Source organism: Serratia surfactantfaciens, from assembly GCF_001642805.2.
GTDB classification, from domain to species: domain Bacteria; phylum Pseudomonadota; class Gammaproteobacteria; order Enterobacterales; family Enterobacteriaceae; genus Serratia; species Serratia surfactantfaciens.
Map to the genome: position 1 here is coordinate 3,354,910 of NZ_CP016948.1, position 55,761 is coordinate 3,410,670.

A 55,761-nucleotide genomic window follows, 5' to 3' on the forward strand; every position below is an offset into this window, starting at 1 on the left:
AACCCGTATTTTACCGAAGTGATCGACGCCCACATCGCCATTGAGCGCTGGCTGGGCAAAGGGGCTGGAGAGGAACAGGCGCTGCTGGCGCGCTTTACGCCGGATTTCAGCATGATCGCGCTGAACGGCGCCCCGCTGGATTTCACCGCGCTGTGCGCTTTTTTCCGCGCGCATCGCGCCGCCAAACCGGGATTGGAAATCGAGATAGAAGAGATGAAGCTGGTGGCCGAATGGCCGACGGGCGCGGTAGTCAGTTATCGAGAAAAACAGCGGTTGCCAGGGCAAAGCGCCACCCTGCGGCACTCCACGGTGGTGTTCGAGCGTCTGCCCGCCGCAATCGGCTGGCGACATTTGCACGAAACCGCTATGGCGCAGTAATCACAAAAAGCTGCCGGCCAAAAACAGTTCCCAGCCGACGATCACCCCGCACAGGGTCACCGCGCTGAAAATGACTTCAAACAGATAGCGATTGATCATCGTGCGTAGCCTCAAAAGAAGACACCCGGAAGAACCGGGTGTCTGAAATACGGGCTGGATCATGCGGAACCTTTCGGTTCCGCAAACATCACTTAATTAAGCTTTTTTACCGGCTTTTTTGTGGTGTTTTTTAGCGGCCTGAGCTTTCTGCACTGGCGCTTTTTTGTGGTGCTTTTTAGCAGCCTGGGCTTTCTGAGCTGGCGCTTTTTTGTGGTGCTTTTTAGCGGCCTGAGCTTTCTGGGCTGGCGCTTTTTTGTGGTGCTTAGCTTTCTTGTGGTGCGTTGCTTTAGCTGGCGCTTTTTCAGCAGCAGCCGCTGGCGCAGCGGTAGTGGTGGTCGCAGCTGGAGCAGTGGTGGTAGCCGGAGCAGTAGCTGCAGTATCAGCAGCGAAAGCAACAGAAGACAGACCCATAGTGGCAGCAACGATCAGCGCTAATACTTTTTTCATCTTTAAATCCTCAGAGTGTTGTTTCGGTAAGCTCCGGTGGAGCCGTTGAAACAGATACTAGTGGAATCAAACCGCCGTTTCCGTGAGTGATTGGTTTCGCCGAGTAACCAAATGTACAACGTTTGTGAATGGCGCTTGTGAACCCTATCGGCGGATATATGCTGTAGAAAGACGCCCTCGGCACAGGTCTGTTCACGCTATGAAAACCGCCTCGTTGAAACACGCGCCCGGCCGCTACGCCGGCCTGGCCCTCGCCGGCCTGCTGCTGCTGACGCTGCTCTATCTGTTCGTGCGGCACTGGGCGGAGTTCGTGCAGTACTGCATTAACTTCCAGATTTACATGCACCGCTATCTGGTGCTCTATCTGCTGCAGCAGCGCAACCAGCAATACAGCGGCGGGCTGATGCTGACGCTGGCCAGCTTCGCTTACGGCTTCCTGCACTCCATCGGCCCCGGCCACGGCAAGTTCGTCATCACGACCTACTTGGCCACCCATCGCCAGCAGTTGAACGCCAGCCGGCTGATCACCCTATTGGGTAGCCTGATGCAAGGTGTCGTTGCCATTGTGTTCGTGGTGGTGCTGGCGGTGGCGCTTAACCTGTCGATGGGCGATCTCAGCCTCAGCCGTTACTGGGTAGAAAAAGGCAGCGCGTTATTTATCGCCGCCTTCGGCCTGATGGTCATCCTGCGCGCCGGCGGCTGGCGGTGGCGCCGTTCACCGGTCATCAAAGCGCTGCATCCGGCGGACCATCCGCATACGGCGGCATGCGAATGCGGCCACCGACATCAACCCAGCGCGGCCGAACTGACCGGTGGCTGGCGCAACGCCCTGTGGTTGATCGTCTCGATCGGCATTCGTCCGTGCAGCGGCGCGATCCTGATCCTGGTCTTCGCCAACGCCATCGGCATGTTCACCTGGGGCGTGATCTCCGCCATGAGCATGGCGCTGGGCACCGGGCTGTCGATCATGATCCTCGCCACGCTGGTGCACCACGCGCGCGAGCGCTTTCTGACCAGCCAACCCGGCCTGACGGGCTATTATCTGGCACAGGTTTCCCGCATCGCGGTAATGCTCGGCGGCGTAATTCTTATCCTGTTCGCGCTGGTGCTGTTCAATTCCGTGATCCCGGTCAGCGCTAACGGCGATTTCATCGCCGCCGGTTGTTAACGCCGGCGAATCGTCGTTTTTTTCCGTGATCGGCCACACAAATCTCAGCATGGTCTACACTTAAAAGACATGTGTCGAAACGGAGAGCCGAATGTTTAAGAAAGCAGAAAGAACAGAACGCGACATCGATCAGGACGTCACTCTGTTGGCCGATACGCTGGATGAAGTGTTGCGTGAGTCCGGTGACAAGACCAAAGAGGAACTGAAAGAGCTGCACAGCAAGGCGAAAGGCGTGCTGCGCGACGCAAGGGCGCGGTTCAATGGCTCCACCAGTCTGACACAGCATGCGCGCGACGCGGTCGATCAAGCCGACAGCTATGTGCGTGACAAACCCTGGCAGGGCGTAGGGATCGGTGCCGCTGTCGGCATCGTGCTCGGCGTGCTGCTGGCCCGGCGTTAACACCCCTGCAGTCATAAAGATAAAACAGATGTGCGTCTGGCCCGCGGAAATCGCGGGCCGTTTAATTTGCGCGTTTGAACAGCTGCGCCAACCCCTGCACCGCCCGCTCTGTCTCTTCTCGCCGGCTGAAATTGGCGAATCCCAACAGTAATCCTTGCCCCGCCGGATGATCGATTTGCCAATCCGACAACGCCTGCGCCGCCAACCCGTGCTGCCACGCTTGCGCCGCCAACGGCGCATCCGCCAGCCCGTGATGCAACCGAGCCAATAGCTGAATGCCGCCCTGCTGCGGCACCACCGTCAGCCATGCCCCCAGCTGCCGTTCCAGCGCCTGCGTCAACCACTCGCGCCGCTGGCGGTACACCGGCCGCATGCGTTTCAGGTGGCGGTAGAAATGACCTTGGCGGATGAAATCCGCCACGCCGGCCTGCAGCAGCGGCGGGCAGCCGCAGCCGCGCAGCCGGCTGCTGCGCGCGAATACCTCCGTCAGATCGGCGGGCACCACCAGATAAGCCATGCGCAGCGCCGGGAACAGCGTTTTGCTGAAAGTGCCGGCGTACAGCACCCGTCCCTGAACATCGAGACTTTTCAGCGGCGGCAGCGGCCGCCCGTGATAGCGAAATTCGCTGTCGTAGTCATCCTCGAGGATCCAGGCCGCACGCTGCTGCGCCCAGTCGAGCAGCGCCATGCGCCGCGCCAGGCTGAGCGAGACGCCAAGCGGGCTTTGATGAGTCGGCGTCACCACCGCCAGCCGCGCCTCGGGCTCAGTCAGGATACCGGCGGCGACGTCCATGCCCTGTTCATCCACCGGCACGGCGACCGGCCTCACGCCAGCGGCCCGCAGCAGCGGGCGCGTGACCGGATAACCGGGATCTTCAATCCATACCGAGTCACCGGCGTGCAACAGCGTCTCCACCACCCAGTCCAACAGCGCCGGGTAGCCGGCGCAGAGGAAAATCTGTTCCGGCCGGCAGCTGATGCCGCGCGACAAATGCAGATAATGGGCGATCGCCTCACGCAGTTCAGGCAGGCCGCCGGCCGGCGGCAGCGCCAGGGAAGCCACCGTAGAACCTCGCAGCTGGCGGGCGACAATGCGCTGCCACAGCGCCCGAGGAAACGCATCCAGTGCCGGCACGCCCAGTTGGAAAGGCTGCAGCATGCCCTGCGGCTGCAGCGGATCGGGCGCCACCGCCGGCAGCGACGGCGCAGCAGACGCCGCCCCCTGCATGGGTGGCAACTGCGGCGAGACATAGGTGCCCGCCTGCCCCCGGCTCAGCAAGAAACCTTCGGCGATCAGTTGAGCATAGGCGCTTTCCACCGTGGCACGCGCCACGCCAAGATCGCTCGCCAACCCGCGCACCGAAGGCAGCCGGCTGCCCGCCGCCAGGTTGCCCTGGGCGATGGCGTCTTTGATTCGCAGATAAATCTGCCGGTACAGCGGCTCGGCGAGCCGGCTGTCCAAACGCAGCGAGGTCAGGAAAGTTGGCATCATGGCCCGGTTAAATAATCATTTTATGGCCCTATAGCATAGACCATAAGGCCGCTAAAGTAGCGTCATGATTTCGTTACTCCCCATTGAGGTTGACCATGATTAAGCAACGTTTGAACTACGCCGAGCTGGCGCCCGCCCCGTACAAAAATATGGTGGGCGCGCTGATGGCGCTGGAGAAAGGCGCTCTGGACAAAGCGACCATCGAGTTGATGTTTATGCGCGTTTCGCAGATCAACGGCTGCGCCTACTGCCTGGACATGCACGGTAAAGCGCTACGCGAAAACGGCTTCAGCCATGCCAAACTCGATACGCTGGCGGGCTGGCGCGTCAGCCATGAATTCAGCGCACGTGAGCGCGCGGCTCTGGAATGGGCCGAGTCGGTGACGCTGATCGCCGCCACCGGCGCGCCGGACAGCGCTTTTGAGGCGCTGAAAGCACACTTCAGCGACGCCGAGATCGCCGATCTGACCTTTGCCATCAGCATCATGAACGCCTTCAACCGACTGGCCGTCAGCATGCGTCAATAATGCGTTCGCCTCCCCCTCTTCTCTGAGAGGGGGAATTTCCCACCCGCAAAAAAAATTTTCCCCTCGCCTTCCCAGCCCCGACGCGGTCTGCGTATCACCTTACACAAAACACCATATATAGCGCGGTTGATAAAACAAATATCAACATATAGTATTTTATAGGTCAGCCGCAGGGAATGTCGTTCGGTTGATAACGCCGTCAGAAACGCCAGGAACGATGCTCCGTTATCTGACTTGTCCGCCTTTCCTTCAGTCTAAAAGGTAAATGCGAATCATGAGCATTATTATTTACAGTAAGCCGGACTGTGTCCAGTGCAACGCCACCTATCGCGCATTTGATAAGCAGGGGATTGATTATCAGGTGATCGATCTCACCCAGGATCAGCAGGCGCTGAACCACGTTAAATCATTAGGTTATCAGCAGGTTCCGGTGATTATCGCCGGTGACGATCACTGGTCCGGTTTCCGTCCGGACAAAATCGGCGCGCTGGCGCTCACCTGCTGAGGCCCGCCGATGAATCCGCTGGTCTATTTCTCCAGCAGCTCGGAGAACACCCATCGATTCGTTGAGAAACTGGGCCTGCCGGCGATCCGCATTCCGATCGCCGGCGCCCGCAGCAAATTGCTGATGGAACAACCCTATATCTTGATCGTGCCCAGCTATGGCGGCGGCAGCGCCGTCGGCGCGGTGCCGATCCAGGTGATCCGCTTTCTCAACGTTCCGCAAAACCGTTCCTACCTGCGCGGCGTCATCGCCGCCGGGAACACTAACTTCGGCGCGGCATACGGCATCGCCGGCGACATCATCGCCAAAAAATGCCAGGTGCCTTTTTTGTACCGCTTCGAGCTGCTCGGCACCTCGCAAGACGTTGAAAACGTTCGACAGGGAGTAACCGCATTTTGGCAACGACAGAACTGACCAGGCCCGAGACGGGCGCGCTGGATTACCATTCGCTCAACGCGATGCTCAATCTTTACGATGCGGAAGGCCGGATCCAGTTCGACAAGGATCGGCTGGCGGCGCGGCAATACTTCCTGCAGCACGTCAACCAAAACACCGTGTTCTTCCATAACCTGGAGGAAAAGCTGCGCTATCTGGTGGAAGAAGGCTACTACGAGCCGCAGGTGCTGGCGCAGTACGAGTTCCCGTTTATCAAGCAGCTGTTCCAGCAGGCCTACGCCAAAAAATTCCGCTTCGAGACCTTCCTCGGCGCCTTCAAGTACTACACCAGCTATACGCTCAAAACCTTCGACGGCAAGCGCTATCTGGAACGCTACGAAGATCGGGTGTGCATGGTGGCGATGACGCTGGCGGCGGGCGATACCGCCCTGGCGCAGGATCTGGTGGAGGAGATGATTTCCGGCCGCTTCCAGCCGGCCACGCCGACCTTCCTCAACTGCGGCAAACGCCAGCGCGGCGAACTGGTCTCCTGCTTCCTGCTGCGCATCGAAGACAATATGGAATCGATCGGCCGGGCGGTGAACTCCGCGCTGCAGCTGTCGAAACGCGGCGGCGGCGTGGCCTTCCTGCTGAGCAATATTCGCGAAGTGGGCGCGCCGATCAAGCGCATCGAAAACCAGTCTTCCGGCGTCATTCCGATCATGAAAATGCTCGAAGACGCCTTCTCCTACGCCAACCAGCTCGGCGCGCGCCAGGGAGCCGGCGCGGTGTATCTCAACGCCCACCACCCGGACATTCTGCGTTTTCTCGACACCAAGCGGGAAAACGCCGACGAGAAGATCCGCATCAAAACGCTGTCACTGGGGGTGGTGATCCCGGATATCACCTTCGAGCTGGCGAAGAACAACGAAGAGATGTACCTGTTCTCGCCCTACGACGTCGAGCGGGTGTATGGCTTGCCGCTGTCTGAAATCAGCGTCAGTGAAAAATACCGCGAGATGGTGGACGACAAGCGCATCCGCAAGTCGCGCATCAACGCGCGCGAGTTCTTCCAGGTGCTGGCGGAGATCCAGTTCGAATCCGGCTACCCGTATGTCATGTTCGAGGACACGGTTAACCGAGAGAACCCGATCGCCGGTCGCATCAACATGAGCAACCTGTGTTCGGAGATCCTGCAGGTCAACCGCGCCAGCACGTATCATGAGGATCTGAGCTACGATCGCATCGGCAAGGACATCTCCTGCAACCTCGGCTCGCTGAACATCGCCAAAACCATGGACGCGCCGGACTTCGGCAAGGCGATCGAGACCGCGATCCGCGCGCTGACCGCGGTGGCCGACATGAGCGACATCCGCTCGGTGCCCTCGATCGCTGAAGGCAACCGCAGCGCCCGCGCCATCGGTCTGGGCCAGATGAACCTGCACGGTTACCTGGCGCGCGAGCGCATCTTCTACGGCTCGGAAGAAGGCATCGACTTCACCAATCTCTATTTCTATACCGTGGCCTATCACGCCATCCGCGCCTCGAATCGGCTGGCGATCGAACGCGGCGGCACGTTCGACGGCTTTGAGCACTCTCGCTATGCCAGCGGCGAGTACTTCGACAAGTACACCGAACGCGACTGGCTGCCGCAGACCGAGCGGGTGCGCGAGCTGTTCGCCGCCGCCGGCATCGCTATTCCGGGCCGCGACGAGTGGCGCGCGCTGCGCCAGTCGGTGATGATGCACGGGCTGTACAACCAGAACCTGCAGGCGGTGCCGCCGACCGGTTCCATCTCGTACATCAACAACGCCACTTCCAGCATCCATCCGATCGTTTCGCGCATCGAGATCCGCAAGGAGGGTAAGATCGGCCGCGTTTACTATCCCGCGCCTTACATGACCAACGACAACCTGGCGTATTACCAGGATGCCTACGAGATTGGCCCGGAGAAAATCATCGATACCTATGCCGCCGCCACGCAACACGTCGATCAGGGGCTGTCGCTGACGTTGTTCTTCCGCGATACCGCCACCACCCGTGACATCAACCGCGCGCAGATCTACGCCTGGCGCAAAGGCATCAAGACCATTTACTACATCCGCCTGCGCCAGATGGCGCTGGAAGGCACCGAGGTGCAGGGCTGCGTGTCCTGCTCGCTGTGAGGCAACTTATGACGACCGTAACATCGGCGCCGCTGGTGCGCGCCATCAACTGGAATATTATCGAAGACGACAAGGATCTGGAGGTGTGGAACCGCCTGACCTCCAACTTCTGGCTGCCGGAGAAGGTGCCGCTGTCCAACGATATCCCCTCCTGGGCCACGCTGACGCCGAAGGAGCAGCAGCTGACCATTCGGGTGTTCACCGGGCTGACGCTGCTGGACACCATCCAGAACACTGTCGGCGCGCCGGCCCTGATCGCCGATGCGCTGACGCCGCACGAAGAGGCGGTGTACTCCAACATCAGTTTTATGGAGGCGGTGCACGCCCGCTCTTACAGCTCAATCTTCTCCACCCTGTGCCAAACGCCGGACGTGGATGACGCCTATCGCTGGAGCGAGGAAAACCGCGCGCTGCAGAAGAAAGCCGGCATCATTCTGGCGCACTACCGCAGCGACGATCCGCTGCTGAAAAAAGTCGCCAGCGTCTTCCTCGAGTCGTTCCTGTTCTATTCGGGCTTTTACCTGCCGATGTACTGGTCCAGCCGCGCCAAGCTGACCAACACCGCCGATCTGATCCGCCTGATCATTCGCGACGAAGCGGTGCACGGCTACTATATCGGCTATAAGTTCCAGAAAGGGCTGGAGAAGGTGGACGCCGCGCGGCGCCAGCAGGTGAAAAACTTCGCCTTCGATCTGCTGCAGGATCTGTACGACAACGAGGTGCGTTACACCGAGGAGCTGTACGACGGCGTCGGCTGGACGGAAGACGTGAAGACCTTCCTGCACTACAACGCCAACAAGGCGCTGATGAACCTCGGGTATGAAGCGCTGTTCCCACCGGCGATGGCGGAGGTCAACCCGGCGATCCTGTCGGCGCTGTCGCCGAACGCCGACGAAAACCACGACTTCTTCTCCGGTTCAGGTTCGTCCTACGTTATCGGCAAAGCGGTCAACACCGAGGATGAGGACTGGGATTTCTAAGGCTGGCTGACTCTATCAGGAAACGCCGCTAGCGGGGGTGCGGTGTGTTATCCCCGCTCAACTATTTGTTTTTATTTAAATCATCACGCAGCTCAAGCCGCCGCCAGATGGCGCGTTTCTCCGCGTCGCTGGCGGTCGGCCAGGCGGCGATCTCCGCCCGCGTGCGCCGGCATCCCCGGCACTGCTGCGTCTCATCATCAAGCCGACACAGGCTGACGCAGGGCGACCTGACGCCGAGATGAGAGTGCTGATTGTTGCCCGCCATAAACCGCCCTTGATGTGATGTGTGCCGCCACAGGATACCCGATCCGGCGGCGGCGCGCCGTCAATCAGATGATGCCGCCGTTGGCGCGCAGGGTTTGGCCATTGATCCAGCCGCCGTCGGCCCCCGCGAGAAAGGCCACCGCCGCCGCGATGTCTTCCGGCGAGCCCAGGCGTTCCAGCGGCGCCATCTTCGCCAGCCGCTCGATAAGCTCCGGGGTTTTGCCGTCGAGGAACAAGCCGGTGGCGGTCGGCCCCGGCGCGACGGCGTTCACCGTGATATTGCGGCCGCGCAGCTCTTTCGCCAGCACGCTGGTCAACGCCTCGATTGCCGCCTTACTGGCGGCATACATGCCGTAACCCGGCTGCAGCAACCCCACCACGCTGGAGGAAAAGTTGATGATGCGACCGTTGTCGCGCAGGCGCTTCGCCGCCTCGCGCATCGTGTTGAAACTGCCTTTCAGGTTGATGTCGAGCAGGCGATTCACCTCTTCATCCCCCATGTCCGCTATCGGCGCCAGCGCGATCACCCCGGCGTTATTGACCAGGACATCGACGCCGCCAAACGCCTGTTCGGCGCTGTCGAACAGCCGGGCGACCGCAGCCGCATCGCTGACGTCGGCCTTGACGCTCAAGGCGCGGCCGCCGCGCTGTTCTATCTTGCGCGCCAGCTCGTCGGCCGGTGCCGGGTTGCCCGAATAGTTGATGACGACGGTAAAGCCGTCGGCGGCCAAGCGCTCGGCGATAGCGGCGCCGATGCCGCGCGATGCGCCGGTAACGATGGCGACAGGAGGCGTTTTCTGGTTCATCGGGAGATCCTTAAAGAAAGCAACGGGCAGAGCGTTCATCATGCACTGTTTATCACGGCGAATCAGCCCTGATTCTCTGGCATCATAATCCCAAATTATCGAACAATGCCGCTGGGCTCTGTTCGATGGCCGCCCGTTGGGCGGCCATGTCCATTACAGCGCGCCGTAGTTCAGCGGCACCCAGGTATAGCCTTCACCCTGGCGGTTCAGGTAACCCAATCCCGGGAACGACAGGTGTGCGCCACCGACCAGCTCGCTCTGCCGTGCACTGTCGCTGAACACCCGCAGCCGCTGGGCGACCGCCGCCTTGGCGTCGCTATCAAAGCCGATCGCCACCTTCGGATGCGGCATCTGCACCGCCGCTACGTGGATCAGATCCCCCAACAGCAGCAGCTTTTTACCCTGACTCGTCACCTGATAGACGCTGTGGCCCGGCGTATGTCCATGGGCGGCAAAGGCGGCAATGCCCGGCGAAAGTTCACCGTCGCCGTTGAACGGCTTAAAATGGCCGGCCGTCTGGTAAGGTTTGATCGCCGCCTGGGCTCTTTCGAAGTTGCTTTTGCTCTCCGCATTAGCCTGTTTCAGCCGCTCGGCGCTTAGCCAGAAGTCCGCATCCTGGCTGGCGGCGCGCACCACCGCATTGGGGAATACCGCCTTGCCATCGCGCGTCAGACCGCCAAGATGGTCCGGGTGCATATGGGTCAGGTAGATCTCATCCACCTGTTCCGGCTGGTAGCCCGCCGCGCGCAGGTTATCCACCAGCTTGCCCAGCCCGCCGCCCAGCAGTTGGCCGGCACCGCTGTCGATCATCACCAGCTTGTCGCCGGTATTGATCAGATAGGCATTGACCGAGGTGACCACCGGCAGGCTTTGATGCTGCTCGGCTAACCCGGCGGCGATCTGCTGCGGCGTGCTGTTCAGCAACAGTTTGTCCGCCGGCAGGCGAATGATGCCGTCAGACAATGCGGTCACTTCAAAACCGCCCAACATGATGCGGTAGAATCCCGGCGTCGGGGTTTTGGCCTGCGGCGCGGCGGCCCCGGCCTGTAATGACATAACGGCCAGCGCCGCCCCCAGCAGACAACGTTTCCAGAACATGATGACTCCTTGCGAGAATTGAACAGCGCTAAGTATTGACGCAAAAAGCCCGATGCGCCTGTTTAATAAATGCCTTTGATAAATATATAAATAATATATTTACTGTGAATAATTTTGTTTGTTAATTCACACAACCCCAATCAATATTTTCTCGCTCGCCACTTGGTTATTTTCCTTACTCCCTAAACCACGAGTAAGGAAATAACATGAGCTATCAATTCGAAAACCTGGTCTTTGAAGGCGGCGGCGTAAAAGGCATCGCCTATGGCGGCGCGCTGGAGCTGCTGGAAGCCAAAGGCATCATGCCGCAGATCAAGCAAACCTCCGGTGCCTCGGCGGGCGCCATCGCCGCGCTGCTGGTCGGCCTGGGCTGCAGCTCGGCAGACGTAACCAAAATTCTGTCGGCGATGGATTTTAAAAAATTCCTCGATTATAACGGCGGCTTTTTCGGCACGATCCAGGACGCCTATCGGCTGTTCAATCAATACGGCATCGCACCCGGCGATTATTTCTATCAATGGTCGCGCGATATTATCAAGCAATATACCGGCAACCCGGATATTACTTTCGAGCAGTTCGAAGCGATGAAGGCGGCGAAAGGGTTCAAGTCAATTTACTTTATCGGCGCCAACCTCAACAGCGGTCAGCGCGAGGTCTATTCTCACCGCACCACGCCGCGCATGAAAGTGGCGGACGGCCTGCGCATTTCGATGTCGTTCCCGTTCGCCTTCGTGGCAAAGAACAATACCCTGGGCGATCTGTGCATGGACGGCGGCATGATCGACAACTATCCGGTGCGGCTATTCGATTATGACTTCTCCGCCACGCCACCTTACATCGACAGCTCCAGCCAGCGCATCAACACCCGCACGCTGGGCCTTCGCCTGGATTCCGCCAGCGAAATCGCCCAGGCCGCCGGCCAGGCAGGCCCGCGCACGCCGGTCAACAACCTGTTTGATTTCACCCTGGCGGTGGCCAACGTGATGCTGGACATCCAAACCAAGGTGCATCTGGACAGCGATGACTGGAAACGCACCGTGTATGTCGACACGCTCGACGTCGGCACGCTGGAGTTCGGCATCAGCGAGGAGAAAAAACGCGCGCTGATCGAATCCGGCCGTCGCGGCGTAGAGCGCTACTTCGCCTGGTATGACGCCGCCATGAAGCAAGCGGCATAACCGGTGCTTTCCCGCCTGCGCGGCCGGCCGGCGCGCGGGCAAAAAAATCCCCGCGGGGGCGGGGAAAGGCAAAGTAATGCTAAGGATTTATAGGAGTTATACGAAGAACTTGGCCAACACCAGCAGCGACAGCGAGACGTTGATAGCGCCGCCGATACGGGTTGCGATCTGGGCGAACGGCATCAGCGACATGCGGTTGCCGGCGGTGAGGATCGCGACGTCGCCGGTGCCGCCCTGCCCACTCTGGCAGCAGGAGACGATCGCCACGTCGATAGGGTGCATACCGATTTTCTTACCGACGAAGAAACCGGTCGCCACCAGCGCGCTGACGGTCGTGACGATCACGATCAGGTTCTGTACGGTAAACGCGTCCACCAGCTCTTGCCATGGCGTGATGGCCACCCCGACGGCGAACAGGATCGGATAAGTCACGGCGGTGCGGAAGAATTTGTACACCACCTGCGAACCTTCCTGAATGCGCGGCGATACCCCGTGCGCCAGTTTCACCGCCACGGCGGCGAACAGCATGCCCACCGGCGCCGGCAGGCCGATCAGACGGTGCAGCAGCATGCCCACCATATACAGCAGAATGGCCAGCAGCGCGCCGCAGGCGATAGTGCTGACATCAACCTTGCCGCTGATTTTTTCCACCGCGTTCATGTCGCCGTCGCCCTGCTTGCTCGGCATCAGGCTGCCTTCGCCGGTCAGATGCGGATAACGCTTGCCCAGTTGATTGAGCAGGCCGGCGATGACGATGGCGGTCAGGCTGCCGAGCATCACGATCGGCAGAATGCGCCCCAACGCCACGCCTTGCTCCATGTGCAGGATCGCCGCGTAGCCCATCGACAACGGAATCGCCCCTTCACCGACGCCACCGGCCATGATCGGCAGGATCAGGAAGAAGAAGATCTGGAACGGCTCCAGGCCCAGCGCCATGCCGACGCCCATCCCCACCAGCATGCCGACGATCTCGCCGCACAGCATCGGAATGAAGATGCGCAGGAAGCCCTGGATCAACACCTGGCGGTTCATGCTCATGATGCTGCCGACGATGATGCAGCAGATGTAGAGATAAAGAATGTTGGTCGATTTGTAGAACTTGGTGGTCGATTCCACCACCACGTCCGGCAACAGGCCATAGTGCACCAGCGCGGAAGGAATGAAGGTGGCGCAGATCGCCGCCGCGCCCATTTTGCCGATCAGCGGCAGGCGCTTGCCGAATTCGCCGCAGGCGAAACCGAAGAACGCCAGCGTGGCCACCATCACCACGATGTCGCTCGGCAGCTTGCCTTCCAGGCAGTCGAGCAGAATCAATACGCCGGCCAGAATAAAGAACGGTAACGGAATGATCCCTACTTTATAATTGTCCAGTATCCGCCACCATTTTTCACGCAGAGGAATATCGGCGGTCTTGTCTTTGGCTACGAGGTAAGAATCATCTGTTGTGCTCATAATCTGGCCTCTTATTAGTTTGTTCAGCCATCATAGAGAAGCGCACGGATTATCTGCTGTGATTATGTTCAAAATTAAAAAGGGTTTTTAATGGTGGTTATGGTTTCTATGGGGTTAATTAAGATTATGTAAAACCCGGCGTGGTTTTAATGGTGTTAATACCGTTTTTATTTTAAAGCTTATCAACTTTATCGCAGACGAACAATTCTCGTCCGTTTCACTCTAATCCCGTGTGAGGGATCACAAGTTGATCGGGCGCAATATTACAGACCCCGCTTCTCGTGATAGGGTAAGGCTTCAGGATCTCTTTACGGTAAAGCTCCGCCATGCGCCTTAAACTCTCATTTCAAATCAAACTGTTTCTGTGCCTGGTGGCCTTCTCCTGCCTGCTGCTGACCTGCATCGGCGCCTACACCTATTATCAGCTGGATGCGCAGCTGCACCGCGATCTCGGCGCCCGCGCCCAGGTGCAGGCGCGGGAAATCGCCCTTATCCCTTCGTTGGTGGACGCGGTGGAAAAGAGTGACGCCGCCAGGATCGCCGCGCTGATGAAAAAAATCCGCGCCAGCAGCGATGCCAGCTATATCGTTATCGGCGATAATCACGCCCGCCATCTTTATCATTCCGAATATGAAGGCCGCCTGGGTACGCCGATGATCGGCGGCGATAATAAAGAGGTGTTGGAAGGCAAAAGCATTATTTCCATTCGCAAGGGCGGCATCGGCGTATCATTACGCAGCAAGGCGCCGATCCTGGATGAAAATAACCGCGTTATCGGCATCGTTTCCGTCGGCTATTTGAAATCGCATATTGATAGTTTAAATGCCAGGACGTTGACGCAAATTATCGGCTCCATCGTCCTGCTGCTGATCGCCCTTTTCGTTTTTTCCTGGCTGCTGTCGAAAAACCTCAAGCGCCAGATGTTCTGGCTGGAGCCGAAAGAGATCGCGCTGCTGGTGCGCCAACAAAAAGCGCTGCTGGAGGCCATCTATGAAGGGGTGATCGCCGTCGATCCGCAGCTGCGGATCATCACCATCAACCATGCGGCGCGCGAGCTGCTCGATCTGCACCAACCCGCCGCCAGCTTGCTGGGCCGGCCGATCGGCGAAGTGATCCAGGCGCAGCCGAACTTCTTCGGCGCCGCGCAGCTGGGCCAGGATACGCACGATGAGGTGTGCCGTTTCAACCACGTGCGGGTGATCGCCAGCCGGGTGCGCATCATGCAGGAGCAGGAGCTGCAAGGCTGGGTGATCAGCTTCCGCGACAAGAACGATATCAATACCCTGAGCAGCCAGCTCAGCCAGGTGAAACGCTATGCCGACAACCTGCGCATCATGCGCCACGAGCAGCTGAACTGGACCGCCACGCTGGCCGGACTGCTGCACATGCAGCGCTATGACGAGGCCATCCGCTATGTGGAAGCCCAGTCGGAGGGCGCGCAGGAGATCCTCGATTTCATTTCACAGCGCTTCAGTTCGGCGGCGCTGTGCGGCCTGCTGCTGGGCAAATACTCCAGCGCCAGAGAAAAAGGCATCGAATTGCGCTTCGATCCGGCCTGCCAGCTGCGGCAGATCCCGGCGGCGCTGAATGAGACCGAACTGATGTCGATCGTCGGCAACCTGCTGGATAATGCGGTGGAAGCGACGCTGCACTGCCCGGCCCCGCACGACGCGATCGAACTCTATATCAGCGACAGCAGCAACGAGCTGGTGATCGAGGTGGCGGATCGCGGCACCGGCATCGCCGAGGAAATTCGTGATACGCTGTTTGAACAGGGCGTGACCACCAAAGCGGATAAAAGCGACCACGGCATCGGCCTGCATCTGGTCGCCAGCCATGTGGCGCAGGCGCACGGCAGCATAGAAGTGTCGGACAACGAGCCGCACGGCGCGATATTCTCTATATTTATCCCTAAATAAAACCCATAACCCGATTTTTTTGAGCACCCGATTATGTCACACCAAGCACTGGACGTTCTGATCGTGGAAGACGAGCCGCAACTGGCGACACTGCACGCGGAGTTCATCGAGAAAAATTTCAACCTGCGGGTGGTGGCCTATGCCGCCACGCTGGCCGAAGCGCGGGCCAAAGCCAACGAGCATCAGCCGCGTCTGATCCTGCTGGATAACTTCCTGCCGGACGGCCAGGGCATCGAGCTGATGGAAGAACCGGCGGTAAAAAACCCCGCCTGTTCGGTGATCTTCATCACCGCCGCCAGCGACATGCATACCTGCAGCCAGGCGATCCGCAACGGCGCCTTCGATTACATCATCAAACCGGTGTCCTACAAGCGGCTGCGCAATTCGCTCGAGCGTTTCATGCAGTTCGTACAGACCCAGCGCACCTTCAAGATCATCGACCAGGACAACGTCGATGCGCTGTATAACCTGCAGTCGAAACAGTTCTCCAGCGAGCCGAGCGCCAAAGGCATCGAAACCAACACCCTTGAGCTGGTGCAGGCGCTGTTTATCGCCCAGCCGGCGGTGGCGCATGCGGTGGAAGACGTGGTTGAACAGGTCGGCATCAGCAAAACCACCGCCCGCCGTTATCTGGAATACTGCGTCGCCACCCAGTTCGTGCGAGTGGAGATGCTGTACGGCAATATCGGCCATCCGCGACGGCTGTATCGCAAGGCCTGAGGCTGCCATCTGGCTGTCATATTCAGGCGATAACATAGCGCCCGACGATATCCCCCTCGATATCGGCACCTGTCGTTAACACTGATGAAATACTGATGACTTTTACCCGGCCTCTGGTCGGGTTTTTTATTATGCGAACGGCAGGTGCAGAACCGAAATATCCCATTGCTTCACGCCGTGTTATTCCCTCCTAAAACCAATCATGATGGCGAATAACGGCCGGCAATTTTGAGTCACGGGCCAAATTACCATAACTAATTAAAACCTTGATGTAAACCACTAATATCCCATTTAAATGACATTGAGGGTTGTCTCAGATATTCACTGTGTTAGGGTAAAAAGCTCTTTTATTTTGCTAAGGACAGCCCATAACGCTTTAATTAAACCAGAGGAAACAGCAAATTGCATGGCAATTAAACTCGAAGTAAAGAACCTGTATAAGATATTTGGCGAACACCCGGAACGCGCATTCAAACTGCTGGATAAAGGTCTGACAAAAGATCGGCTGTTGGAAAAAACCGGCTTATCGCTCGGCGTAAAAGACGCCACTCTGGCCATTGAAGAAGGCGAGATATTTGTCATCATGGGGCTCTCCGGTTCCGGCAAGTCCACCCTGGTACGCCTTCTCAATCGTCTGATAGAACCCACCCGCGGTCAGGTGCTGATCGACGGTGAGGACATCGCCAAAATATCCGACGCCGCGCTGCGCACCGTGCGGCGAAATAAGATCAGCATGGTATTTCAGTCATTCGCGCTTATGCCGCATATGAATGTCCTGAATAACACCGCCTTTGGCATGGAATTAGCCGGCATACCGCTGCAAGAACGCCAGGAAAAAGCGCTGGACGCCCTGCGCCAGGTCGGGCTGGAGAATTATGCATTGTCTTATCCGGATGAATTATCCGGCGGCATGCGTCAACGCGTGGGATTAGCCCGTGCGATGGCCAATGACCCGGATATATTATTGATGGACGAGGCCTTCTCGGCGCTCGATCCGTTAATTCGCACCGAGATGCAGGATGAGCTGGTGAAATTACAGGCCCAGCATCAGCGCACCATCGTATTTATTTCCCACGATCTGGACGAAGCGATGCGCATTGGCGATCGCATCGCCATCATGCAGGGCGGCGAAGTGATCCAGGTCGGCACGCCGGACGAGATCCTGAATAACCCGGCCAACGACTATGTGCGCACTTTCTTCCGCGGTGTGGACATCAGTCATGTGTTCAGCGCCAAGGATATCGCCCAACGGCGCCCGGTAACGCTGATCCGCAAAACTCCCGGCTTTGGCCCACGCTCGGCGCTGCAGCTGCTGCGCGATGAGGACCGTGATTATGGTTATGTTGTTGAACGCGGGAAGAAATTTATCGGCGTGGTGTCGATAGAGTCGCTGAAAAAGGCGCTGTCCGCCAATCAGACGCTGGACGATGCCCTGCTCGAAGCGCCCGCCGCCGTGCCGGCCGACACGCCGCTCAGCGATCTGATCTCTCTGGTCGCCCAGGCGCCGTGCGCGGTACCGGTGGTATGCGAAGAACATAACTATCTCGGCATCATCTCCAAGGCCATGCTGCTGCAGGCGTTGGACAAGGAGGGCTCCGCCAATGAGTGATACCACGCAAACCCAAGATCCCTGGGCTACCGCACCGGCCGATACCGGCGCCGCACCCGCTCACGATGCCGCCGCCAACGCCGGCGACGCCTGGTCCAGCGCGCCACAGCCGGCCGCTCATGACGCCGCCGCGTCAGGCGCCGATTGGCTGAGCAGCGCCCCGGCCCAGCCGGAGCACTTCAGCCTGCTCGATCCGTTCCACAAAGCCTGGGTGCCGTTCGACGCCTGGGTCACGCAAGGCATCGACTGGCTGGTGCTGCACTTCCGCCCGCTGTTCCAGGGCATCCGCGTGCCGGTGGACATGATCCTGAGCGGCTTCCAGCAACTGCTGCTGGGCATGCCGGCACCGATCGCCATTCTGGTGTTCTCGCTGCTCGCCTGGCAGGTCGCCGGTTTCGGCATGGGCGCCGCAACGCTGCTCTCCCTGGTCGCCATTGGCGCCATCGGCGCCTGGTCGCAGGCGATGGTCACGCTGGCACTGGTGCTGACCGCGCTGTTCTTCTGCATCCTTATCGGCCTGCCGCTCGGCATCTGGCTGGCGCGCAGCAAGCACGCCGCCAAGGTGATAAGGCCGCTGCTCGACGCGATGCAAACCACCCCGGCCTTCGTCTATCTGGTGCCGATCGTCATGCTGTTCGGCATCGGCAACGTGCCGGGCGTGGTGGTGACCATTATCTTCGCGCTGCCGCCGATCGTGCGTCTGACCATTCTCGGCATCAAGCAGGTGCCGGAGGATCTGATCGAGGCCGCCGAATCCTTCGGCGCCAGCCCACGCCAGCTGCTGTTCAAGGTGCAGCTGCCGCTGGCGATGCCGACCATCATGGCCGGCGTGAACCAGACGCTGATGTTGGCGCTGTCGATGGTCGTCATCGCCTCGATGATCGCCGTCGGCGGTCTGGGGCAGATGGTGCTGCGCGGCATCGGCCGGCTGGATATGGGCCTGGCCGCCGTCGGCGGCGTCGGCATCGTGATCCTGGCGATCATTCTCGATCGCCTCACCCAATCGCTGGGGCGCGATCGCCGCAGCAAGGGCATCGGCCGCTGGTACCGTCGCGGCCCTATCGGGTTGCTTACCCGCCCGTTCATCAAACAAGCCTGACGCTTTTCCCGCCGGCGGCTGTGGCCCCGGCGGGCTATGACACCACCACATTGAAAGAGGGGAAACACTATGCGCACCACGGGCATCTGGGCTCTCGCCCTGACGACGCTGATTGGTACACAGAGCGCCATTGCGGCGGATTTGCCCGGTAAGGGGATCGCGGTACAGCCGGTGCAAAGCACCATTTCCGAAGAGACTTTCCAGACGCTGCTGGTTAGCAAGGCGCTGGAAAAACTGGGTTACGACGTGAAGGAACCGCGCGAGGTGGATTACAACGTCGCCTACACCTCCATCGCCTCCGGCGACGCGACCTTTATCGCGGTCAACTGGGATCCGCTGCACGCCGATCAGTACAAGGCCGCCGGCGGCGACGCCAAGTTCTACCGAGAAGGCGTCTACGTCAACGGCGCCGCGCAGGGTTACCTGATCGACAAGAAAACCGCCGAGCAGTACCACATCACCAACGTCGAGCAGCTCAAGGATCCCAAGATCGCCAAGCTGTTCGACACCAACGGCGACGGCAAGGCCGATCTGACCGGCTGCACCCCGGGGTGGGGCTGCGAGGCGGTGATCAACCACCACATCAAGGCCTACGGCCTGAGCAACACCGTCGAACACAATCAGGGCAACTACGCGGCGATGATCGCCGACACCATCACCCGCTACAAAGAGGGCAAGCCGGTGCTGTATTACACCTGGACGCCGTACTGGGTCAGCGATGTGATGGTACCGGGCCGCGACGTGGTCTGGCTGCAGGTGCCGTTCTCCTCCCTGCCGGGCGAGCAGAAAAGCGTCGATACCAAGCTGCCTAACGGCGCCAACTACGGCTTCCCGGTCAACACCATGCGTATCGCCGCCAACAAACAGTGGGCCGAAGCCAACCCGGCGGCCGCCAAGCTGTTCGCCATCATGAAGCTGCCGATCGCTGACATCAACGCGCAAAACCTGCGCATGCACGAAGGCCAGGCTTCGGAAGCCGACATCCAAAACCACGTTAACGGCTGGATCAAGGCGCACCAGGCGACCTTCGACGGCTGGGTGAAAACCGCCGCCGCCGCGGCGAAGCCGTAACCGCTCGGGGGCGCCGCAACCGCGCGCCCCTTACCCCGCCAGATCGATGCCGCTGAACTGTAAAAAGCGTGCGGCGGCATTCGACAAGGGCTGCGGCCAAATGCAGTACACCTGGCGCCGCGGCCCGTCTTCAATCGGGATCGACACCAGCGCGCTTAAGCGTTGCGCGGTCGAGATCGGTACGATCCCCGCCGCCAACCCGCGCCGCACCAGATTCTCCAGCCACTCGATATGATCGATCTCAAAACTGACATGCCGGCGGATACCCGCCGCCAGGAAGGCGCGATCGGTTTGACGCCGCGCGCCGGTGCCGCTGTAGAAATCCACCAGCGGCACTTCCGCGAGCGCCTGCAGATTCACCCGCTCGCGGTTGGCCAACGGATGCTGCGGCGCCACCAACGCCACCAGCGGCTCATCGGTCAACTGCCGGTGCGACATCGGCAACAGGTCGACATCGCCGGGCCAGATGCCGACGAACGCCATATCGCACTTCTGCTGACGCACGTCCTCCAGCAGGGCTTCGCTCATGCCGACGTACAGGCGAATGTTCACCGCCGGATAGTGGCGATGAAACTTGTCGAGCTTTTCGGTCAGATCAATCGCGTTTATGGTTGAAATGGTGCCGATGGTGAGCGTGCCGGACACCGCATCGCCGGCGGCGGTCACTTCTTCCACCAGCGCCTGCTGCGCCGCCAACAGCCGCTGCGCCGACGGAATGAAAGCCTGGCCGGCGGGCGTCAGCCGCACCCGGCGCGAGGTGCGTTCAAACAGCGTACAGCCCAGCTCTTCTTCCAGTTTGGCGATCTGGTGGCTGAGCGCCGACTGCACCGTATGGCAGCGCTGCGCCGCCCGGGTAAAGCTCTGCTCTTCCGCCACCGCCAGCGCATAGCGGATCTGTTTCAGGTTCATGGCATCTATCTTGAAATGAGATAAATAAAATGAAAATTATACATTGGTTTCCCGATGCGCGTTGCCGGATACTGCGCGCTATCTTTTTCCCGTGATGAAAAAATCATGAACCAACAAAACGCCCATCCGGGCCTCAGCCCGGCGCTGACCGTGCTGATCGCCATCGCAACCGGCCTGGCGGTCGCCAGCAACTACTATGCGCAACCGCTGCTGGAAACCATCGCCACCGGTTTCAACCTGTCGGTCAACCAGGCCGGCTTTATCGTTACCGCCGCGCAGCTGGGTTACGCCACCGGCCTGCTGCTGCTGGTGCCGCTCGGCGACATGTTCGAACGCCGCGGCCTGATCGTGTTCATGACGCTGCTGGCCGCCGGGGGCATGTTGATCACCGCCACCTCCGCCACGCTGCCGATGATGATCCTCGGCACCGCGCTCACCGGGCTGTTCTCGGTGGTGGCGCAGATCCTGGTGCCGCTGGCCGCCACGTTGGCCCACCCGGAAAAGCGCGGCAAGACCGTCGGCATCATCATGAGCGGCCTGCTGCTCGGCATCCTGCTGGCGCGTACCGTCGCGGGCGCATTGGCGTCGTTCGGCGGCTGGCGCACCATCTACTGGGTCGCCAGCGTGCTGATGATCCTGATGGCGCTGGTCTTGTGGCGCGCACTGCCGCGCTATAAGCAACACTCCGGGCTGAACTACCCGCAGCTGCTGGCCTCGATCTTCAGCCTGTTCTGCCGCACGCCGCTGCTGCGCACCCGCGCCATTCTCGGCGCCCTGTCGTTCGCCAACTTTAGCGTGCTCTGGACCTCCATGGCCTTTCTGCTCGCCGCACCGCCGTTCAACTATTCCGAGGGCGTGATCGGGCTGTTCGGCCTGGTGGGTGCCGCCGGCGCGCTGGCCGCCTCGCGCGCCGGTCATCTGGCGGACAAAGGCAAGGCCGGGTTGACCACCACCGTCGGCCTGGTGTTGCTGCTACTGTCGTGGATACCTATCGCGCTGGCTAAACAATCGCTGTGGGCGCTGATCGCCGGCATCCTGATCCTCGATCTGGCGGTGCAGGCGGTGCACGTCACCAACCAGAGCGTGATGTATCGCATCATGCCGGACGCGCGCAACCGCCTGACCGCCGGCTATATGACCAGCTACTTTATCGGCGGCGCTCTCGGTTCGCTGCTCTCCGCCTCGGCCTATCAGCATGCCGGCTGGTACGGTGTCGCCGCCGCCGGGGGGATTCTATGCCTGCTCAACCTGCTGACCTGGTGGCTCGGCAAACGCCACGATCCGCAGGGGCCGGCGACAATCTGATTACCTTGCAAATAGTAACCAAAGAAATTTATTAGCGGTGCAGGGTATAAACATTACTTACTCTCTGGTAATGTTCTGGGCATAAACTATTGAAACCCTATCTACCCTGCGACCCACAACCATGCAAAGCCAAGCTGCAGACAGCCTTACTCCGCCCGCCGTCAGCGCCACCTTCGCCAACGGCGTCGTCGACAGTTTGCCGATCGTCATCGGGTACGTCCCGGTGGCGTTCGCCTTCGGCCTCAGCGCCGTCAAGCTGGGCTTCTCCCCGCTGGAAAGCATTTTCTTCTCCTGCATCATCTACGCCGGCGCCAGCCAGTTCGTGATCACCGCCCTGCTGAGCGCCGGCATGTCGCTGTGGGTCTCCGCGCTGACGGTGATGGCGATGGATGTGCGCCATCTGTTGTACGGCCCGGCGCTGCGCCACCGCATCGTCTCGCGCATGTCGCCCGGTAAAACGGCGATATGGGCCTTTGGGCTGACCGATGAGGTCTTCGCCGCCGCTACCGCCAAGCTGATGCGCAATAACCGCAGCTGGAGCGAAAACTGGATGCTGGGCATCGCGCTCTGTTCCTGGCTCTCCTGGGTGGCCGGCACCGCGCTCGGCGCGCTGTTCGGCAATGGCCCGCTGGAGCAGTTCCCGGTGATCGAAGCCTCGCTTTCATTCATGCTGCCGGCGCTGTTTCTCAGCTTCCTGCTGGCCGCTTTCCGGCGCCCGCAGAGCCTGACCATCGCCGCCGCACTGGCCGGCGCGCTGCTCGGCGTGGTGCTGTTCTCCATCCCGGTCGCCATTTTGGCCGGCATCGGCGCCGGCTGTATCGCCGCCCTGTTCCAACCCGCACATGCGGAGGCCGCTCATGAACACTGATGTGCTGGTGATTGGTCTGGTGGTGGGCTGCGCCAATTACCTGTTCCGTTATCTGCCGCTGCGGCTGGCGCCGGCGCGCGCCCAACCCGGCATCAAACGCGGTAAAGCCGCCCTGCTGCTCGACAGCATCGGCATCGCCTCGATCTGCGCCCTGCTGGTGGTCTCCAGCACGCCGGTGGTGATGCGCGAACCGGACAAGCTGCTGCCGACGCTGGCGGGCTTCGCCGCGCTGGCGCTGTGCTTCTACCGCAGCAAAAGCATCATTCTGTCGACGCTGCTCGGCGCGACGGCCTTTGGCGTCACATTAAAACTGTTAATGCTTTTCGGTCCGGGCTGACACCGCTTCCGGCCATTTGGCGTTTTCATGCGCCGCATCTTTACAAACACTGACAAATGACACGAATTGCTAAATTATCCGCACGGCTGAACATTTACATTATTTGTCACCGTCGTTACTATCTCGAACGAAATTAATGAGGCCCTAAATTATGGAAAGCTCGTTTGCCCCCATAGAACAAATGCTGAATTTCCGCGCCACCCGGCAGAAAGATTTCCCTTATCAGGAAATCCTGCTGACCCGCCTGTGCATGCACATGCAAGGTAAATTGCTGGAAAATCGCAATAAAATGCTGAAGGCGCAGGGGATTAACGAAACACTGTTTATGGCGCTGATTACCCTGGATGCGCAGGAAAGCCACAGCATCCAACCTTCTGAGCTAAGCTCTGCCTTAGGCTCCTCGCGCACCAATGCAACCCGCATCGCCGACGAGCTGGAGAAACGCGGTTGGATCGAGCGCCGGGAAAGCGACAACGATCGCCGCTGCCTGCATCTGCATCTGACGCCGCAGGGGGAAGAATTTCTCAGTCAACTGCTGCCGCCGCAGCACCAATGTCTGCATTTCCTGTGGTCCACGCTGACCGACGATGAGCAAAAACAGCTGGAACAGCTGACGCGCAAATTGCTGGCACGTCTGGATCAAATGGAAATCACAGAACAGTTATCCTAATTCACAATTTCTGTTCAGGTACCTACTTATGCGATCCCCATTTAACTGGAGATTCACCCCGCTGTTCGCCGTGTTGCTGCTGGCCGGGTGCGCTTCGACCGATAATATTGCTCCGCAATCCACGCTGATGGATCCGCAGAGCCTGCAGTTGGCTCAGCCGAAAGTCAGCTCGCTGGCCGTCAGCCCGCAGTGGTGGCGCGCCCTCAAGGATCCGCAGTTGGACACGTTGATGACGCAGACGCTGCAAAGCTCGCCGACCCTGCGCCAGGCCGCCGCCCGCGTACGTGAAGCGCAGAGCGTGGTGGGCGAAGCCAACGCAGCCAACGGGCCGAACCTGGATCTGAACGCCAGCACCCAGCGCCAGCGCATACCGCAAAACGTCAATATGGGGCTGGGGTATCCACAAAAACCTATCTATGAAAGCTCCAACTCACTGGGGTTAAATTTGGCGTATGAATTCGACTGGTGGGGCAAATACCGCAACCAGGTGAACGCCGCCAAGGCGCAAGTGAACGCCGCACGCGCCGAGCAGGAACAGGCGGCGCTGACGCTGACCAGTTCGGTAGCCTCCGCCTACTACCAGCTGCAGAGCAACCTGGCGCTCGAGAAGCTGCTGCAGCAGGAAGTGAACAACAATGAACGGCTGACCGCGCTGCGCCAACAACGCTATCAGGCCGGCCTGACCGCCGTCGACGTGCCGCAACAAACCCAGGCGCAGTCCGATGCCGCCAAGCAGCAGATCCTGCAGTTGCAGTCGCAAATCGAACAGCTCAGACACCAGCTCGCCGCGCTGGCGGGCCAGGGGCCGAACGCCATGCAGCACCTTCGTCAGGTGCCGCTGCCCGCCGACAACCTGATGGCGCCGCAGGGCGAGCTGACGGCGGATCTGCTGGGCAAGCGCCCGGACATCGCCGCGCAGCGCCAGCTGGTGGAGTCTTACAGCCAGCGCGTCAGCGCCGCGCGCAAAGAGTTTTACCCCAGCCTGACCATTTCAGCCTTCGCCGGTCTGATGACCACCAATGTCGGTGGCACCAACCCGAACCTGTTTGAAGCGGCCAGCCAGGCCTGGAACGTGATGCCGGCGATTTCGCTGCCGATCTTCCACGCCGGGGCGCTGCGCAGCAAGCTGGGCGAGGAATCCGCGCTGTATGACGAAGCGGTGGAATCCTATAACCAAACCATCCTGAATGCGGTACAGGAAACCGCCGACGCCATCACTATCCAGCAGAGCTCTGCGCAACAGCAGCTGCAGGCGGCGTCCGCGGCCCAGTCGATGCAACAGGTGTACCAGGTCGCCAGTGCCCGTTACCAGGCAGGGATTATCGGGCGCGACGATCTGTTGACCAGCCAGACGCAGCTATTGCAGCAGCAACAGGCGGAGTTGAATGCCAGCAGCAATTTACTGCAGGCGAAGATAGGACTGATCCGCGCGCTGGGCGGTGGCTATCAGGCCCCGGCCGCAGCGGATTCGAAAGCATAATAATATAAGGCTTGGAGAACACCATGAGCGCAAGCGCGGAAATCCAAAACCCGCAGCAGCCGAACGGCAAAAAGAAGCAGCGCAAGTTTTGGCTGCTGTTGTTGACGGCTATTTTCATTGTTATAGGGGTGGCTTACTTAGTGTATTGGTTCCTGGTACTGCGTCATCACCAGGAAACCGACGACGCCTACGTCTCCGGCAACCAGGTGCAGATCATGGCCCAGGTGTCAGGCAGCGTGAACAGCGTCAATTTTGACAACACCGACTACGTCAAACAGGGCGACGTGCTGCTGACGCTCGATCCGACCGATGCCGAGCAGGCGTTTGAACGCGCCAAGACCGGCCTGGCCAACAGCGTGCGTCAAACCCACCAGCTGATCATCAACAGCAAGCAGTATCAGGCCAACATCGCCCTGCGCAAGACCGATCTGAGCAAGGCCGAGAACGATCTGAAACGCCGCGTGGTGCTGGGTAGCGTTGACGCCATCGGCCGCGAAGAGCTGCAACACGCTCGCGATGCGGTCGACAGCGCCAAGGCCGCGCTGGAAGTGGCGGTGCAGCAATACAACGCCAACCAGGCGATGGTGCTGAATACCCCGCTGGAACAGCAGCCGGCGATCCAACAGGCCGCCGCGCAGATGCGCGACGCCTGGCTGGCGCTGCAGCGTACCAAAGTTGTCAGCCCAATTACCGGTTATGTTTCGCGCCGCAGCGTGCAGGTGGGTGCGCAAATTGCCGCCGGTTCGCCGCTGATGGCGGTGGTGCCGGCCGATCACATCTGGGTTGACGCCAACTTCAAGGAAACCCAGATCGCCAACATGCGCATCGGCCAGCCGGCGACGGTGGTCAGCGACGTGTACGGTGACGACGTGGTGTATCAGGGCAAAGTGGTCGGTATCGACATGGGCACCGGCAGCGCCTTCTCGCTACTGCCGGCGCAGAACGCCACCGGCAACTGGATCAAGGTGGTGCAACGCCTGCCGGTGCGTATTGAGCTCGACGCCAAGCAGGTTGCCGATCATCCGCTGCGCATCGGCCTGTCGACGCTGGTGACCGTCGACACCGCCAATCTGGACGGCCACGTGCTGGCCGACGTGGTGCGCGATAAACCGCTGTACCAGAGCAACGCGTTGGCGTTGAATCTGGCGCCGGTTAATCAGCTGATCGCCGACGTGATCCATGCGAACGCCGGCTAAGCGCGCGGGAGGCCATCTTGCCACAGAAACCGCTTGAAGGCGCCCAGCTCGCCTGGATGACGGTCGCGCTCGCCATGGCGACCTTCATGCAGGTGCTGGACTCCACCATCGCCAACGTGGCGATCCCCACCATTGCCGGTAACCTCGGGTCTTCCAACTCGCAGGGCACCTGGGTGATCACCTCGTTCGGCGTGGCGAACGCCATCTCGATCCCGATCACCGGCTGGCTGGCGAAGCGCATCGGCGAAGTGCGGCTGTTCCTCTGGTCCACCGCGCTGTTCGTCCTCGCCTCCTGGCTGTGCGGCATCTCCAACAGCCTCGGCATGCTGATCTTCTTCCGCGTGATCCAGGGCGTGGTGGCCGGGCCGCTGATCCCGCTGTCGCAGAGCCTGTTGCTGAACAACTACCCGCCCGCCAAGCGAGCGATGGCCCTGGCGCTCTGGTCGATGACCGTTATCGTCGCGCCGATCTTCGGGCCGATCCTCGGCGGCTACATCAGCGACAACTACCATTGGGGCTGGATCTTCTTCATCAACATCCCGATCGGCGCCTTCGTTATCATGGCGGCGATGGCGACGTTGAAGGGGCGAGAAACCAAAACCGAGATCAAGCCGATCGACACCGTCGGCCTGGTGCTGCTGATCGTCGGCATCGGTTCGCTGCAGGTGATGCTAGACCAGGGCAAGGAGCTAGACTGGTTCAACTCGACCGAGATCATCACCCTAACCGTGGTGGCGGTGGTGGCGCTGCTGTTCCTGGTGGTGTGGGAGCTGACGGACGACCACCCGGTGGTGGATCTGTCGCTGTTCAAGTCGCGTAACTTCACCATCGGCTGTCTGTGCATCAGCCTGGCCTACATGCTGTACTTCGGCGCCATCGTGCTGTTGCCGCAGCTGCTGCAAGAGGTGTACGGCTATACCGCCACCTGGGCGGGGCTGGCTTCGGCGCCGGTCGGGCTGATCCCGGTGCTGCTGTCGCCGATCATCGGTAAGTTCGGCAACCGGCTCGACATGCGCAAGCTGGTGACCTTCAGCTTCATCATGTATGCCGTGTGCTTCTACTGGCGCGCCTATACCTTTGAACCGGGCATGGACTTCGGCGCTTCGGCGTGGCCGCAGTTCGTTCAAGGCTTCGCCATCGCCTGCTTCTTCATGCCGTTGACCACCATCACGCTGTCCGGCCTGCCGCCGGAACGCATGGCGGCGGCATCGAGCCTGTCGAACTTTACGCGAACGCTGGCGGGCTCGATCGGCACCTCGATCACCACCACCCTGTGGACGCAGCGCGAATCGCAGCATCACGCGCAGCTGACGGAGTTCGTCAACCCTTACAATCCGCAGTCGCAGGAGATGTACCGACAGCTGGAGCAGCTCGGCATGAGCAAGCAGCAGGCGTCGGCCTACATCGCCAACGAGATCACCGCGCAGGGCCTGATCATCTCCGCCAACGAGATCTTCTGGCTGTCGGCCGGGGTATTCCTGGTGCTGCTGGCGCTGGTGTGGGTGGCGAAACCGCCGTTCAGTTCCGGCGGCGGCGGGGGCGGCGGCGCTCACTAAGCTTCAATAAACGAAACGGGCGCCCTGAGGCGCCCGTTTTTTTATCCGACGAAATAAAGATTACGCCTGATTCTGACGCCACCAGTCCGCCAGCAGAATGCCGGTCGCGACGGAAACGTTCAGGCTTTCCACCTTGCCGGTGCCGCCGATGGACACGTTCATGTCGCCTTGCTGCCAGGCGCTGTCGCTCAGACCGTCGCGCTCCTGGCCCAGCACCAGCACCATCTTGGCCGGCAGCTTGGCCTGCGCCAGCGCGGTGCCTTTGTGGCTGGAGGTGGTGACGATGGTGTAGCCCGCTTTGCGGAAGGTATCCAGCACCGACAGGAAATCGTCGGCGTTGATCGCCTTGATATGCTCCGCGCCGCCTTCTGCGGTGCGCACCGCCGCGCCGGACTCCAGCAGCGCTGGATCCTGCAGCAGCACGCCGTTGACGCCGAAGTGGGCGCAAGAACGGACGATGGCGCCCAGGTTATGCGGGTTGCCCACTTCTTCCAGCGCCAGCACGCAGTCGGTCGCCGGCGCGGTTTTCAGGTAGCTCTGCGCATCCAGACCCTGACGTTTTTTGATCAGGAAGCACACGCCGCCGTGGTGCTCGGTGCCGGAAGCCTTGGCCAGCTCTTCCTCGTCCACCACGTGGTAGGCTTTGCGGTTCGCCGCCATCCAGCGCAGCGCTTCGCGGAAGCGCGGGGTGACCGACTGCACGAACCAGGCGCGCACGATCGCTTCCGGACGGCTGGCGAACAGCGCCTGACAGGCGTTTTCACCGTAAACGCGGGTTTCTTCCGCGCGCTGGCGGCGCAACTGTTCCGGATCGATAAAGCTTTTGCCGCTGATGCCGCCGTGATCGAACGCCGGCTCTTCATTCGGCGCGCGCGAAACGGTTCTCCACGGCGACTCGTTGCCACCGCGATCTTCTGAGCGCGCCGGACGGCGAGGACGATCGCTTTCACTGCGGCGGGAGTCGGCGCCGCGACGATCGTTGCCGCCGCGCGCCTTGTCTTGGCCGGTGCGGCCCGAGCGCGCACCGTCAGCCGGACGGCCTTTGCCGGCCGGACGTTTATTCTTGTTGCGGTCGTCGCCGTTGTCGTCGTCGCTGCGGACGTACATCACTTTGACTTTACCGTTCTTGCCACTAAATGAATCGTTCATTGTCTTCTCCACCAACGCGCAGGGCGCGAAGATTACCTGATGTTGGTGCATGAAGCCACCAACTTGCGCTAAAAGCTCCCAACTATCACATCCATTGAACAAACCTCATTGTTCATGCGCCGGGTTTTGCCGATAATTGTCAGCATTAAAGAAACATCTCCGCAACCGCGTTGCGGGGACCATGCTTTCTCTATACCCGAGGTCAACATGAATACAGTTTGTGCAGCTTGCAATGCCACCAACCGTGTGCCGGAAGAACGTCTGGCGGACAACGCGAAATGCGGCCGCTGCGGCCACGAGCTCTTCGACGGTGAAGTGATCAACGCCACCGCCGCCACGCTGGACCAGTTGCTGCAGGACGATCTGCCGGTCGTGGTCGATTTCTGGGCGCCGTGGTGCGGTCCGTGCCGCAGCTTTGCGCCGATCTTCGAAGACGTGGCCGAAGAGCGCGCCGGCAAGGTGCGCTTCGTGAAAGTGAACACCGAAGCCGAGCCGGAGCTGAGCGCCCGTTTCCGCATCCGCAGCATCCCGACCATTATGGTGTTCCGTCAGGGCAAGATGGTCGACATGCTTAACGGCGCGATGCCGAAAGCGCCGTTTGACAACTGGCTCAACGAGTTGGTGTGATTCGGCAAGTATAGGCCGTATCCCGCCATCGCGCGCGAACGCCCCCGATCGAGCCCGCCTCTCCCGGCGGGCTTTTTTCTGCGTTACAATAGCGGTTTTTCCCCAGGATCGTTATGACCGACAACGCCGTACTTCGCCTGCGCCAATTCCGTTTAGACCGCGCCACCCGCCCCTTCCTGGCGCGCGGTTGCCGGGTGGCGCGTTGTCAGGGTTGCCTGCTGCCGCATAAAAACTGCCTGTGCGACACCATTCGCCCGCAGCAGGCCGGCAGCCGTTTCTGCCTGATCATGTTCGGCGCCGAGCCGCTCAAGCCCAGCAATACCGGCCGCCTGATCGCCGATATCCTGCCGGACACCCAGGCGTTCCTCTGGTCACGCACCGAGATCGATCCCGCCCTGCTGGCGGCCATCAACGATCCGACGCGGCAGCCTTACGTGGTGTTTCCCGCCTCTTACGCCGACGCCGAACGCCCGGTGTTCAGCGAGCTGCCCGCCGGCGGTAAACCGCCGCTGTTCATCATGCTGGACGGCACCTGGGCGGAAGCGCGCAAAATGTTCCGTAAAAGCCCGTACCTCAATCAATTCCCGGTATTTTCCCTCAACGTCGACGCCGCATCGGATTATCAGCTGCGCGAAGCCAGCCGCGCCGAGCAACACTGTACGGCGGAAGTGGCCGCCGCCCTGCTGCAACAGGCGGGCGATCTGCCGGCCGCTGACGGATTGAATCAGCATTTCCGCTATTTCCGTCAACAGTATCTGGCGGGAAAACCGACCCGGCCGGAGGCACCGGTCACAGCAATGTAGCCATAAAGCGCCTAAAATCAGGCGTAACGTTGCCAAAAGGAGCCGTGCATGAGCCAGCGAGGGTTAGAAGCGCTACTACGTCCCAAATCGATCGCCGTTCTGGGCGCTTCGCAACAGCCGGGCCGCGCCGGCAACCTGATGATGAGCAACCTGCTGGCCGGCGGTTTCAGCGGGCCTATCTTGCCGGTCACGCCGCGCTACAAGGCGGTATGCGGCGTCATGGCCTATCCCGACGTCGCCAGCCTGCCGCTGACGCCGGATCTGGCGATCATCTGCACCCACGCCGACCGCAATCTGGCGCTGATCGAAGCGCTGGGCCAACGCGGTTGTAAAACCGCCATCGTGCTCTCTTCGCCACCGGAACAGTTCGCCGAGCTGAAAGCCTGCGCGCAGCGCTACGCCATGCGGCTGCTGGGCCCCAACAGCCTGGGATTGCTGGCGCCGTGGCAGGGCATCAACGCCAGCTTCTCGCCGGTGCCTATCCAAAAAGGCAAGCTGGCGTTTATCTCGCAGTCCGCCGCCGTGGCCAACACCATTCTCGATTGGGCGCAACAGCGCGAGGTCGGCTTCTCCTATTTCATTGCGCTGGGCGACAGCCTGGATATCGACGTCGACGATCTACTCGACTTTTTGGCGCGCGACGGCAAGACCAGCGCCATCCTGCTGTATCTCGAAAACATCAGCGACGCGCGGCGTTTTCTCTCCGCTTCGCGCAGCGCCTCACGCAACAAACCCATTCTGGTGATCAAAAGCGGCCGCAGCCAACAGGCGCAACTGTTGCTCAACAGCCAGCTGGGGCTGGACGCCGCCTATGACGCCGCCATCCAGCGCGCCGGTCTGCTGCGCGTGCAGGATACTCACGAGTTGTTCTCGGCGGTGGAAACCCTCAGCCATATGCACCCGCTGCGCGGCGAGCGGCTGATGATCGTCAGCAACGGTGCGGCGCCGGCGGCGATGGCGCTGGACGAGCTGCTCGGGCGCAACGGCAAGCTGGCGACGCTGAGCGATAAGAGCCTGGCGACGTTGAGCGATGCGCTGCCGGATTTCATTCGCGCCGGCAACCCGCTCGATCTGCGCGACGACGCGACGCCGCAGCGTTACCTGGCGGCGCTCGAAGCGCTGCTCGACAGCCACGACTATGACGCGCTGCTGCTGATCCACGCGCCGAGCGCGGCCGCGCCGGGCACCGCCACGGCGCAGCGGCTGATCGACGCGCTGCACCGCCATGCGCGCGGCAAGCGCATCACGTTGCTGACCAACTGGTGTGGCGAATACTCCTCGCAAGAGGCGCGACGGCTGTTTACCGAAGCCGCCATTCCCACCTACCGTACGCCGGAAGGCGCGGTCACCGCCTTTATGCATATGGTGGAATACCGCCGCAACCAGAAGCAGCTGAAAGAGACGCCGGCGCTGCCGGTTGGCCTGACCGCCAACACCGCCGACGCCCACCGTCTGATCCACCAGGCGCTGGCCGAAGGGGCCACACAGCTGGATACCCACGAGGTGCAATCCATCCTGCAGGCCTATGACCTGAGCACCCTGCCAACCTGGATCGCCGAAGACAGTGCCGAGGCGGTACACATCGCCGAACAGATCGGCTATCCGGTGGCGCTGAAGCTGCGTTCGCCGGATATCCCGCACAAATCGGAAGTTCAGGGCGTGATGCTTTATCTGCGCACCGCGACCGAAGTGCAACGCGCGGCGGAGGCGATCCTCGACCGCGTGAAGCGCACCTATCCGCAGGCGCGTATCCACGGCCTGTTGGTGCAGAGCATGGCCAACCGCGCCGGCGCCCAGGAACTGCGCATCGCGGTGGAACAGGATGCCATTTTCGGCCCGCTGATCATGCTGGGCGAAGGCGGCGTGGAGTGGCGTCAGGAAAATCAGGTGGCGGTCGCGCTGCCGCCGCTGAATATGGCGCTGGCGCGTTATCTGGTGCTGCAGGCGGTGAAAGGCGGCAAGATCCGCGGGCGCAGCGCGCTGCGGCCTTTAGACATCCCCGGGCTAAGCCGCTTGCTGGTGCAGGTTTCCAACCTGATCCTCGATTGCCCGGAGATCGCCCGGCTGGATATTCACCCGGTGCTGGCTTCCGGCAGCGAATTCACCCTGCTGGACGTTTCGATGCAGCTCGCGCCGTTCAGCGGCGATCCGCAGGCGCGGCTGGCGATCCGCCCTTATCCGCATGAGCTGGAGGAAACCATCGCGCTGAAAGACGGCAGCCAGTGCCTGTTCCGCCCGATCCTGCCCGAAGACGAACCGGCGCTGAAGCATTTCATCGACCGGGTGACCAAGGAAGATCTCTATTATCGCTACTTCAGCGAGATCAGCGAGTTTACCCATGACGATTTGGCCAACATGACGCAGATCGACTACGATCGAGAAATGGCCTTTGTGGCGGTGCGCGCAGACGAAATCATCGGCGTGACCCGCGCGTTGTCCGATCCGGACAACACCGATGCCGAGTTCGCCGTGCTGGTGCGTTCCGACCTGAAAGGGCTGGGGCTGGGCCGGCAACTGCTGGAAAAAATGATCGCCTATGCGCGCGCCCATGGCCTGACCCGCCTGAGCGGCATCACCATGCCGAATAACCGTGGCATGATCGCGCTGGCTCAGCGGCTGGGCTTTGGTATCGAGGTGCAGCTTGAGGACGGCATCGTCAATTTGACGCTGCCGCTGCAGGCCGCCGACGCGCAGTGACCTGCGTCGCAATGCGCTACGAATCCACCACTTAACGCCAAAACATACGCACAATCGAGGCAACTAATGGTATTATCGCCCGATTATTCGGTTTATTGTTTTTAAGCCTGTGGCGTTCCGGCCATCAATCATGAGAGAAGAAGCGCACTGTGATGTTGTCAAAATTTAAACGTAGCAAACATCAACAACACCTTGCACAACTGCCCAAACTCCCCCAGACGGTTGCTGACGTTCGTACTCTGTACGCGCCGTCCGACTTTCGCACCACGCTGCTGGATTCCATCGCCAACGCCACCCAACGCATCTATCTGGTGGCCCTGTATCTGGAGCATGACGACGCCGGGCGTGAGATCCTCAACGCACTGTATCAAGCCAAGCAACGGCGGCCCGAGCTGGAAATTTGCGTGCTGGTCGACTGGCACCGCGCACAGCGCGGGCGCATCGGCGCTGCCGCCGCCAATACCAACGCCGACTGGTATTGCGCCATGGCCAGCCAGCACCCGGAACAGTCGGTGCCGATCTACGGCGTGCCGGTCAATACCCGTGAAGCGCTGGGCGTATTGCATCTGAAGGGCTTTGTGGTCGACGATACCGTGATCTACAGCGGCGCCAGCATCAACGACGTTTATCTGCATCAGCATGAGAAATACCGTTACGATCGCTATCAGCTGATCACCAATGAGGTGTTGGCCGATACCCTGATCGATTACATCAAGCAGCATCTGCTGACCGCCGGCGCGGTGCAGCGCCTCGATCGCAGCGATCGGCCGAAAAGCCCGGAGATTAAAAACGAGACCCGCCTGTTCCGTTTCGCCCTGCGCCGCGCCGGTTATCACTTCCGCGGTAAGGCCGGCAACGATGAGCTGGCGGTGACACCGTTGGTTGGGCTGGGCAAACAAAGCGTGCTGAATAAAACCATTCATCACCTGATGTCGTGCGCCGACCAGAAACTGACGCTGTGCACCCCCTATTTCAACCTGCCGGCGCTGCTGGTGCGCAACATCATCTATCTGCTGCGCCAGGGCAAACAGGTGGAGATCATCGTCGGAGACAAGACCGCCAACGACTTCTATATTCCGGAAGATCAGCCGTTCAAAATCATCGGCGCACTACCTTACCTGTACGAGATCAACCTGCGCCGCTTCCTGAGCCGGTTGCAGCGTTACGTCGATACCGGCCAGCTGATCGTGCGGCTGTGGAAGGATGGCGATAACAGCTATCACCTGAAAGGCATGTGGGTGGACGAAGAGTGGCAGCTGATTACCGGCAATAACCTCAACCCGCGCGCCTGGCGGCTGGATCTGGAAAACGCCATTCTGATCCACGATCCCAAACAAGAGATGCGCGAGCAGCGGCAAAAAGAGCTGGAGTGCATCCGCACCCACACCACTGCGGTCGGCCATTATCAGGAGCTGCAAAGCATTCAGCAGTATCCGATCAAGGTGCGTAAGCTGATTCGCCGCCTGCGCCGCATCCGCATCGATCGGCTGATTAGCCGCATCCTGTAAGCTCTACGCTAACCCCGGCCAAGGCCGGGGTTTTCATTACAGCTGTATCTCCTTGCCTTTGCGATGCAGCCGGAGCGAAACCAGCAACGCCAGCAGGCACATGCCGGAGACATACCAGAAGAAAGCGTTCTCCACGCCGAACGATTTTAGCGACAGCGCGACATATTCCGCCGAGCCGCCGAACAGGGCATTCGCCACCGCATAAGACAAGCCCACCCCTAACGCGCGCACCTCCGGCGGGAACATCTCGGCTTTAAGCAGCCCGCTGATCGCGGTGTAGAAACTGACGATGAACAGCGCCAATACGATCAGGCCAAACGCCATAAAAGGGTTGGTCACTCCTTTCAGAGCGAACAGGATCGGTACCGTCAACACGGTGGCGAAGGCTGAGAAGATCAACATCGAGCTGCGACGGCCGATTTTATCCGAGAACGCGCCCACCGCCGGCTGCAGCAGCATAAAGACGAACAGTGCGACGGTCATGATGGCGCTGGCCAGCTTGGCGTCCATACCGGCGGTGTTGACCAGATATTTCTGCATGTAGGTGGTGAAGGTGTAAAAGGTCAGCGAACCGGCGGCGGTAAAGCCCAGCACCATCAGGAATGCCTTGCGGTTTTTCCACAGCCCCGTCAGCGAACCGGCATCCTTGTGGTTACGCGTTTTCGCATCGGAGGTTTCATTCAGCGAACGGCGCAGGTACAGCGCCACCACCGCCAACACCGCCCCCAAGGCGAACGGAATACGCCAGCCCCAGGCCTTCAGCTCTTCGCCGGACAAAATTTGCTGCAGGATCACCAAGACCAGCAGCGCCAGCAGTTGCCCGCCAATCAGCGTGACATACTGGAACGAAGCATAGAAACCACGTCGCCCCTTGATCGCCACCTCACTCATATAGGTGGCGCTGGTGCCATATTCTCCACCTACCGACAGCCCCTGGAACAGGCGGGCGATCAGCAGCAGCGCCGGCGCCCAGCTGCCGATCGATTCATACGTCGGCAGGCAGGCGATCACCAGCGATCCGGCGCACATCATGCAGACCGACAGCAGCATTGAGTTTTTACGGCCATGTTTGTCAGCGATGTAGCCAAATAGCCAACCGCCGATCGGCCGCATGAAGAAGCCGGCGGCGAATACCCCGGCGGTTTGCAACAGCTGCGTGGTGCTGTTGCCTGCCGGGAAGAACGAGGCGGCAAAGTAAATGGAACAGAAGGAGTAAACGTAAAAATCAAACCACTCCACCAGATTGCCTGATGAAGCCCCGACGATAGCGAAAATGCGTTTCTTGTTATCGAGCGCCCCCTGTTCGACGCCATGCTCACCCTCAAGAGCCGAGGTTGTTTCTGTCATGATGTTTTCTCCGAGCCATAGCAATGATGAAATTCGGCTTCCTGCCGCCTGGTGTTACTTTATTGTTATTTATAAGTTAACAGCCAAACTTAATAGCGGGCGAAGAATATCTGACATTCGTGGAAACAATGAATTGGTTTTGTGATGAATATTAAACAGTACGATGAAAGCTGAAGCGGGTTACAACGGGGATTTTCCATTTTTCCCATAGCCGAAAGCCCTGAACTGACGTTCAGGGCTTTCGGCTTTGTTTGATGCCTGGCAGTTTATGGCGGGCGTCCTGCCCGCCCCCCTTCGGGCCGTTGCTTCGCAACGTTCAAATCCGCTCCCGGCGGATTTGTCCTACACCATTCGTCTCAGGATGCCCATGCTCGGGCAGAACGCCAGATAACAGACAAAACAAAAAGCCCCATGCTTTCGCATGAGGCTTGTTGTTTTATTTGATGCCTGGCAGTGTCCTACTCTCGCATGGGGAGACCCCACACTACCATCGGCGCTACGGCGTTTCACTTCTGAGTTCGGCATGGAGTCAGGTGGGACCACCGCGCTATTGCCGCCAGGCAAATTCGTTTTAATCAACCCGCTTCATCGCTGAAGCCAGTCAATCCAATCTGTAAACAAGCTGAATATTGTCTTGGTCTCACCAAAACACCTTCGGTGTTGTAAGGTTAAGCCTCACGGATCATTAGTACTGGTTAGCTCAATGCATCGCTGCACTTACACACCCAGCCTATCAACGTCCGAGATTGGCGGCCAGGCGATGGACGTCATCCGCACGCAGGGCGATATCGCCGGGCTGAAGGCACAGAAAGACCCGGCGGCGCTGGCGCAGGCCAGGGAGCAGCTTGAGAAGGGCGGCAAACCGACGAACGATGCGGCGGTGATGAAGCAGGCGTATGACAACGCGATGCGGCAATACGGCACCGGCAGCGATCTGCAGAAGGCGGCGCAGGCGGTAACGGGGGCGCTGACGGCGCTGGCGGGCAATAACCTGGCGGGCGCGCTGGCGAGCGGTGCTTCGCCATACCTGGCGACGGAAATCAAGAAACGGGTCGGTGAAGACAACATCGCCGCCAACGCAATGGCACACGCTGTGCTGGGTGCGGTAACGGCGCAGCTGAACAACCAGTCAGCCACCGCAGGGGGGCTGGGTGCGGGCGGCGGGGAACTGGCGGCGCGCTACATTGCCGGCGAACTGTTCCCGGGCAAAACGGCGCAGCAGCTGAGCGAAAGCGAGAAACAGCAGGTCAGCGCGCTGAGCCAGTTGGCTGCAGGGCTTGCAGGCGGGTTGGCGACGGGCGATACTGCGGGAGCGGTGACCGGCGGGCAGGCCGGCAAGAATGCGGTGGAGAATAACGCACTGAGTGATATTGTTGACGCTGTATCTCAGGGTAAGACTCCTCAGCAGGTAGCCGAAGAGCGTGTCGATGCAGAAAACGAGCGCTATAAGCAGCAAAACTGTGCCGGAATGAGCGCGGAAGCGTGCTCGGTGAAGATGTATACTGAACGACGGGAAGAACTGAAAGATATCCTGTCGACAGGTGCAGATTTTGTGCCAGTGGTAGGGGATATCAAGAGCTTTGCAGAAGCGCAGAGCGCGCTGGATTACTTGGTTGCGGCGATAGGCATCATTCCTGGGGCTGGAGATGCAGCTGGTAAGGCAATTAAGGCCGCCGAAACAGCGCTGAAGAAGGGGGATGTCGCTGAAGCGTCGAAGCTGATTAATAAAGCTAGTTCTGAAATATCCGCAAAAACTCCAACTGGGTCGAAAGGTAATCCGCTAAATGTAATTGATGGTTCGAATAAACCGACGATAATCAACAACCGGGATTACTCCAGCCACTCACTGGATCGTATGCAACGTCAAGGCATTACACCAACCGCAGTAGAAAATGCGATACGTCCAGAAAATGCTGTGGTAGGTAAAAGGCCGGGTACAACGGCGTATTACGATGGTAAGAATAATATAACAGTGATTACGGATACCAAAAGTGGAACTGTTGTCACTGTTGATTATGGGAAAATAAAACAATGATCTTACTTTCTGATATGACATTGAGCGAATATGACCAACGCCAACTTTCCTTGATGGAGGAAATGTTGGATCTGTATTCATCGGATAAGATATCGCTTAAAAAGCTGATTGATAATTTAGAAGGTTTATTGTTTTGTTTGCAATCAGTTGATGTGGAATGGAAAAATGAATTCCATGAACACTGGTTTGTCTTAGAGCAGGTATATGCAGTTGCATTATTTAGAAATGAAAGCATTGATCCTGAAGATCCTGATATTCAAGGAACTTTAAAAAAATTAAGACATTTATTGAAAAATTAGCAACATTGAAAGATCCCGGCCAACTGACCGGGATCTCTGCTTTTAAGCCCAAAATCCCCCACCTTCTCGCCGCCGTAACCGGATCACCCCGGGTGCGGCGATGATCTCCAGTTGTTCCGCGTCGGTAATGCCGGACTCGGTGATCCACTCCCCGCCAATAATCAGCTCGCCGTTCTCCCGCACCCAGTCCGCCCCTAAATCTTGCCGCTGCTGGCTGGCCTGGCACAACGCTTTCCAGGTGGCGTTATCGGTGACGAGGGTGATCCACACCCCCTCGGGTGTGCTTACAGTTCTCCCGCGCCCAATAGGCTCCTAAATCCTGCCTATCTTGGCTGGTCTTGCAGAGTTTTTCCTAGCTGGCTTCGTTAGTGACGACAGTGATCTTGAGTGTGGGATGCTGAATCGTCTCGGCCGGCGTCAATGCCGGCAAGGGGCATGAGAGCGGCAACGGCCTGACCCATACCGAAACTACCCTGGATGCGGGCAGCCGTCTCAACCTGACCAGCGGCCGCGGCACCAAATTGAAAGGCGCGTAGGCCAGCGGCGAAAAGGTTACCGTCGACGTGGGCCGTGACCTGACGCTGCAAAGCGAACAGGACAGCGACCGCTATGATGCCAAACAGCAAAACGCCAGCGCGGGCGGCAGTTTCACCTTCGGCTCGATGACCGGCTCCGCCAACGTAAGTGCCAGCAAGGACAAGCTGCACAGCAACTTCGACTCGGTAAAAGAGCCGACCGGGCTGTTTGCCGGCAAAGGCGGATATGACGTCAAGGTCAAAGAGCATACCCAGCTCGACGGCGCGGTGATAGCCAGCACGGCAGACTAAGAGAACAACCGCCTCGATACCGGCACGCTGGGTTGGAAGGACATCCACAACCAGGCGGACTACAGCGCGACGCACAGCGGCGGCAGCTTCAGCACTGGCGGGCCGGTGGGCAAAGAGCTGTTGACCAACGCGGCCGGCGGTATGCTGTCGGGCGCCAACAACAGCGGGCACGCCGAGGGCACGACAAAAGCCGGGGTCAGTGAGGGAATGCTGATAGTCCGTGACACCGACAAACAGCAGCAGGATGTGGTGCAGCTGAACCGGGATACCGAACATGCCAACGACGGCAGCATCAGCCCGATATTCAACAAGGAGAAGGAGCAGAACCGGTTGAAGCAGGCGCAGCTTATCGGCGAGATTGGCGGCCAGGCGATGGACGTCATCCGCACGCAGGGCGATATCGCCGGGCTGAAGGCACAGAAAGACCCATCCACCGTGTACGCTTAGTCACTTAACCTCACAACCCGAAGATGTTTCCATCGTTCGTGCTGCAAACATTTGAGAGACTCTATGACAGGTTACTCTTTATCCCAGTACATCTACGGAGGGATAAATTTCAGCCGTCATGTTTCAATTTTCAGCTTGTTCCAGATTGTTAAAGAGCAAAATACTTCGCAGCATACTGTCGCCAATATACTCTGAAGTATTGAAATACCGGACTATATGGTGGAGCTAAGCGGGATCGAACCGCTGACCTCCTGCGTGCAAGGCAGGCGCTCTCCCAGCTGAGCTATAGCCCCATACAGTCACGTGCAGTACCTTTTCCACTTCTGAGAAGTGGTAGGCCTGAGTGGACTTGAACCACCGACCTCACCCTTATCAGGGGTGCGCTCTAACCACCTGAGCTACAAGCCTATAAAGGTATTTCTGCTCGTTACTTTCTATCAGACAATCTGTGTGAGCACGCCACTCGAACTAATATCTTTAGGTAAGGAGGTGATCCAACCGCAGGTTCCCCTACGGTTACCTTGTTACGACTTCACCCCAGTCATGAATCACAAAGTGGTAAGCGCCCTCCCGAAGGTTAAGCTACCTACTTCTTTTGCAACCCACTCCCATGGTGTGACGGGCGGTGTGTACAAGGCCCGGGAACGTATTCACCGTAGCATTCTGATCTACGATTACTAGCGATTCCGACTTCATGGAGTCGAGTTGCAGACTCCAATCCGGACTACGACATACTTTATGAGGTCCGCTTGCTCTCGCGAGGTCGCTTCTCTTTGTATATGCCATTGTAGCACGTGTGTAGCCCTACTCGTAAGGGCCATGATGACTTGACGTCATCCCCACCTTCCTCCAGTTTATCACTGGCAGTCTCCTTTGAGTTCCCGGCCGAACCGCTGGCAACAAAGGATAAGGGTTGCGCTCGTTGCGGGACTTAACCCAACATTTCACAACACGAGCTGACGACAGCCATGCAGCACCTGTCTCAGAGTTCCCGAAGGCACCAATCCATCTCTGGAAAGTTCTCTGGATGTCAAGAGTAGGTAAGGTTCTTCGCGTTGCATCGAATTAAACCACATGCTCCACCGCTTGTGCGGGCCCCCGTCAATTCATTTGAGTTTTAACCTTGCGGCCGTACTCCCCAGGCGGTCGATTTAACGCGTTAGCTCCGGAAGCCACGCCTCAAGGGCACAACCTCCAAATCGACATCGTTTACAGCGTGGACTACCAGGGTATCTAATCCTGTTTGCTCCCCACGCTTTCGCACCTGAGCGTCAGTCTTCGTCCAGGGGGCCGCCTTCGCCACCGGTATTCCTCCAGATCTCTACGCATTTCACCGCTACACCTGGAATTCTACCCCCCTCTACGAGACTCTAGCTTGCCAGTTTCAAATGCAGTTCCCAGGTTGAGCCCGGGGATTTCACATCTGACTTAACAAACCGCCTGCGTGCGCTTTACGCCCAGTAATTCCGATTAACGCTTGCACCCTCCGTATTACCGCGGCTGCTGGCACGGAGTTAGCCGGTGCTTCTTCTGCGAGTAACGTCAATTGATGAACGTATTAAGTTCACCACCTTCCTCCTCGCTGAAAGTGCTTTACAACCCGAAGGCCTTCTTCACACACGCGGCATGGCTGCATCAGGCTTGCGCCCATTGTGCAATATTCCCCACTGCTGCCTCCCGTAGGAGTCTGGACCGTGTCTCAGTTCCAGTGTGGCTGGTCATCCTCTCAGACCAGCTAGGGATCGTCGCCTAGGTGAGCCATTACCCCACCTACTAGCTAATCCCATCTGGGCACATCTGATGGCAAGAGGCCCGAAGGTCCCCCTCTTTGGTCTTGCGACGTTATGCGGTATTAGCTACCGTTTCCAGTAGTTATCCCCCTCCATCAGGCAGTTTCCCAGACATTACTCACCCGTCCGCCGCTCGTCACCCAGGGAGCAAGCTCCCCTGTGCTACCGCTCGACTTGCATGTGTTAAGCCTGCCGCCAGCGTTCAATCTGAGCCATGATCAAACTCTTCAATTAAAAGCTTGATTTGCTTCCACTCGAGAAGCGATGCTCAAAGATTTACTGCATGAATTTTACTTCAGTTAGTCACTCTTCAAGACTTGATATTTTTTTGCATCCGAAGATGCTGGATATCGTCTTGTGGAGTGCCCACACAGATTGTCTGATAAATTGTTAAAGAGCAGTGAGTTAGGCGCTTTCGCTTGCTAACTCGAGGTGGCGTATATTACGCTTTCCTCTTTCAGAGTCAACCCTAATTTTCAGGATTTTTTCTCTTTCTTCCCGGCCGCTGTGTGAAGTGAATCACTTGCGCCGTGTCGATGGAGGCGCATTATAGGGAGCCGGTTCAGAATGACAAGCGATAATATGCTTTTTTTATCTGACCGCTCACTATTCATTCGTAACGCCTATTAAACCCGCTTTTTGATGGCTGCCGGCAGGTCCGCCAGGCTATTTAGCACCCAATCGGCCAACTTTTCGCCCTGCTCCGTCACCGGCTTGCCGGTACGCACCAGCACCTTGGTGCCGACGCCGGCCGCGATCGCCGCCTGCATGTCTTCCGGTTTATCGCCCACCATATAAGAAGCGGCCATATCGATGTTCAATTCCTGCTGCGCTTGCAGCAGCATGCCCGGCTGCGGTTTACGGCAGTCGCACACCTGACGATACTCTTCTACTACCGCCTCCGGATGATGCGGGCAGAAATAGATGCCGTCGAAGTCAACGTCGCGATCGGCCAGCGACCAATCCATCCACTCGGTCAGGTACATAAACTGGTCTTCGCTGAACTTGCCGCGCGCAATGCCGGACTGATTGGTCACCATCACCAGCGCGAAGCCCATCTTTTTGAGTTCGCGACAGGCGTCAATCACGCCGTCGATAAAGTGGAAGTTGTCGATTTCATGGACATAACCATGGTCAACATTAATCGTACCGTCACGATCGAGAAAAATTGCTGGAACGCTTTGTGTCACCGCTTTGCTCCTGAGGGCCTGTATACGCTGACAGTATCGCATGTTTTACCCCACGCTGAGAACGCCGGAGAACGTCGTTGGCCGTTGACTTAGACGTCTAGACGCCTTAACATCTGATCCATACCTTGGTTCCACGCCGAGGTTTACTTTTATCTAGCCACGGGCAACCACGCTAAAATAAGAAGAATATGATTAAACTTTCTAACATCACTAAAGTGTTCCAGCAGGGTTCGCGCACCATTACCGCGCTCTCTGACGTGACCCTTCACGTCCCTGCCGGGCAAATCTATGGCGTTATCGGGTCTTCCGGTGCCGGCAAAAGCACGCTGATCCGCTGCGCCAACATGCTGGAGCGCCCCACTTCCGGCCAGGTGCTGGTCGATGGCCAGGATCTGACGTCCCTGTCGGAAAGCGAACTGACGCGCGCCCGCCGCCAAATCGGCATGATCTTCCAGCACTTCAACCTGCTCTCTTCCCGCACGGTGTTCGGTAACGTGGCGCTGCCGCTGGAGCTGGACAATACGCCGCGCGCCGAGATCAAGAAACGCGTGACCGAACTGCTGGAGCTGGTTGGCCTGGCGGACAAACACGACGCCTACCCGGCCAACCTGTCCGGCGGCCAGAAACAGCGCGTGGCGATCGCCCGTGCGCTGGCCAGCAACCCTAAAGTGCTGCTGTGCGACGAAGCCACCAGCGCGCTGGATCCGGCCACCACCCGTTCCATCCTGGAACTGCTGAAAGACATCAACCGCCGTCTGGGTCTGACCATTCTGCTGATCACCCACGAAATGGACGTGGTGAAACGCATTTGCGACCAGGTCGCGGTCATCAGCCAGGGGCAGCTGATCGAAAAAGACAGCGTCAGCGAAGTGTTCTCACACCCGAAAACCCCGCTGGCCCAACAGTTCATTCAGTCCACGCTGCATCTGGATATCCCGGACGACTACGCTGCGCGCCTGTCGCCGGAGCGTCAGGGCGGCCGCCAGCCGCTGCTGCGTCTGGAGTTCACCGGCCAGTCGGTCGATGCGCCGCTGCTGTCTGAAGCCGCTCGCCGCTTCAACGTGAACAACAACATTATCAGCGCCCAGATGGATTATGCCGGCGGCGTGAAATTCGGCGTGATGCTGGCGGAGCTGCACGGCAGCGACGAAGACGCGCTGGCGACGATTAAGTTCCTGCAAGAAAATCAGGTAAAAGTAGAGGTTCTGGGTTATGTCTGAGGCAATGATGTGGTTGATGGCGCGTGGCGTATGGGAAACCGTCATGATGACCTTTGTCTCCGGCTTCTTCGGTTTCGTGCTCGGCCTGCCGGTAGGCGTGCTGTTGTATGTCACCCGCCCGGGGCAGATCATCGCCAACAATTCGCTGTATAAAATTTTGTCCGGGCTGGTGAACATCTTCCGTTCCATCCCGTTCATTATTCTGCTGGTTTGGATGATTCCGTTTACCCGCATGATCGTCGGCACCTCGATCGGTCTGCAGGCGGCCATCGTGCCGTTGACCGTGGGCGCCGCGCCGTTCATCGCGCGCATGGTGGAAAACGCCCTGCTGGAAATCCCGTCCGGTCTGGTGGAAGCCGCGCGCGCCATGGGCGCCACGCCGATGCAGATCATCAAGAAAGTGTTGCTGCCGGAAGCCCTGCCGGGCCTGGTTAACGCCGCGACCATCACCCTGATCACCCTGGTGGGTTACTCGGCCATGGGCGGCGCAGTCGGCGCCGGCGGCCTGGGGCAAATCGGTTACCAATACGGTTATATCGGTTATAACGCCACAGTGATGAATACCGTATTAGTATTACTGGTAGTTTTGGTTTATCTGATCCAGTTCTGCGGCGATCGCATCGTCAAAGCCGTTACCCATAAATAGTTTCACAGCATATTAATGCGAGTCTAATGAGGAAGGGATATGTCGTTAAAATTTAAATCCATCGCGGCAATTGGCGCACTGATCGGCACTCTGGCTCTGACGGGCTGCGGCCAGGATGAAAAGAATCCAAACCACATCAAAGTCGGCGTGATCGTCGGCGCTGAGCAGCAAGTCGCCGAAGTGGCGCAGAAAGTGGCGAAAGAGAAATACGGTCTGGACGTCGAGCTGGTGACCTTCAACGACTACGTGCTGCCTAACGAAGCGCTGAGCAAAGGCGATATCGATCTGAACGCCTTCCAGCACAAGCCTTATCTGGATCAGCAGATCAAAGACCGCGGTTACAAGCTGGTGCCGGTCGGCAACACCTTCGTTTACCCGATCGCCGGTTACTCCAAGAAAATCAAATCGCTGGACGAGCTGAAGGAAGGTTCGCAGATCGCACTGCCTAACGATCCGACCAACCTGGGCCGTTCGCTGCTGCTGCTGCAGAAAGTTGGTCTGATCAAGCTGAAAGACGGCGTTGGCCTGCTGCCGACCGTGCTGGACGTGACCGAGAACCCGAAAAACCTGAAGCTGGTTGAGCTGGAAGCGCCTCAGCTGCCGCGCTCTCTGGACGATCAGCAGATCGCGCTGGCGGTGATCAACACCACCTACGCCAGCCAGATCGGCCTGACCCCGGCGAAAGACGGTCTGTTCGTGGAAGATAAAGACTCGCCTTACGTCAACCTGCTGGTTGCGCGCGAAGATAACAAAGATGCGGAAAACGTGAAGAAATTCGTTCAGGCCTATCAGTCTGACGAAGTTGACGCGGCCGCCAACAAAATCTTCAACGGCGGAGCGGTGAAAGGCTGGTAAGCGCTTATTCACCCATTTTATTCCTATAATTGCAAGACGGGCCAAGGCCCGTCTTGTTATTTCCGCCATAGCTTGCTTCAATAGCGCCACTTTCATTAAGGCAGAGGAATCTCAATGCGTGTTTTACCTCTCTGTTTGTTAGCGCTCGCGCTGGCCGGATGTTCATCGCAGCGTATCGCGCCATCCTCAACAAGCAGCACCAGCAAGCCGACCACCACCGCTCCGGCCAAAACCACGCCGGCCGCCCGCCCCGCTCCGGTAAAACTGTATAAAAGTGCAGAAGAACTCGTGGGCAAGCCGTTCCGCGATCTGGGTGAAGTGTCCGGCGAATCGTGCCAAACCACCGTGCAAGACTCTCCACCAAATCTGGCCACCGCCCGTAAACGCATGCAAATCCGTGCGTCTTACATGAAGGCCAACGCCGTGCTGCTGCACGACTGCCAGATTGTCAGCGGCGTCGCCGGTTGCTATCAGCAGGCCGTTTGTCAGGGCTCGGCGCTTAACGTCTCGTCCAAATGACCGAATTCGTTTTCGAGCAGATCGGCGTGATCCGCTCGCCGTATAAAGAAAAATTCGCCGTTCCCCGCCAACCGGGGCTGGTCGAAGACGGCGGCGGTGAACTGCTGCTGCTGCCGCCCTACAACCAGGCGGAAGCGGTGCGAGGCCTCAGCGATTTCAGCCATCTGTGGGTGATGTTCATCTTCCATCAAACCATGGAGGGCGGCTGGCGGCCAACGGTGCGCCCACCGCGCCTGGGCGGCAATGCCCGTATGGGCGTGTTCGCCACTCGATCCACCTTTCGCCCCAATCCGCTCGGCATGTCCCTCATTGAACTGAAAGGCGTGCGGGTAAAAAACGGCGAAGTGGCGCTCGAGCTGGGCAGCCTCGATCTGGTCGACGGCACCCCGGTGGTGGACATCAAGCCTTATCTGCCGTTCGCCGAGAGCCAGCCGCAGGCCCGCGCCGGTTTTGCCCAGGCCGCGCCCGCCGGCGATATGCCGGTGCGTTTTGCGCCGCAGGCCGAGCAGCAGCTGCAGCAACATCAGGCGCGCTACCCGCAATTAAGGCGTTTTATCAGCCAGGTGCTGGCGCAAGATCCCCGTCCCGCCTATCGTAAAGGAGAGGACGTCGAACGGGATTACGCCGTCTGGCTGCTGGATTTCAACGTGCGCTGGCGCGTCGTGGACGGTCACACCGAAGTGCTGTCGCTCGACCCGCGTTAAAATTCCGCCGCCTCTCTTTTGGCGACCCGCTCGCGCTGGTAAACTAAATCACTTTTTGGCCGCCACTCTGGCAGCCCGATGCAATTTGCAGTTCTAACGGAACCAAAACACCATGCGTACTAGCCAATATCTGCTCTCCACTTTGAAGGAGACACCTGCCGACGCCGAAGTGATCAGCCACCAGCTGATGCTGCGCGCCGGGATGATCCGCAAGCTGGCCTCCGGTCTTTACACCTGGCTGCCGACCGGCCTGCGCGTTCTGAAAAAGGTTGAAAACATCGTTCGCGAAGAAATGAACAATGCTAACGCGATCGAAGTTTCCATGCCGGTGGTTCAGCCTGCCGATCTGTGGCAGGAAAGCGGCCGTTGGGAGCAATACGGCCCCGAGCTGCTGCGCTTCGTCGACCGCGGCGATCGTCCGTTCGTACTGGGCCCGACGCATGAAGAAGTGATCACCGATCTGATCCGCAACGAGATCAGTTCGTACAAACAGCTGCCGCTGAACTTCTTCCAGATCCAGACCAAGTTCCGTGATGAAGTGCGCCCGCGTTTCGGCGTGATGCGTTCCCGTGAGTTCCTGATGAAGGATGCCTACTCCTTCCACACCTCACAGGAGTCTCTGCAGGAGACTTACGACGCAATGTACGAAGCGTACAGCAAAATCTTCAGCCGCATGGGCCTGGATTTCCGCCCGGTGCAGGCGGATACCGGCTCGATCGGCGGCAGCGCCTCGCACGAATTCCAGGTGCTGGCGCAGAGCGGTGAAGACGATATCGTGTTCTCCACCGGTTCCGATTTCGCCGCTAACATCGAGCTGGCGGAAGCGGTCGCTCCGGCAGAGCCGCGCGCCGCAGCCAGCGAAGAGCTGCGCCTGGTGGATACGCCGAACGCCAAAACCATCGCCGAGCTGGTCGAGCAATTCCAGCTGCCGGTGGAAAAAACCGTGAAGACGCTGATGGTGCGCGCCACCGAAGAGAGCGGCCACAAGCTGGTCGCCCTGCTGGTGCGCGGCGATCACGAGCTGAACGAAGTCAAGGCCGAGAAGCTGGCGCAGGTTGCCTCGCCGCTGACCTTCGCCACCGAAGAAGAGATCCGCGCCATCGTCGGCGCCGGCCCAGGCTCGCTTGGCCCAGTCAAGCTGCCGATGCCGGTGGTTGCCGATCGCAGCGTAGCGGCGATGAGCGATTTCGGCGCCGGCGCCAACGTTGACGGCAAACACTACTTCGGCATCAACTGGGAGCGCGATCTGCCGCTGCCGCAGGTGGCCGATATCCGTAACGTGGTGGAAGGCGACGCCAGCCCGGACGGTCAGGGTACGCTGCTGATCAAACGCGGCATCGAAGTGGGCCATATCTTCCAGCTCGGCACCAAGTACTCGGAAGCGATGAAAGCGACCGTGCAGGGTGAAGACGGCCGCAACCAGGTGCTGACCATGGGTTGCTACGGCATCGGGGTCACGCGCGTCGTGGCTGCCGCCATCGAGCAGAACCACGACGAACGCGGCATCATCTGGCCGGACGCCATCGCGCCGTTCCAGGTGGCGATCCTGCCGATGAACATGCACAAGTCATTCCGCGTGCAGGCGCTGGCGGAAGAGCTGTACAACACCCTGCGCTCCCACGGCATCGATGTGATCCTCGATGACCGCAAAGAGCGTCCGGGCGTGATGTTCGCGGATATGGAACTGATCGGCGTGCCGCACTCTATCGTTATCGGCGACCGTAACCTCGATAACGAAGAGATCGAATACAAGAACCGCCGCGTCGGCGAGAAGCAAATGATCAAAACCGGTGAAATCGTTGATTTCCTGCTGGGCCAGATCAAACGCTAAGCGCCGATCGCCAGAGAATAAAAAACCCGCCTAGGCGGGTTTTTTTATATCAGAAACGCGTTACTTGCTGCTGCAGCTTTTGCTGCGGTCGAACGCGATCTTGCCGTCCGGCACCACCGCTTTTTCAATCTGCCCCTCTTCCATCGACGGCTGCACGCTGAAGTGCGCGTTGAAGGTCAGGAACACCGGCTCGCCGGCAGTCTTGTTGGCCTTGGCGTAACCTTGCTCCAGCGCGATGTTGTTATCCACCGGGAAAGTGATGCCGGTGGCGCAATCTTTGAACACCGCCGCGTCGGCCATATAACTGTAGCTGCCTTTCATCACCATCGGGGTTTTAGGCAACGGCTTTTCGACCGGCTCCAGACGGTAATTCAGCTTGGACTCGATCGGCGCGCCGCTGCGGTCCAGCATTTCCAGGCTCTTGCCCACCGGACGGAAATAGCGTTTCTCGCCGGTGCTGTCGGTCAGTACCAGCTTATCCGCGGTGCGCGCCCATTTGCCGTAGTCGGCAAAGGTCTGATCGCCGTCTTTGCTGCCGCGATAGGTCTCCTGCAGCACAAAAGTACCGTCTTCATACAGGAACAGCGCCGTATCCAGACCGCCGCAATCGGCGCAAGGCAACACCCCTTGATAACTCTGCGGCATCGCCTGCAGCGGTTGTTCCTTCGGCTGATAATGATTGTTGCATCCCAACAACGAGAGTGCGCCTGCCGCCAAGAACAGGGCTATCGTAATTTTCTTCACAGTTATTCTCCTACTGTGTTCATGTATTCCTAAGTGCGAACCTTGCCACGCAGCGCCTTGGTGGCGCCTTTGCGCGTCTTGCCTTCCAGACGACGCAGTTTCGCTCCTTTCGTCGGCTTGGTCGCCTTGCGCGTTTTTTCCACCACCATCGCCTGCTGAATCAACGCGACCAGCCTGGCCAACGCCGCTTCGCGATTCAATTCCTGACTGCGATACTCTTGCGCCTTGATAATCACCACGCCATCGGCAGTAATTAAATGGTGATTCAGCGCCAGCAGCCTTTCCTTATAATACTCTGGCAGGCTGGATGCCCGGATGTCAAAGCGCAAATGGATCGCCGTTGAGGTTTTGTTCACGTGCTGACCGCCCGCGCCCTGCGCGCGGATCGCCGTCAATTCCAGCTCATTATCCGGTATGGCTACGTTTCTTGACAGTTCCAGCACCGGTCACACCTGCGCCTGCTGCCACTCGGCAAACTGGATTTCCAGACTATTCTGAGCATCGGACAGCCAAATAGTTCCCTCCTGCAGCGTCGCCTGCAGCGTCATGGTGCGGCTGGCCAGCGCCGTCAGCCGCGCCAGCTGCTCGTCGTCGAGGAAGCGTACGCTCAGGTTCTTGTAACCGGCCACTTTGCCCTGCATCGCCTGCCACCAAACGTGTGCGGCGCGCTCGCCGTAAGCGTACAACACCACGCGCGGCGACTGGTTGCAGGCCTTGCGAATGCGCTTCTCGTCGGGCAACCCCATCTCGATCCACATTTCCAGCCCGTTATGGTCGTTGCGCTGCCAGATCTCCGGCTCGTCGTCGGCGCTCAGCCCTTTGGTGAACACCAACCGTTCGTCGGCATGGCAGATCCAGGCCAGCAGGCGCAGCATCATGCGCTGTTCGTTTTCGGACGGGTGTTGCGCCAGCGTCAGCGCGGCGTCGTGGTAGAAATGACGATCCATATCAGCGATATTGACCGCGGCTTTATAAATGGTTGCTTTCAGCGCCATGGGTGACCTCGTAATTATCCGGCAACAGTGTACTTGATCAGGGCCGAACGCCGCCAGCGCAGCCCGGCCCGGCGCAGAGCGAAAGGCGTGTCGGGGTGCTGATAACTCCATAACAGCTGTGCTATAGTCGTCTAGGATAGGATAAAACTCCGAGAGCCTGCGCCTCATCGCGAGAGCGGTCTTGATGATGCAGAGGTTCTTAAGGGAGGAAACTGTGCAACAATACTGTGAGTTAGTACGCCGTACTTACGCCGAGATTGGCAGTGGAGATCTTGGCTACGTGCCTGATGCGCTGGCTTGTGCGTTAAAGGCATTGGACGATGTCGCAGCGAACGACGCGCTACCGTCCTCCGTTAGGGAACAGGCGGCCTTTGCCGCCGCTAACTTATTGGTGAGCGACTATGTTGATGAATGATGAGTACCAACCCATCAATTGCGATGACTACGACAACCTGGAACTCGCCTGTCAGCATAAACTTATTCTGAAGCTGGAGTTACGCGACGGAGAAGTGATCGAGGCCAAGGCGATCGACCTGCTGCAAAAGAAACGCGTTGAGTATCTGACCATCGAGCAGAACGGCCAGCAGCGCGACCTGCGTCTGGACCATATCAGCAGTTTCAGTCATCCGGAAATCGGTACCGTGGTCGTCAGTCTGTCAGACTGAGCAGCGGTAACCCCATCCCAACAGGGCAGCCTACCGGCTGCCCTCGTCATTTATGGCTTCAGGCTGGCGTAATAGGCCGCCAGATCGGCGATATCATCCTCCGACAGGCCGGACACATAGGCCTTCATCACCTCGGCCTGGCCGCCGTTGCGCTCTCCTTTCTTGTACGCCTGCAGCGCGTGCTGCAGGTACATGGCGTTCTGCCCGGCCAAATTCGGGTACATCGGCACCGTCACCTTGCCCTGTGCGCCGTGGCAAGCCGCGCAGGCAGCGGCTTTCGCCTGACCGGCGGCCGCATCCCCCGCCGCCAACGCCGGCAGGCTGAACAGGACGGCGGCCAACAGCGTGATCCCCACAAACTTCATCATTGCTCCTCACGATTATGATTTTTTTCCCAGCGCAGTCGCCACGGGCGTTCGTCTTCCGCCACTTGCCCCGCCTCACAGACGAATGCGCCCAGGGCGGCGATCAGCTGCTCATCATAATAAATCAACGGGATGCGATCACGCAGCCAGGGAGGAATCCCCAGCTCCTGCCACAGTTTTTTTATCGGCCGCGAATGGGACCGCCCCACGATGCGCACGGCGCCCTGCACGCCGCCGAAACGAATGCTGATCCGCTGCGCTGGCTGCGGCGCGCGCAGCGCCAGTTCGCCCTCGCCGGCGATCAGGCGCCCCAGCCCGTCCGGCAACGCCAGCGGCTCGTCAGGCCGCCAGGGCAGATGCACACCGCGCAGCGTCGCCAGCGGCGGCAGCAGGTGCAGTCGGCCACGGAAACGGCGGATCTGATAGGCGCCGAGCTGCAGCTGCGGTTCGGCGTCTTCCCGGCTGAGCGCCACCTCCTCCCACAGGCGCTGTAGCTGCTCACGTGCCGGCATAGTGACGTTAAACAACGCGATCCAACGCCGCAGCAAGGCGAAACGCCGTACCGGCGAACAGTCCGTCAGGCCGTCGATCGCCAATGAGCGATCTGCCGCCAACAGGCTTTGCAGCGGTTCCGCCAGCAGTTCGTCCAGCAGCTGCTCCTGCTCGGCGCACAGGCTGGCGCTGCGCGCCACCGCCGAAGCGAAGTGCGGCCAGCGCTGGTTGAGCTGCGGCAAAACCTGCAAACGCAGGAAATTACGATCGAAGCGCGTGTCCTGATTGCTGTCGTCATCTATCCAGCTTAAGGCGTGGCGCTGCGCATAGCTTTCCAGCGTCTGGCGCGAACAGCCCAGCAATGGCCGCAACAACAGATGCTCGCCCAACGAGGTGCGCGCCGCCATTGCCGATAGCCCCGCCGGCCCGCTGCCGCGCTTGAGCGCCAACAGGAAAGTTTCGCTTTGATCGTCAAGGTGTTGAGCGGTAAGCAGCGCTTCGCCCTCCGACAGAGCGGCGCTGAAGGCGGCATAGCGCGCCGCACGCGCCGCCGCTTCGATGCCGCCCTGGCGGGCGTCCACCTGCACGTGCGTCACCGTCAGCGGCACCTGCCAGTCGGCGCAGCGGCGGCGGCAATGCTCCACCCAGCGGTCGGCGAAGGCGCTCAGGCCGTGGTGCACGTGCAATGCACGCAGCTGCAGCGCCGGACGTTGGCGGCGCAATGCCGCCAGCAGATGCAGCAGCACGCTGGAGTCCAGACCGCCGCTGAACGCCACCAGCAGCCGCTGCTGCGCGCCCAGCTGGTCCGCCACCAGCGTCGTTAATTGATCAGTATCCATCGGTAGGCTTTGTCACTTCTACATAGCTGCACGTTAACTCCGCCTACCGTCATCAATCAAGCATTAACCGTCCGGGCCTGGCGTCGCGTCAGCAGCCACCAGCCGCCCAGCACCGCGATCACCGCCAGCGCGCACCCGGCCGCTCCCCAGCCGATCTGAGCGAAAATGCGGCCATACGCCTGCATCGCCGCCCCTTCGATATGATCCTCGGCGGTCTGATTGGCGATAATGCCCGCCAGATAGTTGGCTATCGAGCCGGTCGCCAGCATATAGATGCCGGTCAACACCCCGGTGGCGCCGGGAATGTTCAGCCGGGTGATCTGCGCCATCGCCACCGGATCGATAAACAGTTCGGCGAAGCCCATCACCGCCAGGCCGGCGATCATCAGCCCCATCGATCCCGGCCCGTGCAGCCGCGTATTGAGCGCCATCAGCGTAAAGCCGACGCCGATCAGCAGCAGGCCAAAGGCGAACTTGCACCAGATGCGCAGCGTGCGATCGCCCGCGCCATCGCCGCTAGCCAGCCACGCCAGCGCCACGCCGCCCAGCATCACCGCGCAGGCGTTAACCGACTGGAACAGCGCGGTCGGCACCGTCCAGCCGAACCAGCGCCGATCGACGAAGTGATCGATAAACAGGCTGATGGAGCTGCCACCCTGCTGGGCAAAGGCCCAGAACAGCGTGCCCAGCAGCATCAGCGCAACGATCTGCCACAGGCCCCGGCGCTGGCCGGCGTCCGCTCGCAGCATAATACGCGCCACCAGCACCACCGCCGCCACGCACACCAGCCCGAGCAAATAACCGGCCCAGTCGCGCACAAACAACAGCGTGAAGAACAGCGGCGACGCCAGCAACGCCGCCAACAGCCAGCCCCAGTGCGGCAAGCCCAGGCTTCTGGCACGCATCAGCGGGGCATTCACGCCGCGAGTGTGGCGGAAATGACGCCCGCCCAGCAGGAAGATCACCAGACCGGCGAACATGCCGATCCCGGCCAACGCAAAGCCGACGTGCCAGCCATAGCGCTCGGCCGCCAACCCACAGGCGATCGGCGCCAAAATAGATCCGACGTTACCGGCGGCGTACAGCAGCGAGAAGCCTCCCTCGCGGCGCGAGTCCTGCGCCGGGTACAGCTCGCCCAGCAGGCAGCTGATATTGGATTTGAACAGGCCGTAACCGCAGATGATGATCGCCAGCGCCAGATAGAGCGACTGGGCGGAGACCGCGCTCAGGCCGAGCACGATATGCCCCAGGGTCATCAGCGCCGCGCCGGCGATCACCGCGACGCGGTTGCCCAACAGGCGGTCGGCGAGCCAGCCGCCCAAAATAGGAGTGACGTAAACTAACGAAGCGTAAGCGCTGTAGAGATCGATGGCGCGGCTGTCGGTATAGCCGAGTTGGTGGGTCAGATAGAGAATCAGTAACGCACGCATGCCGTAAAAGCTGAAATATTCCCAAATTTGTATCGCTACGACATAGTAGATTGCGCGCGGCTGTGAGGGTGTTTTCATGTTGGTCTCCCATCAGTCGGTGAACGACAAAGGGGAAGCGCGAGCGCCTCCCCTGTTTTTGGCTGCGGTTATTTCGCCTTCAGCACTTTCACCCGATAACGTCCGTCCGCCTGACGATAGGCGCCGTGAATGTCGGTTTCAAAGCCCGGATAATGCGCGCCGATTTCGCACAGCATCTGCAGGAACTCCAGCACCGGCCGGCTCTCCTCGGTCAGCATTTCGCCCGGCATCACCAACGGCACGCCCGGTGGGTATGGCAGGATCATATTGGCGTTGACCTTGCCGACCATGTCCTCCAGATAGACCTCTTCCACTTCGCCGTGCAGCTCTTTCTGGAACGCCTGGTACGGGTTCATCACCATGGTTGGCAGCACTTCGAACGCGCGGTACATCAGATCCGGCAGGTTGTGTTGCTCCACCAGGCGGTGAATGTTCTGCGCCAGATCCTGAATGCGCATGTTTTCATAGAAATCAGGCGCTTCCTGATACAGCGAAGGCAGCATGTTTTTCACCCGCAGGTTCAGATCGAACGAGCGTTTGAAGTCGGTCATCGCGCGCAGCAGGCTGAGCGCCTTGGTTTTGTCGATGCCGATGCTGAACAGGAACAACAGGTTGTACGGCCCGGTTTTCTCGACGATGATGCCGCGTTCATCGAGGTATTTCGCCACGATGCTGGCCGGGATGCCGAACGGCTGCATCTCGCCTTCCTTGCTCATCCCCGGCGTCAGGATGGTGACCTTGATCGGGTCGAGGTACATGTGTTCATTGTCGATGTTCTTGAAACCGTGCCAGGCGCTGTCGGAACGCAGCGGCCAGCATTCCGGCTCATCGATATGCTCCGGCTGCCAGACGTCGAAGAACCAGCCGTCGGATTCGACTTTCAGGCGTTTGATCTCTTTACGGAACTTGATCGCGCGTTCGATAGAGCCGTGGATCAGGCGCTTGCCGGCGTTGCCTTTCATCATCGCCGCGGCGGTTTCGGTAGAGGCCACGATGCCGTAGTGCGGCGAGGTGGTAGTGTGCATCATGTAGGCTTCGTTGAAGGTCTCTTCGTTGATGTCGCCCTTCACGTGGATCATCGACGCCTGCGAGAAAGCCGCCAACAGTTTGTGGGTGGACTGGGTTTCATAGATCACCTTGCCCTCCACGCGGCCGCCGCTCATGCCGCACTTGCCTTTATAGATCGGGTGGAAATTGGTGTAAGGCACCCAGGCGGAGTCGAAGTGGATAGATTTCACGTCCAGGGTGTTCTTGATAAAGTCGGTGTTGTACAGCAAGCCGTCATAGGTGGAGTTGGTGATCACCGCGTGCACCGGCCAGGTGGCGTTCGGGGTGTCCTTCACGCGTTTGGCGATGGTGGCGCGCTGGAACTCGCTCTGCGGAATGCCGCCGAGGATGCCGTAAGCGTTGCGGGTCGGGCGGAAGTAGATCGGCGTAATGTCACTCATCATCATCAGGTGAGTCAGCGACTTGTGGCAGTTACGGTCAATCAGCACCGTGCTGCCCGCCGGCGCCGAATACATGCCGACGATCTTGTTGGCGGTTGAGGTGCCGTTGGTGACCATGTAGCTGCGTTCGGCGTTGAA

The 55,761-nt window shown here is 59.5% G+C and carries 54 protein-coding genes, 2 tRNA genes, 2 rRNA genes and 1 pseudogene (3 of these 59 running past the window's edge); 37 read left to right on the forward strand and 22 right to left on the reverse strand.

Annotated features, from left to right (window positions below; genetic code table 11):
* Position 1, forward strand: a 1-nt sliver of a protein-coding gene (locus ATE40_RS15820) for an MFS transporter (RefSeq protein WP_063919949.1). The gene continues 1,382 nt to the left of window position 1, outside the view; a 1-nt sliver of its 1,383-nt coding sequence is all that appears in the window; its start codon lies beyond the left edge, outside the window; only part of the stop codon is in view: it crosses the left edge, with 1 base visible at position 1.
* Positions 1 to 378: the 3' portion of a DUF4440 domain-containing protein gene (locus ATE40_RS15825; RefSeq protein ID WP_063919950.1), read on the forward strand. Its footprint begins 3 nt before the window's first position; 378 of the gene's 381 nt are visible here — the last part of the coding sequence; the start codon falls outside the window, past its left edge; the stop codon is at positions 376 to 378. Before ATE40_RS15820 ends, ATE40_RS15825 begins: the two co-directional genes overlap by 4 nt.
* A 195-nt stretch (positions 379 to 573) precedes the next feature.
* Here ATE40_RS15825 and asr read toward each other — a convergent pair whose 3' ends face one another.
* Entirely contained in the window at positions 574 to 924 is a 351-nt protein-coding gene (gene asr / locus ATE40_RS15830; RefSeq protein ID WP_004928953.1) for an acid resistance repetitive basic protein Asr, read from the reverse strand.
* A 199-nt stretch (positions 925 to 1,123) separates the two neighbouring features.
* On the opposite strand from asr, the gene ATE40_RS15835 reads away from it, so the two are divergent.
* Positions 1,124 to 2,092: a nickel/cobalt transporter gene (locus ATE40_RS15835; RefSeq protein ID WP_063919951.1), complete on the forward strand. Its 969-nt coding sequence runs from the start codon at positions 1,124 to 1,126 to the stop codon at positions 2,090 to 2,092.
* Positions 2,093 to 2,183: 91 nt separating this feature from the next.
* Complete coding sequence (locus ATE40_RS15840) at positions 2,184 to 2,492, forward strand: ElaB/YgaM/YqjD family protein (RefSeq protein ID WP_004928950.1); 309 nt, start codon at positions 2,184 to 2,186, stop codon at positions 2,490 to 2,492.
* 61 nt (positions 2,493 to 2,553) lie between these two features.
* Here ATE40_RS15840 and pdxR read toward each other — a convergent pair whose 3' ends face one another.
* The gene (gene pdxR, locus ATE40_RS15845) at positions 2,554 to 3,984 is read right to left on the reverse strand and encodes a MocR-like pyridoxine biosynthesis transcription factor PdxR (RefSeq protein WP_063919952.1); all 1,431 of its coding nucleotides are present in this window, start codon (positions 3,982 to 3,984) and stop codon (positions 2,554 to 2,556) included.
* 95 nt (positions 3,985 to 4,079) lie between these two features.
* On the opposite strand from pdxR, the gene ATE40_RS15850 reads away from it, so the two are divergent.
* The 5 genes from ATE40_RS15850 to nrdF all read left to right on the forward strand — a co-directional run bounded on the left by ATE40_RS15850 (position 4,080) and on the right by nrdF (position 8,536).
* A complete protein-coding gene (locus tag ATE40_RS15850) occupies positions 4,080 to 4,511 on the forward strand; it encodes a carboxymuconolactone decarboxylase family protein (RefSeq protein ID WP_063919953.1) in 432 nt (143 codons plus the stop codon).
* A gap of 274 nt (positions 4,512 to 4,785) precedes the next feature.
* Complete coding sequence (gene nrdH / locus ATE40_RS15855) at positions 4,786 to 5,016, forward strand: glutaredoxin-like protein NrdH (protein ID WP_004928934.1); 231 nt, start codon at positions 4,786 to 4,788, stop codon at positions 5,014 to 5,016.
* A gap of 9 nt (positions 5,017 to 5,025) precedes the next feature.
* Positions 5,026 to 5,430 (forward strand): class Ib ribonucleoside-diphosphate reductase assembly flavoprotein NrdI, encoded by a 405-nt coding sequence (gene nrdI, locus ATE40_RS15860; RefSeq protein ID WP_063919954.1) that lies wholly within the window; start codon positions 5,026 to 5,028, stop codon positions 5,428 to 5,430.
* Positions 5,412 to 7,556 carry a class 1b ribonucleoside-diphosphate reductase subunit alpha gene (gene nrdE / locus ATE40_RS15865; protein WP_071892032.1) on the forward strand — a complete coding sequence of 715 codons (2,145 nt, stop codon included), beginning with the start codon at positions 5,412 to 5,414 and terminating at the stop codon, positions 7,554 to 7,556. Before nrdI ends, nrdE begins: the two co-directional genes overlap by 19 nt.
* Before the next feature lie 8 nt (positions 7,557 to 7,564).
* Positions 7,565 to 8,536: a class 1b ribonucleoside-diphosphate reductase subunit beta gene (gene nrdF / locus ATE40_RS15870; RefSeq protein WP_004928917.1), complete on the forward strand. Its 972-nt coding sequence runs from the start codon at positions 7,565 to 7,567 to the stop codon at positions 8,534 to 8,536.
* A gap of 61 nt (positions 8,537 to 8,597) precedes the next feature.
* Here the strand turns inward: nrdF and ATE40_RS15875 are convergent, their stop codons facing one another.
* The 3 genes from ATE40_RS15875 to ATE40_RS15885 all read right to left on the reverse strand — a co-directional run bounded on the left by ATE40_RS15875 (position 8,598) and on the right by ATE40_RS15885 (position 10,704).
* Entirely contained in the window at positions 8,598 to 8,801 is a 204-nt protein-coding gene (locus ATE40_RS15875; RefSeq protein WP_063919956.1) for a DUF1289 domain-containing protein, read from the reverse strand.
* A 64-nt stretch (positions 8,802 to 8,865) separates the two neighbouring features.
* On the reverse strand, positions 8,866 to 9,606 hold the full coding sequence (locus tag ATE40_RS15880; protein WP_063919957.1) for an SDR family oxidoreductase: 741 nt from the start codon (positions 9,604 to 9,606) through the stop codon (positions 8,866 to 8,868).
* A 153-nt stretch (positions 9,607 to 9,759) separates the two neighbouring features.
* Positions 9,760 to 10,704: an MBL fold metallo-hydrolase gene (locus ATE40_RS15885; RefSeq protein WP_019455581.1), complete on the reverse strand. Its 945-nt coding sequence runs from the start codon at positions 10,702 to 10,704 to the stop codon at positions 9,760 to 9,762.
* 206 nt (positions 10,705 to 10,910) lie between these two features.
* Here ATE40_RS15885 and ATE40_RS15890 point away from each other — a divergent pair, with 206 nt between their 5' ends.
* Entirely contained in the window at positions 10,911 to 11,882 is a 972-nt protein-coding gene (locus tag ATE40_RS15890) for a patatin-like phospholipase family protein (RefSeq protein WP_019455582.1), read from the forward strand.
* Between the two features lie 96 nt (positions 11,883 to 11,978).
* On the opposite strand, the gene ATE40_RS15895 is transcribed toward ATE40_RS15890, so the two are convergent.
* On the reverse strand, positions 11,979 to 13,334 hold the full coding sequence (locus tag ATE40_RS15895; RefSeq protein ID WP_019455583.1) for a 2-hydroxycarboxylate transporter family protein: 1,356 nt from the start codon (positions 13,332 to 13,334) through the stop codon (positions 11,979 to 11,981).
* A gap of 326 nt (positions 13,335 to 13,660) precedes the next feature.
* Here ATE40_RS15895 and ATE40_RS15900 point away from each other — a divergent pair, with 326 nt between their 5' ends.
* From ATE40_RS15900 to proX, 5 genes are all read left to right on the forward strand, one after another.
* Positions 13,661 to 15,253: an ATP-binding protein gene (locus tag ATE40_RS15900; protein ID WP_063919958.1), complete on the forward strand. Its 1,593-nt coding sequence runs from the start codon at positions 13,661 to 13,663 to the stop codon at positions 15,251 to 15,253.
* A 33-nt stretch (positions 15,254 to 15,286) separates the two neighbouring features.
* Positions 15,287 to 15,973, forward strand: coding sequence for a response regulator (locus ATE40_RS15905; protein ID WP_019455585.1), 687 nt, complete (start codon positions 15,287 to 15,289; stop codon positions 15,971 to 15,973).
* 406 nt (positions 15,974 to 16,379) lie between these two features.
* Complete coding sequence (gene proV, locus ATE40_RS15910; protein ID WP_063919959.1) at positions 16,380 to 17,582, forward strand: glycine betaine/L-proline ABC transporter ATP-binding protein ProV; 1,203 nt, start codon at positions 16,380 to 16,382, stop codon at positions 17,580 to 17,582.
* Positions 17,575 to 18,681, forward strand: a complete 1,107-nt coding sequence (proW, locus tag ATE40_RS15915; RefSeq protein WP_063919960.1) for a glycine betaine/L-proline ABC transporter permease ProW — start codon at positions 17,575 to 17,577, stop codon at positions 18,679 to 18,681. The genes proV and proW overlap by 8 nt, the downstream gene beginning before the upstream one ends.
* Before the next feature lie 69 nt (positions 18,682 to 18,750).
* Positions 18,751 to 19,752 (forward strand): glycine betaine/L-proline ABC transporter substrate-binding protein ProX, encoded by a 1,002-nt coding sequence (gene proX, locus ATE40_RS15920; RefSeq protein ID WP_063919961.1) that lies wholly within the window; start codon positions 18,751 to 18,753, stop codon positions 19,750 to 19,752.
* Positions 19,753 to 19,782: 30 nt separating this feature from the next.
* On the opposite strand, the gene ATE40_RS15925 is transcribed toward proX, so the two are convergent.
* Positions 19,783 to 20,661, reverse strand: coding sequence for a LysR family transcriptional regulator (locus ATE40_RS15925; RefSeq protein ID WP_019455589.1), 879 nt, complete (start codon positions 20,659 to 20,661; stop codon positions 19,783 to 19,785).
* Between the two features lie 105 nt (positions 20,662 to 20,766).
* Here ATE40_RS15925 and ATE40_RS15930 point away from each other — a divergent pair, with 105 nt between their 5' ends.
* The 7 genes from ATE40_RS15930 (at position 20,767) to emrB (ending at position 28,073) form a co-directional block, all read left to right on the forward strand.
* Positions 20,767 to 21,966 carry an MFS transporter gene (locus ATE40_RS15930; RefSeq protein ID WP_025160248.1) on the forward strand — a complete coding sequence of 400 codons (1,200 nt, stop codon included), beginning with the start codon at positions 20,767 to 20,769 and terminating at the stop codon, positions 21,964 to 21,966.
* A 121-nt stretch (positions 21,967 to 22,087) separates the two neighbouring features.
* Positions 22,088 to 22,834 carry an AzlC family ABC transporter permease gene (locus tag ATE40_RS15935; RefSeq protein WP_019455591.1) on the forward strand — a complete coding sequence of 249 codons (747 nt, stop codon included), beginning with the start codon at positions 22,088 to 22,090 and terminating at the stop codon, positions 22,832 to 22,834.
* The gene (gene ygaH, locus ATE40_RS15940) at positions 22,824 to 23,171 is read left to right on the forward strand and encodes an L-valine transporter subunit YgaH (protein ID WP_019455592.1); all 348 of its coding nucleotides are present in this window, start codon (positions 22,824 to 22,826) and stop codon (positions 23,169 to 23,171) included. The genes ATE40_RS15935 and ygaH overlap by 11 nt, the downstream gene beginning before the upstream one ends.
* Positions 23,172 to 23,322: 151 nt before the next feature.
* Positions 23,323 to 23,841, forward strand: a complete 519-nt coding sequence (gene mprA, locus ATE40_RS15945; protein ID WP_025160249.1) for a transcriptional repressor MprA — start codon at positions 23,323 to 23,325, stop codon at positions 23,839 to 23,841.
* 28 nt (positions 23,842 to 23,869) lie between these two features.
* The gene (locus ATE40_RS15950; protein ID WP_025160250.1) at positions 23,870 to 25,321 is read left to right on the forward strand and encodes an efflux transporter outer membrane subunit; all 1,452 of its coding nucleotides are present in this window, start codon (positions 23,870 to 23,872) and stop codon (positions 25,319 to 25,321) included.
* Between the two features lie 23 nt (positions 25,322 to 25,344).
* Entirely contained in the window at positions 25,345 to 26,517 is a 1,173-nt protein-coding gene (gene emrA / locus ATE40_RS15955; RefSeq protein WP_063919962.1) for a multidrug efflux MFS transporter periplasmic adaptor subunit EmrA, read from the forward strand.
* A gap of 17 nt (positions 26,518 to 26,534) precedes the next feature.
* Positions 26,535 to 28,073 carry a multidrug efflux MFS transporter permease subunit EmrB gene (gene emrB, locus ATE40_RS15960; RefSeq protein ID WP_019455596.1) on the forward strand — a complete coding sequence of 513 codons (1,539 nt, stop codon included), beginning with the start codon at positions 26,535 to 26,537 and terminating at the stop codon, positions 28,071 to 28,073.
* A 60-nt stretch (positions 28,074 to 28,133) separates the two neighbouring features.
* Here the strand turns inward: emrB and ATE40_RS15965 are convergent, their stop codons facing one another.
* Positions 28,134 to 29,222 carry a tRNA/rRNA methyltransferase gene (locus ATE40_RS15965; RefSeq protein WP_019455597.1) on the reverse strand — a complete coding sequence of 363 codons (1,089 nt, stop codon included), beginning with the start codon at positions 29,220 to 29,222 and terminating at the stop codon, positions 28,134 to 28,136.
* 207 nt (positions 29,223 to 29,429) lie between these two features.
* On the opposite strand from ATE40_RS15965, the gene trxC reads away from it, so the two are divergent.
* The 4 genes from trxC to pssA all read left to right on the forward strand — a co-directional run bounded on the left by trxC (position 29,430) and on the right by pssA (position 34,857).
* The gene (gene trxC, locus ATE40_RS15970; RefSeq protein WP_004928868.1) at positions 29,430 to 29,849 is read left to right on the forward strand and encodes a thioredoxin TrxC; all 420 of its coding nucleotides are present in this window, start codon (positions 29,430 to 29,432) and stop codon (positions 29,847 to 29,849) included.
* Between the two features lie 113 nt (positions 29,850 to 29,962).
* The gene (locus ATE40_RS15975) at positions 29,963 to 30,652 is read left to right on the forward strand and encodes a tRNA-uridine aminocarboxypropyltransferase (protein ID WP_033649762.1); all 690 of its coding nucleotides are present in this window, start codon (positions 29,963 to 29,965) and stop codon (positions 30,650 to 30,652) included.
* 48 nt (positions 30,653 to 30,700) lie between these two features.
* Positions 30,701 to 33,349 carry a bifunctional acetate--CoA ligase family protein/GNAT family N-acetyltransferase gene (locus ATE40_RS15980; protein WP_063919963.1) on the forward strand — a complete coding sequence of 883 codons (2,649 nt, stop codon included), beginning with the start codon at positions 30,701 to 30,703 and terminating at the stop codon, positions 33,347 to 33,349.
* Positions 33,350 to 33,501: 152 nt separating this feature from the next.
* Positions 33,502 to 34,857, forward strand: coding sequence for a CDP-diacylglycerol--serine O-phosphatidyltransferase (pssA, locus tag ATE40_RS15985; protein ID WP_063919964.1), 1,356 nt, complete (start codon positions 33,502 to 33,504; stop codon positions 34,855 to 34,857).
* A gap of 36 nt (positions 34,858 to 34,893) precedes the next feature.
* On the opposite strand, the gene ATE40_RS15990 is transcribed toward pssA, so the two are convergent.
* Both ATE40_RS15990 and rrf read right to left on the reverse strand, forming a co-directional pair.
* A complete protein-coding gene (locus tag ATE40_RS15990) occupies positions 34,894 to 36,204 on the reverse strand; it encodes an MFS family transporter (RefSeq protein ID WP_063919965.1) in 1,311 nt (436 codons plus the stop codon).
* 445 nt (positions 36,205 to 36,649) lie between these two features.
* Positions 36,650 to 36,765 (reverse strand): 5S ribosomal RNA (gene rrf / locus ATE40_RS15995).
* A 199-nt stretch (positions 36,766 to 36,964) separates the two neighbouring features.
* Between rrf and ATE40_RS24505 the strand changes: the two genes are divergently transcribed.
* Positions 36,965 to 38,239, forward strand: coding sequence for a VENN motif pre-toxin domain-containing protein (locus ATE40_RS24505; RefSeq protein WP_069168308.1), 1,275 nt, complete (start codon positions 36,965 to 36,967; stop codon positions 38,237 to 38,239).
* Complete coding sequence (locus tag ATE40_RS24775) at positions 38,236 to 38,538, forward strand: hypothetical protein (protein WP_156785437.1); 303 nt, start codon at positions 38,236 to 38,238, stop codon at positions 38,536 to 38,538. Before ATE40_RS24505 ends, ATE40_RS24775 begins: the two co-directional genes overlap by 4 nt.
* Positions 38,539 to 38,580: 42 nt before the next feature.
* Here the strand turns inward: ATE40_RS24775 and ATE40_RS16005 are convergent, their stop codons facing one another.
* Positions 38,581 to 38,844, reverse strand: a complete 264-nt coding sequence (locus ATE40_RS16005; RefSeq protein ID WP_084799176.1) for a hypothetical protein — start codon at positions 38,842 to 38,844, stop codon at positions 38,581 to 38,583.
* 98 nt (positions 38,845 to 38,942) lie between these two features.
* On the opposite strand from ATE40_RS16005, the pseudogene ATE40_RS24300 reads away from it, so the two are divergent.
* Positions 38,943 to 39,803: pseudogene (locus ATE40_RS24300) on the forward strand (hemagglutinin repeat-containing protein); the annotation flags it as partial.
* A 226-nt stretch (positions 39,804 to 40,029) separates the two neighbouring features.
* Here the strand turns inward: ATE40_RS24300 and ATE40_RS16020 are convergent.
* The 4 genes from ATE40_RS16020 to gmhB all read right to left on the reverse strand — a co-directional run bounded on the left by ATE40_RS16020 (position 40,030) and on the right by gmhB (position 42,792).
* Positions 40,030 to 40,105: transfer RNA gene (locus ATE40_RS16020), tRNA-Ala, on the reverse strand.
* A gap of 38 nt (positions 40,106 to 40,143) precedes the next feature.
* Positions 40,144 to 40,220, reverse strand: a tRNA-Ile gene (locus ATE40_RS16025).
* A 74-nt stretch (positions 40,221 to 40,294) separates the two neighbouring features.
* Positions 40,295 to 41,836: ribosomal RNA gene (locus ATE40_RS16030) — 16S ribosomal RNA — on the reverse strand.
* Positions 41,837 to 42,228: 392 nt separating this feature from the next.
* Positions 42,229 to 42,792, reverse strand: a complete 564-nt coding sequence (gene gmhB / locus ATE40_RS16035; RefSeq protein ID WP_015378880.1) for a D-glycero-beta-D-manno-heptose 1,7-bisphosphate 7-phosphatase — start codon at positions 42,790 to 42,792, stop codon at positions 42,229 to 42,231.
* Between the two features lie 188 nt (positions 42,793 to 42,980).
* On the opposite strand from gmhB, the gene metN reads away from it, so the two are divergent.
* The 6 genes from metN (at position 42,981) to proS (ending at position 48,567) form a co-directional block, all read left to right on the forward strand.
* The gene (metN, locus tag ATE40_RS16040) at positions 42,981 to 44,012 is read left to right on the forward strand and encodes a methionine ABC transporter ATP-binding protein MetN (protein WP_019455782.1); all 1,032 of its coding nucleotides are present in this window, start codon (positions 42,981 to 42,983) and stop codon (positions 44,010 to 44,012) included.
* Complete coding sequence (locus tag ATE40_RS16045; protein ID WP_004932010.1) at positions 44,005 to 44,658, forward strand: methionine ABC transporter permease MetI; 654 nt, start codon at positions 44,005 to 44,007, stop codon at positions 44,656 to 44,658. Before metN ends, ATE40_RS16045 begins: the two co-directional genes overlap by 8 nt.
* Positions 44,659 to 44,697: 39 nt before the next feature.
* Entirely contained in the window at positions 44,698 to 45,513 is an 816-nt protein-coding gene (locus ATE40_RS16050; protein WP_019455780.1) for a MetQ/NlpA family lipoprotein, read from the forward strand.
* Between the two features lie 114 nt (positions 45,514 to 45,627).
* Positions 45,628 to 46,032, forward strand: a complete 405-nt coding sequence (rcsF, locus tag ATE40_RS16055) for an Rcs stress response system protein RcsF (RefSeq protein ID WP_004932006.1) — start codon at positions 45,628 to 45,630, stop codon at positions 46,030 to 46,032.
* A complete protein-coding gene (gene tsaA / locus ATE40_RS16060) occupies positions 46,029 to 46,736 on the forward strand; it encodes a tRNA (N6-threonylcarbamoyladenosine(37)-N6)-methyltransferase TrmO (RefSeq protein ID WP_033644898.1) in 708 nt (235 codons plus the stop codon). Before rcsF ends, tsaA begins: the two co-directional genes overlap by 4 nt.
* 112 nt (positions 46,737 to 46,848) lie before the next feature.
* A complete protein-coding gene (gene proS / locus ATE40_RS16065; RefSeq protein ID WP_025160245.1) occupies positions 46,849 to 48,567 on the forward strand; it encodes a proline--tRNA ligase in 1,719 nt (572 codons plus the stop codon).
* A gap of 60 nt (positions 48,568 to 48,627) precedes the next feature.
* Here proS and nlpE read toward each other — a convergent pair whose 3' ends face one another.
* Genes nlpE through ATE40_RS16080 form a run of 3 tightly spaced genes read right to left on the reverse strand, consistent with a single transcriptional unit; the run spans position 48,628 to position 50,306 of the window.
* Entirely contained in the window at positions 48,628 to 49,311 is a 684-nt protein-coding gene (gene nlpE, locus ATE40_RS16070; RefSeq protein WP_063917924.1) for an envelope stress response activation lipoprotein NlpE, read from the reverse strand.
* Positions 49,312 to 49,340: 29 nt separating this feature from the next.
* The gene (gene arfB, locus ATE40_RS16075; protein ID WP_004931997.1) at positions 49,341 to 49,754 is read right to left on the reverse strand and encodes an alternative ribosome rescue aminoacyl-tRNA hydrolase ArfB; all 414 of its coding nucleotides are present in this window, start codon (positions 49,752 to 49,754) and stop codon (positions 49,341 to 49,343) included.
* Positions 49,755 to 49,757: 3 nt separating this feature from the next.
* Positions 49,758 to 50,306 carry a YaeQ family protein gene (locus ATE40_RS16080; RefSeq protein ID WP_063917925.1) on the reverse strand — a complete coding sequence of 183 codons (549 nt, stop codon included), beginning with the start codon at positions 50,304 to 50,306 and terminating at the stop codon, positions 49,758 to 49,760.
* A 214-nt stretch (positions 50,307 to 50,520) separates the two neighbouring features.
* Between ATE40_RS16080 and ATE40_RS16085 the strand changes: the two genes are divergently transcribed.
* The gene (locus ATE40_RS16085; protein ID WP_004931993.1) at positions 50,521 to 50,721 is read left to right on the forward strand and encodes a YaeP family protein; all 201 of its coding nucleotides are present in this window, start codon (positions 50,521 to 50,523) and stop codon (positions 50,719 to 50,721) included.
* On the forward strand, positions 50,708 to 50,971 hold the full coding sequence (rof, locus tag ATE40_RS16090) for a Rho-binding antiterminator (protein ID WP_004931991.1): 264 nt from the start codon (positions 50,708 to 50,710) through the stop codon (positions 50,969 to 50,971). The genes ATE40_RS16085 and rof overlap by 14 nt, the downstream gene beginning before the upstream one ends.
* A gap of 50 nt (positions 50,972 to 51,021) precedes the next feature.
* On the opposite strand, the gene ATE40_RS16095 is transcribed toward rof, so the two are convergent.
* From ATE40_RS16095 to cadA, 4 genes are all read right to left on the reverse strand, one after another.
* A complete protein-coding gene (locus tag ATE40_RS16095; RefSeq protein ID WP_019455773.1) occupies positions 51,022 to 51,336 on the reverse strand; it encodes a c-type cytochrome in 315 nt (104 codons plus the stop codon).
* Positions 51,336 to 52,667, reverse strand: a complete 1,332-nt coding sequence (gene tilS / locus ATE40_RS16100; RefSeq protein WP_063917926.1) for a tRNA lysidine(34) synthetase TilS — start codon at positions 52,665 to 52,667, stop codon at positions 51,336 to 51,338. Before tilS ends, ATE40_RS16095 begins: the two co-directional genes overlap by 1 nt.
* Positions 52,668 to 52,723: 56 nt before the next feature.
* Positions 52,724 to 54,175 (reverse strand): dipeptide permease DtpD, encoded by a 1,452-nt coding sequence (dtpD, locus tag ATE40_RS16105; protein WP_019455771.1) that lies wholly within the window; start codon positions 54,173 to 54,175, stop codon positions 52,724 to 52,726.
* A gap of 68 nt (positions 54,176 to 54,243) precedes the next feature.
* Positions 54,244 to 55,761, reverse strand: partial view of a lysine decarboxylase CadA gene (gene cadA, locus ATE40_RS16110; RefSeq protein ID WP_063917927.1) — the 3' portion only. It continues 621 nt past the right edge of the window; 1,518 of the gene's 2,139 nt are visible here — the last part of the coding sequence; its start codon lies off the right edge, out of view; it ends in the stop codon at positions 54,244 to 54,246.

What these genes read in the sequence shown, in the direction of transcription:
- asr (WP_004928953.1), bottom strand. Translation starts at nt 924, where the DNA reads ATGAAAAAAGTATTAGCGCTGATCGTTGCTGCCACTATGGGTCTGTCT.
- ATE40_RS15835 (WP_063919951.1), top strand. Translation starts at nt 1,124, where the DNA reads ATGAAAACCGCCTCGTTGAAACACGCGCCCGGCCGCTACGCCGGCCTG.
- ATE40_RS15840 (WP_004928950.1), top strand. Translation starts at nt 2,184, where the DNA reads ATGTTTAAGAAAGCAGAAAGAACAGAACGCGACATCGATCAGGACGTC.
- pdxR (WP_063919952.1), bottom strand. Translation starts at nt 3,984, where the DNA reads ATGATGCCAACTTTCCTGACCTCGCTGCGTTTGGACAGCCGGCTCGCC.
- ATE40_RS15850 (WP_063919953.1), top strand. Translation starts at nt 4,080, where the DNA reads ATGATTAAGCAACGTTTGAACTACGCCGAGCTGGCGCCCGCCCCGTAC.
- nrdH (WP_004928934.1), top strand. Translation starts at nt 4,786, where the DNA reads ATGAGCATTATTATTTACAGTAAGCCGGACTGTGTCCAGTGCAACGCC.
- nrdI (WP_063919954.1), top strand. Translation starts at nt 5,026, where the DNA reads ATGAATCCGCTGGTCTATTTCTCCAGCAGCTCGGAGAACACCCATCGA.
- nrdF (WP_004928917.1), top strand. Translation starts at nt 7,565, where the DNA reads ATGACGACCGTAACATCGGCGCCGCTGGTGCGCGCCATCAACTGGAAT.
- ATE40_RS15875 (WP_063919956.1), bottom strand. Translation starts at nt 8,801, where the DNA reads ATGGCGGGCAACAATCAGCACTCTCATCTCGGCGTCAGGTCGCCCTGC.
- ATE40_RS15880 (WP_063919957.1), bottom strand. Translation starts at nt 9,606, where the DNA reads ATGAACCAGAAAACGCCTCCTGTCGCCATCGTTACCGGCGCATCGCGC.
- ATE40_RS15885 (WP_019455581.1), bottom strand. Translation starts at nt 10,704, where the DNA reads ATGTTCTGGAAACGTTGTCTGCTGGGGGCGGCGCTGGCCGTTATGTCA.
- ATE40_RS15890 (WP_019455582.1), top strand. Translation starts at nt 10,911, where the DNA reads ATGAGCTATCAATTCGAAAACCTGGTCTTTGAAGGCGGCGGCGTAAAA.
- ATE40_RS15895 (WP_019455583.1), bottom strand. Translation starts at nt 13,334, where the DNA reads ATGAGCACAACAGATGATTCTTACCTCGTAGCCAAAGACAAGACCGCC.
- ATE40_RS15900 (WP_063919958.1), top strand. Translation starts at nt 13,661, where the DNA reads ATGCGCCTTAAACTCTCATTTCAAATCAAACTGTTTCTGTGCCTGGTG.
- ATE40_RS15905 (WP_019455585.1), top strand. Translation starts at nt 15,287, where the DNA reads ATGTCACACCAAGCACTGGACGTTCTGATCGTGGAAGACGAGCCGCAA.
- proV (WP_063919959.1), top strand. Translation starts at nt 16,380, where the DNA reads ATGGCAATTAAACTCGAAGTAAAGAACCTGTATAAGATATTTGGCGAA.
- proW (WP_063919960.1), top strand. Translation starts at nt 17,575, where the DNA reads ATGAGTGATACCACGCAAACCCAAGATCCCTGGGCTACCGCACCGGCC.
- proX (WP_063919961.1), top strand. Translation starts at nt 18,751, where the DNA reads ATGCGCACCACGGGCATCTGGGCTCTCGCCCTGACGACGCTGATTGGT.
- ATE40_RS15925 (WP_019455589.1), bottom strand. Translation starts at nt 20,661, where the DNA reads ATGAACCTGAAACAGATCCGCTATGCGCTGGCGGTGGCGGAAGAGCAG.
- ATE40_RS15930 (WP_025160248.1), top strand. Translation starts at nt 20,767, where the DNA reads ATGAACCAACAAAACGCCCATCCGGGCCTCAGCCCGGCGCTGACCGTG.
- ATE40_RS15935 (WP_019455591.1), top strand. Translation starts at nt 22,088, where the DNA reads ATGCAAAGCCAAGCTGCAGACAGCCTTACTCCGCCCGCCGTCAGCGCC.
- ygaH (WP_019455592.1), top strand. Translation starts at nt 22,824, where the DNA reads ATGAACACTGATGTGCTGGTGATTGGTCTGGTGGTGGGCTGCGCCAAT.
- mprA (WP_025160249.1), top strand. Translation starts at nt 23,323, where the DNA reads ATGGAAAGCTCGTTTGCCCCCATAGAACAAATGCTGAATTTCCGCGCC.
- ATE40_RS15950 (WP_025160250.1), top strand. Translation starts at nt 23,870, where the DNA reads ATGCGATCCCCATTTAACTGGAGATTCACCCCGCTGTTCGCCGTGTTG.
- emrA (WP_063919962.1), top strand. Translation starts at nt 25,345, where the DNA reads ATGAGCGCAAGCGCGGAAATCCAAAACCCGCAGCAGCCGAACGGCAAA.
- ATE40_RS15965 (WP_019455597.1), bottom strand. Translation starts at nt 29,222, where the DNA reads ATGAACGATTCATTTAGTGGCAAGAACGGTAAAGTCAAAGTGATGTAC.
- trxC (WP_004928868.1), top strand. Translation starts at nt 29,430, where the DNA reads ATGAATACAGTTTGTGCAGCTTGCAATGCCACCAACCGTGTGCCGGAA.
- ATE40_RS15975 (WP_033649762.1), top strand. Translation starts at nt 29,963, where the DNA reads ATGACCGACAACGCCGTACTTCGCCTGCGCCAATTCCGTTTAGACCGC.
- ATE40_RS15980 (WP_063919963.1), top strand. Translation starts at nt 30,701, where the DNA reads ATGAGCCAGCGAGGGTTAGAAGCGCTACTACGTCCCAAATCGATCGCC.
- pssA (WP_063919964.1), top strand. Translation starts at nt 33,502, where the DNA reads ATGTTGTCAAAATTTAAACGTAGCAAACATCAACAACACCTTGCACAA.
- ATE40_RS15990 (WP_063919965.1), bottom strand. Translation starts at nt 36,204, where the DNA reads ATGACAGAAACAACCTCGGCTCTTGAGGGTGAGCATGGCGTCGAACAG.
- ATE40_RS24505 (WP_069168308.1), top strand. Translation starts at nt 36,965, where the DNA reads ATGGACGTCATCCGCACGCAGGGCGATATCGCCGGGCTGAAGGCACAG.
- ATE40_RS24775 (WP_156785437.1), top strand. Translation starts at nt 38,236, where the DNA reads ATGATCTTACTTTCTGATATGACATTGAGCGAATATGACCAACGCCAA.
- metN (WP_019455782.1), top strand. Translation starts at nt 42,981, where the DNA reads ATGATTAAACTTTCTAACATCACTAAAGTGTTCCAGCAGGGTTCGCGC.
- ATE40_RS16045 (WP_004932010.1), top strand. Translation starts at nt 44,005, where the DNA reads ATGTCTGAGGCAATGATGTGGTTGATGGCGCGTGGCGTATGGGAAACC.
- ATE40_RS16050 (WP_019455780.1), top strand. Translation starts at nt 44,698, where the DNA reads ATGTCGTTAAAATTTAAATCCATCGCGGCAATTGGCGCACTGATCGGC.
- rcsF (WP_004932006.1), top strand. Translation starts at nt 45,628, where the DNA reads ATGCGTGTTTTACCTCTCTGTTTGTTAGCGCTCGCGCTGGCCGGATGT.
- tsaA (WP_033644898.1), top strand. Translation starts at nt 46,029, where the DNA reads ATGACCGAATTCGTTTTCGAGCAGATCGGCGTGATCCGCTCGCCGTAT.
- proS (WP_025160245.1), top strand. Translation starts at nt 46,849, where the DNA reads ATGCGTACTAGCCAATATCTGCTCTCCACTTTGAAGGAGACACCTGCC.
- ATE40_RS16080 (WP_063917925.1), bottom strand. Translation starts at nt 50,306, where the DNA reads ATGGCGCTGAAAGCAACCATTTATAAAGCCGCGGTCAATATCGCTGAT.
- rof (WP_004931991.1), top strand. Translation starts at nt 50,708, where the DNA reads ATGTTGATGAATGATGAGTACCAACCCATCAATTGCGATGACTACGAC.
- ATE40_RS16095 (WP_019455773.1), bottom strand. Translation starts at nt 51,336, where the DNA reads ATGAAGTTTGTGGGGATCACGCTGTTGGCCGCCGTCCTGTTCAGCCTG.
- tilS (WP_063917926.1), bottom strand. Translation starts at nt 52,667, where the DNA reads ATGGATACTGATCAATTAACGACGCTGGTGGCGGACCAGCTGGGCGCG.
- dtpD (WP_019455771.1), bottom strand. Translation starts at nt 54,175, where the DNA reads ATGAAAACACCCTCACAGCCGCGCGCAATCTACTATGTCGTAGCGATA.